60 protein-coding genes, 1 tRNA gene and 1 pseudogene (1 of these 62 cut by a window edge) are annotated in these 55645 nt (G+C 61.9%); 47 read left to right on the top strand and 15 right to left on the bottom strand.

Annotation, left to right across the window (positions count from 1 at the left end; all coding sequences use genetic code 11):
- The 7 genes and pseudogenes from NKH04_RS12275 to NKH04_RS12245 all read left to right on the top strand — a co-directional run.
- Positions 1 to 166: the final stretch of a peptidylprolyl isomerase gene (locus tag NKH04_RS12275; protein WP_352471695.1), read on the top strand. The gene continues 425 nt to the left of window position 1, outside the view; the window shows 166 of its 591 coding nt (coding positions 426–591); its start codon lies beyond the left edge, outside the window; the stop codon is at positions 164 to 166.
- 29 nt (positions 167 to 195) lie between these two features.
- A complete protein-coding gene (locus NKH04_RS12270) occupies positions 196 to 708 on the top strand; it encodes a peptidylprolyl isomerase (protein ID WP_352471694.1) in 513 nt (170 codons plus the stop codon).
- Positions 705 to 1103 carry a hypothetical protein gene (locus tag NKH04_RS12265; protein WP_352682863.1) on the top strand — a complete coding sequence of 133 codons (399 nt, stop codon included), beginning with the start codon at positions 705 to 707 and terminating at the stop codon, positions 1101 to 1103. The genes NKH04_RS12270 and NKH04_RS12265 overlap by 4 nt, the downstream gene beginning before the upstream one ends.
- Before the next feature lie 12 nt (positions 1104 to 1115).
- A complete protein-coding gene (queA, locus tag NKH04_RS12260) occupies positions 1116 to 2201 on the top strand; it encodes a tRNA preQ1(34) S-adenosylmethionine ribosyltransferase-isomerase QueA (RefSeq protein WP_352540593.1) in 1086 nt (361 codons plus the stop codon).
- Positions 2191 to 2461 (top strand): annotated as a pseudogene (locus NKH04_RS12255) (hypothetical protein). Before queA ends, NKH04_RS12255 begins: the two are co-directional and overlap by 11 nt.
- Before the next feature lie 8 nt (positions 2462 to 2469).
- A complete protein-coding gene (gene tgt / locus NKH04_RS12250) occupies positions 2470 to 3600 on the top strand; it encodes a tRNA guanosine(34) transglycosylase Tgt (RefSeq protein WP_352448774.1) in 1131 nt (376 codons plus the stop codon).
- 239 nt (positions 3601 to 3839) lie between these two features.
- On the top strand, positions 3840 to 5195 hold the full coding sequence (locus tag NKH04_RS12245; protein WP_353044365.1) for a glycosyltransferase family protein: 1356 nt from the start codon (positions 3840 to 3842) through the stop codon (positions 5193 to 5195).
- A 9-nt stretch (positions 5196 to 5204) separates the two neighbouring features.
- Here NKH04_RS12245 and NKH04_RS12240 read toward each other — a convergent pair whose 3' ends face one another.
- Positions 5205 to 5624 (bottom strand): DUF4864 domain-containing protein, encoded by a 420-nt coding sequence (locus tag NKH04_RS12240; RefSeq protein ID WP_352471688.1) that lies wholly within the window; start codon positions 5622 to 5624, stop codon positions 5205 to 5207.
- Positions 5625 to 5860: 236 nt separating this feature from the next.
- On the opposite strand from NKH04_RS12240, the gene NKH04_RS12235 reads away from it, so the two are divergent.
- The 15 genes from NKH04_RS12235 to glpK all read left to right on the top strand — a co-directional run bounded on the left by NKH04_RS12235 (position 5861) and on the right by glpK (position 22312).
- On the top strand, positions 5861 to 6097 hold the full coding sequence (locus NKH04_RS12235; RefSeq protein WP_023674883.1) for an Lrp/AsnC ligand binding domain-containing protein: 237 nt from the start codon (positions 5861 to 5863) through the stop codon (positions 6095 to 6097).
- 172 nt (positions 6098 to 6269) lie between these two features.
- Positions 6270 to 7682: a circularly permuted type 2 ATP-grasp protein gene (locus NKH04_RS12230; protein WP_352613762.1), complete on the top strand. Its 1413-nt coding sequence runs from the start codon at positions 6270 to 6272 to the stop codon at positions 7680 to 7682.
- Positions 7683 to 7867: 185 nt separating this feature from the next.
- A complete protein-coding gene (locus NKH04_RS12225) occupies positions 7868 to 8809 on the top strand; it encodes an alpha-E domain-containing protein (protein ID WP_352540590.1) in 942 nt (313 codons plus the stop codon).
- A gap of 61 nt (positions 8810 to 8870) precedes the next feature.
- A complete protein-coding gene (locus NKH04_RS12220; RefSeq protein ID WP_352455718.1) occupies positions 8871 to 9665 on the top strand; it encodes a transglutaminase family protein in 795 nt (264 codons plus the stop codon).
- A gap of 31 nt (positions 9666 to 9696) precedes the next feature.
- Positions 9697 to 10428 carry a proteasome-type protease gene (locus NKH04_RS12215; protein WP_352448780.1) on the top strand — a complete coding sequence of 244 codons (732 nt, stop codon included), beginning with the start codon at positions 9697 to 9699 and terminating at the stop codon, positions 10426 to 10428.
- Between the two features lie 58 nt (positions 10429 to 10486).
- On the top strand, positions 10487 to 11899 hold the full coding sequence (locus NKH04_RS12210; RefSeq protein ID WP_352872383.1) for a pyridoxal phosphate-dependent decarboxylase family protein: 1413 nt from the start codon (positions 10487 to 10489) through the stop codon (positions 11897 to 11899).
- Positions 11900 to 12027: 128 nt separating this feature from the next.
- The gene (locus NKH04_RS12205; RefSeq protein ID WP_023674889.1) at positions 12028 to 12795 is read left to right on the top strand and encodes a DeoR/GlpR family DNA-binding transcription regulator; all 768 of its coding nucleotides are present in this window, start codon (positions 12028 to 12030) and stop codon (positions 12793 to 12795) included.
- Between the two features lie 125 nt (positions 12796 to 12920).
- Positions 12921 to 14447 carry a glycerol-3-phosphate dehydrogenase gene (gene glpD / locus NKH04_RS12200; RefSeq protein WP_023674890.1) on the top strand — a complete coding sequence of 509 codons (1527 nt, stop codon included), beginning with the start codon at positions 12921 to 12923 and terminating at the stop codon, positions 14445 to 14447.
- 39 nt (positions 14448 to 14486) lie between these two features.
- Complete coding sequence (locus NKH04_RS12195) at positions 14487 to 15566, top strand: ABC transporter ATP-binding protein (protein ID WP_352682851.1); 1080 nt, start codon at positions 14487 to 14489, stop codon at positions 15564 to 15566.
- Between the two features lie 9 nt (positions 15567 to 15575).
- Positions 15576 to 16643: an ABC transporter ATP-binding protein gene (locus NKH04_RS12190; protein ID WP_352971248.1), complete on the top strand. Its 1068-nt coding sequence runs from the start codon at positions 15576 to 15578 to the stop codon at positions 16641 to 16643.
- A 1-nt stretch (position 16644) separates the two neighbouring features.
- Positions 16645 to 17511, top strand: coding sequence for a carbohydrate ABC transporter permease (locus NKH04_RS12185; RefSeq protein ID WP_023674893.1), 867 nt, complete (start codon positions 16645 to 16647; stop codon positions 17509 to 17511).
- 1 nt (position 17512) lies between these two features.
- Complete coding sequence (locus tag NKH04_RS12180) at positions 17513 to 18427, top strand: carbohydrate ABC transporter permease (protein ID WP_502896460.1); 915 nt, start codon at positions 17513 to 17515, stop codon at positions 18425 to 18427.
- Between the two features lie 173 nt (positions 18428 to 18600).
- A complete protein-coding gene (locus NKH04_RS12175) occupies positions 18601 to 18867 on the top strand; it encodes a DUF2160 domain-containing protein (protein WP_031193610.1) in 267 nt (88 codons plus the stop codon).
- Between the two features lie 78 nt (positions 18868 to 18945).
- Positions 18946 to 20673, top strand: coding sequence for an ABC transporter substrate-binding protein (locus NKH04_RS12170; protein WP_352971251.1), 1728 nt, complete (start codon positions 18946 to 18948; stop codon positions 20671 to 20673).
- A gap of 145 nt (positions 20674 to 20818) precedes the next feature.
- Positions 20819 to 22312: a glycerol kinase GlpK gene (glpK, locus tag NKH04_RS12165; protein ID WP_352971254.1), complete on the top strand. Its 1494-nt coding sequence runs from the start codon at positions 20819 to 20821 to the stop codon at positions 22310 to 22312.
- A 78-nt stretch (positions 22313 to 22390) separates the two neighbouring features.
- Here glpK and NKH04_RS12160 read toward each other — a convergent pair whose 3' ends face one another.
- Entirely contained in the window at positions 22391 to 22852 is a 462-nt protein-coding gene (locus NKH04_RS12160; RefSeq protein WP_352766632.1) for a BA14K family protein, read from the bottom strand.
- A 308-nt stretch (positions 22853 to 23160) separates the two neighbouring features.
- On the opposite strand from NKH04_RS12160, the gene NKH04_RS12155 reads away from it, so the two are divergent.
- A tRNA-Lys gene (locus NKH04_RS12155) sits at positions 23161 to 23236 on the top strand.
- An 88-nt stretch (positions 23237 to 23324) separates the two neighbouring features.
- On the opposite strand, the gene NKH04_RS12150 is transcribed toward NKH04_RS12155, so the two are convergent.
- From NKH04_RS12150 to NKH04_RS12130, 5 genes are read right to left on the bottom strand one after another with little or no spacing between them, the layout of a single operon-like run.
- Positions 23325 to 23720, bottom strand: a complete 396-nt coding sequence (locus tag NKH04_RS12150) for a hypothetical protein (protein WP_352471679.1) — start codon at positions 23718 to 23720, stop codon at positions 23325 to 23327.
- Positions 23721 to 23766: 46 nt separating this feature from the next.
- Positions 23767 to 24891, bottom strand: coding sequence for a DNA-processing protein DprA (dprA, locus tag NKH04_RS12145; RefSeq protein WP_352971258.1), 1125 nt, complete (start codon positions 24889 to 24891; stop codon positions 23767 to 23769).
- Entirely contained in the window at positions 24888 to 25475 is a 588-nt protein-coding gene (gene plsY, locus NKH04_RS12140) for a glycerol-3-phosphate 1-O-acyltransferase PlsY (protein WP_352455728.1), read from the bottom strand. Before plsY ends, dprA begins: the two co-directional genes overlap by 4 nt.
- A 58-nt stretch (positions 25476 to 25533) precedes the next feature.
- Positions 25534 to 26820 (bottom strand): dihydroorotase, encoded by a 1287-nt coding sequence (locus NKH04_RS12135; RefSeq protein WP_352816544.1) that lies wholly within the window; start codon positions 26818 to 26820, stop codon positions 25534 to 25536.
- Positions 26820 to 27782 carry an aspartate carbamoyltransferase catalytic subunit gene (locus NKH04_RS12130; RefSeq protein WP_352448791.1) on the bottom strand — a complete coding sequence of 321 codons (963 nt, stop codon included), beginning with the start codon at positions 27780 to 27782 and terminating at the stop codon, positions 26820 to 26822. The genes NKH04_RS12135 and NKH04_RS12130 overlap by 1 nt, the downstream gene beginning before the upstream one ends.
- Before the next feature lie 155 nt (positions 27783 to 27937).
- On the opposite strand from NKH04_RS12130, the gene NKH04_RS12125 reads away from it, so the two are divergent.
- From NKH04_RS12125 to NKH04_RS12115, 3 genes are all read left to right on the top strand, one after another.
- Positions 27938 to 29566 (top strand): DNA alkylation response protein, encoded by a 1629-nt coding sequence (locus tag NKH04_RS12125; protein ID WP_352971264.1) that lies wholly within the window; start codon positions 27938 to 27940, stop codon positions 29564 to 29566.
- 159 nt (positions 29567 to 29725) lie between these two features.
- Positions 29726 to 30280, top strand: coding sequence for a hypothetical protein (locus NKH04_RS12120; protein ID WP_352471674.1), 555 nt, complete (start codon positions 29726 to 29728; stop codon positions 30278 to 30280).
- Positions 30280 to 30591, top strand: coding sequence for a DUF6105 family protein (locus NKH04_RS12115; RefSeq protein ID WP_352471672.1), 312 nt, complete (start codon positions 30280 to 30282; stop codon positions 30589 to 30591). Before NKH04_RS12120 ends, NKH04_RS12115 begins: the two co-directional genes overlap by 1 nt.
- Here NKH04_RS12115 and ruvX read toward each other — a convergent pair.
- Positions 30558 to 31043, bottom strand: a complete 486-nt coding sequence (ruvX, locus tag NKH04_RS12110; protein WP_352471671.1) for a Holliday junction resolvase RuvX — start codon at positions 31041 to 31043, stop codon at positions 30558 to 30560. The genes NKH04_RS12115 and ruvX overlap by 34 nt on opposite strands.
- A 116-nt stretch (positions 31044 to 31159) precedes the next feature.
- On the opposite strand from ruvX, the gene NKH04_RS12105 reads away from it, so the two are divergent.
- The 6 genes from NKH04_RS12105 (at position 31160) to NKH04_RS12080 (ending at position 35540) form a co-directional block, all read left to right on the top strand.
- Positions 31160 to 31867 (top strand): metal-dependent hydrolase, encoded by a 708-nt coding sequence (locus NKH04_RS12105; protein ID WP_352471670.1) that lies wholly within the window; start codon positions 31160 to 31162, stop codon positions 31865 to 31867.
- A 54-nt stretch (positions 31868 to 31921) separates the two neighbouring features.
- Positions 31922 to 32308, top strand: coding sequence for a hypothetical protein (locus NKH04_RS12100; RefSeq protein ID WP_352705865.1), 387 nt, complete (start codon positions 31922 to 31924; stop codon positions 32306 to 32308).
- A gap of 75 nt (positions 32309 to 32383) precedes the next feature.
- Positions 32384 to 32671 (top strand): Asp-tRNA(Asn)/Glu-tRNA(Gln) amidotransferase subunit GatC, encoded by a 288-nt coding sequence (gatC, locus tag NKH04_RS12095; RefSeq protein WP_023674910.1) that lies wholly within the window; start codon positions 32384 to 32386, stop codon positions 32669 to 32671.
- 7 nt (positions 32672 to 32678) lie between these two features.
- Positions 32679 to 33137 carry a GNAT family N-acetyltransferase gene (locus NKH04_RS12090; protein WP_352471668.1) on the top strand — a complete coding sequence of 153 codons (459 nt, stop codon included), beginning with the start codon at positions 32679 to 32681 and terminating at the stop codon, positions 33135 to 33137.
- Positions 33137 to 34702, top strand: a complete 1566-nt coding sequence (locus NKH04_RS12085) for an amidase (RefSeq protein ID WP_352613757.1) — start codon at positions 33137 to 33139, stop codon at positions 34700 to 34702. Before NKH04_RS12090 ends, NKH04_RS12085 begins: the two co-directional genes overlap by 1 nt.
- Positions 34703 to 34730: 28 nt before the next feature.
- Positions 34731 to 35540 (top strand): YdcF family protein, encoded by an 810-nt coding sequence (locus tag NKH04_RS12080; protein ID WP_352921198.1) that lies wholly within the window; start codon positions 34731 to 34733, stop codon positions 35538 to 35540.
- Here NKH04_RS12080 and NKH04_RS12075 read toward each other — a convergent pair.
- A complete protein-coding gene (locus tag NKH04_RS12075) occupies positions 35477 to 36232 on the bottom strand; it encodes a DUF599 domain-containing protein (protein ID WP_352502377.1) in 756 nt (251 codons plus the stop codon). The genes NKH04_RS12080 and NKH04_RS12075 overlap by 64 nt on opposite strands.
- Positions 36233 to 36402: 170 nt before the next feature.
- On the opposite strand from NKH04_RS12075, the gene NKH04_RS12070 reads away from it, so the two are divergent.
- From NKH04_RS12070 to NKH04_RS12055, 4 genes are all read left to right on the top strand, one after another.
- Positions 36403 to 37806: an L-serine ammonia-lyase gene (locus tag NKH04_RS12070; RefSeq protein WP_352502378.1), complete on the top strand. Its 1404-nt coding sequence runs from the start codon at positions 36403 to 36405 to the stop codon at positions 37804 to 37806.
- 85 nt (positions 37807 to 37891) lie between these two features.
- The gene (locus NKH04_RS12065; protein WP_352466463.1) at positions 37892 to 38329 is read left to right on the top strand and encodes a DUF1489 family protein; all 438 of its coding nucleotides are present in this window, start codon (positions 37892 to 37894) and stop codon (positions 38327 to 38329) included.
- A 124-nt stretch (positions 38330 to 38453) separates the two neighbouring features.
- On the top strand, positions 38454 to 39185 hold the full coding sequence (locus NKH04_RS12060; RefSeq protein WP_352613752.1) for a vWA domain-containing protein: 732 nt from the start codon (positions 38454 to 38456) through the stop codon (positions 39183 to 39185).
- Entirely contained in the window at positions 39185 to 39883 is a 699-nt protein-coding gene (locus tag NKH04_RS12055) for a DnaJ domain-containing protein (protein ID WP_352448805.1), read from the top strand. The genes NKH04_RS12060 and NKH04_RS12055 overlap by 1 nt, the downstream gene beginning before the upstream one ends.
- A gap of 48 nt (positions 39884 to 39931) precedes the next feature.
- On the opposite strand, the gene NKH04_RS12050 is transcribed toward NKH04_RS12055, so the two are convergent.
- Positions 39932 to 41320 (bottom strand): SPOR domain-containing protein, encoded by a 1389-nt coding sequence (locus NKH04_RS12050; protein WP_352540574.1) that lies wholly within the window; start codon positions 41318 to 41320, stop codon positions 39932 to 39934.
- Between the two features lie 298 nt (positions 41321 to 41618).
- Between NKH04_RS12050 and NKH04_RS12045 the strand changes: the two genes are divergently transcribed.
- The 3 genes from NKH04_RS12045 to clpA all read left to right on the top strand — a co-directional run bounded on the left by NKH04_RS12045 (position 41619) and on the right by clpA (position 45024).
- A complete protein-coding gene (locus NKH04_RS12045) occupies positions 41619 to 41948 on the top strand; it encodes a phasin family protein (protein WP_352471661.1) in 330 nt (109 codons plus the stop codon).
- 274 nt (positions 41949 to 42222) lie between these two features.
- A complete protein-coding gene (gene clpS / locus NKH04_RS12040; RefSeq protein WP_023717744.1) occupies positions 42223 to 42549 on the top strand; it encodes an ATP-dependent Clp protease adapter ClpS in 327 nt (108 codons plus the stop codon).
- A 6-nt stretch (positions 42550 to 42555) separates the two neighbouring features.
- The gene (clpA, locus tag NKH04_RS12035) at positions 42556 to 45024 is read left to right on the top strand and encodes an ATP-dependent Clp protease ATP-binding subunit ClpA (RefSeq protein ID WP_352448808.1); all 2469 of its coding nucleotides are present in this window, start codon (positions 42556 to 42558) and stop codon (positions 45022 to 45024) included.
- Between the two features lie 93 nt (positions 45025 to 45117).
- Here clpA and NKH04_RS12030 read toward each other — a convergent pair whose 3' ends face one another.
- The 4 genes from NKH04_RS12030 to NKH04_RS12015 all read right to left on the bottom strand — a co-directional run bounded on the left by NKH04_RS12030 (position 45118) and on the right by NKH04_RS12015 (position 48132).
- Complete coding sequence (locus tag NKH04_RS12030; protein ID WP_352613747.1) at positions 45118 to 45549, bottom strand: HIT family protein; 432 nt, start codon at positions 45547 to 45549, stop codon at positions 45118 to 45120.
- A 120-nt stretch (positions 45550 to 45669) separates the two neighbouring features.
- The gene (locus NKH04_RS12025; RefSeq protein ID WP_352682816.1) at positions 45670 to 46884 is read right to left on the bottom strand and encodes a GNAT family N-acetyltransferase; all 1215 of its coding nucleotides are present in this window, start codon (positions 46882 to 46884) and stop codon (positions 45670 to 45672) included.
- Between the two features lie 40 nt (positions 46885 to 46924).
- Entirely contained in the window at positions 46925 to 47653 is a 729-nt protein-coding gene (locus NKH04_RS12020; RefSeq protein WP_023674925.1) for a glycerophosphodiester phosphodiesterase, read from the bottom strand.
- Between the two features lie 14 nt (positions 47654 to 47667).
- Positions 47668 to 48132: a RidA family protein gene (locus NKH04_RS12015; RefSeq protein WP_352448812.1), complete on the bottom strand. Its 465-nt coding sequence runs from the start codon at positions 48130 to 48132 to the stop codon at positions 47668 to 47670.
- Positions 48133 to 48270: 138 nt separating this feature from the next.
- On the opposite strand from NKH04_RS12015, the gene NKH04_RS12010 reads away from it, so the two are divergent.
- The 5 genes from NKH04_RS12010 to tsf all read left to right on the top strand — a co-directional run bounded on the left by NKH04_RS12010 (position 48271) and on the right by tsf (position 52898).
- A complete protein-coding gene (locus tag NKH04_RS12010) occupies positions 48271 to 49098 on the top strand; it encodes a cell envelope integrity EipB family protein (protein ID WP_023674927.1) in 828 nt (275 codons plus the stop codon).
- 135 nt (positions 49099 to 49233) lie between these two features.
- The gene (locus NKH04_RS12005) at positions 49234 to 50532 is read left to right on the top strand and encodes a lysophospholipid acyltransferase family protein (RefSeq protein WP_353044364.1); all 1299 of its coding nucleotides are present in this window, start codon (positions 49234 to 49236) and stop codon (positions 50530 to 50532) included.
- A gap of 42 nt (positions 50533 to 50574) precedes the next feature.
- Positions 50575 to 50853 (top strand): DUF4031 domain-containing protein, encoded by a 279-nt coding sequence (locus tag NKH04_RS12000; protein ID WP_352682960.1) that lies wholly within the window; start codon positions 50575 to 50577, stop codon positions 50851 to 50853.
- Positions 50854 to 51057: 204 nt separating this feature from the next.
- On the top strand, positions 51058 to 51855 hold the full coding sequence (rpsB, locus tag NKH04_RS11995) for a 30S ribosomal protein S2 (protein WP_353044363.1): 798 nt from the start codon (positions 51058 to 51060) through the stop codon (positions 51853 to 51855).
- Positions 51856 to 51974: 119 nt separating this feature from the next.
- Positions 51975 to 52898 (top strand): translation elongation factor Ts, encoded by a 924-nt coding sequence (tsf, locus tag NKH04_RS11990; protein WP_353044362.1) that lies wholly within the window; start codon positions 51975 to 51977, stop codon positions 52896 to 52898.
- On the opposite strand, the gene NKH04_RS11985 is transcribed toward tsf, so the two are convergent.
- Positions 52888 to 53838: a LysR family transcriptional regulator gene (locus NKH04_RS11985; RefSeq protein WP_353044361.1), complete on the bottom strand. Its 951-nt coding sequence runs from the start codon at positions 53836 to 53838 to the stop codon at positions 52888 to 52890. The genes tsf and NKH04_RS11985 overlap by 11 nt on opposite strands.
- Before the next feature lie 108 nt (positions 53839 to 53946).
- Here NKH04_RS11985 and NKH04_RS11980 point away from each other — a divergent pair, with 108 nt between their 5' ends.
- The 3 genes from NKH04_RS11980 to NKH04_RS11970 are packed head-to-tail and all read left to right on the top strand — an operon-like array spanning position 53947 to position 55536.
- Positions 53947 to 54177, top strand: coding sequence for a nuclear transport factor 2-like protein (locus NKH04_RS11980; protein ID WP_353044360.1), 231 nt, complete (start codon positions 53947 to 53949; stop codon positions 54175 to 54177).
- A 59-nt stretch (positions 54178 to 54236) separates the two neighbouring features.
- A complete protein-coding gene (locus tag NKH04_RS11975; RefSeq protein ID WP_352568698.1) occupies positions 54237 to 54374 on the top strand; it encodes a nuclear transport factor 2-like protein in 138 nt (45 codons plus the stop codon).
- Between the two features lie 55 nt (positions 54375 to 54429).
- The gene (locus tag NKH04_RS11970) at positions 54430 to 55536 is read left to right on the top strand and encodes an aldo/keto reductase (protein WP_353044359.1); all 1107 of its coding nucleotides are present in this window, start codon (positions 54430 to 54432) and stop codon (positions 55534 to 55536) included.
- Positions 55537 to 55645 lie beyond the last annotated feature (109 nt).

The following is a 55645-nucleotide window of genomic DNA, read 5'->3' as shown; positions in this document are numbered from 1 at the left end:
GTTCGCGCCGGCACCGCCGCTCGATGGCCAGTACACCATCGTTGGCAATGTCGTCAGCGGCATGGAGTTGGTGGACCACATCAAGAAAGGCGACGAGGCGCAGAACGGCACGGTGACCGACCCCGATCGCATGATCAAGGTGCGCATCGCCGCGGACGGCAAGTAACCTCAATTGTTCAAAAGGATATTTCTGACATGGCCGAAATCAAGGACCGCGAGAACGCGCTTATCATGGACACGACCAAGGGCAAGGTCGTCATCGAATTGTTTCCAGATCTGGCGCCCGGCCATGTCGACCGTATCAAGGAGCTGGCGCGCGAAGGCGCCTATGACGGCGTGGTCTTCCACCGCGTCATCGACGGCTTCATGGCGCAGACCGGCGACGTGAAGTTCGGCAATTCCAACAAGCCGTCTTTCGCGCCATCGCGCGCCGGCACTGGCGGTTCCGACAAACCCGATCTGAAGGCCGAGTTCTCCAACGCCAACCACGGCCGCGGCACCTGCTCGATGGCGCGCTCGCAGAACCCGAACTCGGCCAATTCGCAGTTCTTCATCTGCTTTGACGATGCCGCCTTCCTCAACCGCCAGTACACGGTATGGGGCCAGGTCATCGAAGGCATGGACAACGTCGACAAGATCAAGCGCGGCGAACCGGTGCAGGATCCTGACAAGATCGTGTCGCTCAAGGTCGCGGCCGACGTGAAATGACCGGCCGGGCTGTCGCGGCAATCGCATTTGTGCTCGTCGCGGCGGCCACTCCGGCGCTGGCAACGGAATCGATCGTCTGCAGCGCCGACGGCGGCGCGGCATCGATCGACGTTTTGATGGGACACACGGCCGTCATTGCGGTCGCGCGTGTGTGGCTGGATGCCGGCGGCAAGACATGGACCACGGATGGACAGCCAGGCTCAACGAAAGTCATCGTTGGACAGGCATTCGAAGACGACGAGCGCATGCTGATCGACCTCACCGACGAAGGCATCAGCTCGATCGTCGCCAAATTGCGGCTGGTCAAGGCCAGCGAGCAGTCCAGCTTCGCGATGGGCGGCACATTGAGCATAGACGGTGTCGGCGCCTGGGCGGTGACCTGCCCGGAACCTTGAGGCGGGGATCTCTTGCGCGTCGACCTTTTCGACTTCGATCTGCCGGAGGAGCGCATCGCGCTTCGCCCAGCCGAGCCGCGCGACAGTGCCAGGATGCTGGTGGTCAGGCCGGGTGAGGGGCTCGAAGACCGGACGGTGCGCGACCTGCCGGCCCTGCTCAAGGCCGGTGATGTGCTGGTCTTCAACGACACCAAGGTCATTCCGGCACAGCTGAAAGGCATCAGGCGGCGCGGCGAGGCGGCGGCGCAGGTCGAAGCCACGCTGCATATGCGGATGGCGCCCGACCGCTGGCTGGCCTTCATGCGTCCGGGCAAGCGCATCGCCGCCGGCGATCGTATCCATTTCGGTCATGACGCCAATTCCTGCCTTCTCGGCCAGCTCGACGCGACCGTGATCGAGAAGGGAGAAGGCGGCGAGGTGCTGCTCGGCTTCGACCTGTCAGGTCCGTTCCTCGACGAGGCGCTGCATGCAGTCGGCCACATCCCGCTGCCGCCCTACATCGCCTCCAAGCGTGACGACGACGAACGCGACCGCAGCGACTATCAGACCATTTATGCGAGGGAGGAGGGCGCGGTCGCCGCGCCGACGGCAGGGCTGCATTTCACGCCGGAGCTGTTTGCGACGCTCGACGCCAAGGGCATAGAGCGCCGTTTCGTCACGCTGCATGTCGGCGCCGGCACGTTCCTGCCGGTGAAGGCGGACGACACCGCCGACCACAAGATGCACGCCGAAACCGGTTCGGTCAGCCCGGAAACCGCCGAGGCGCTGAATGCGGCGAAAGCAAAAGGAGGGCGCATTATCGCCGTCGGCACGACATCGCTGCGCTTATTGGAGAGCGCGGCTGGCGAGGACGGCAGGCTGGCCGCATGGTCAGGCCCGACAGACATCTTCATCACGCCCGGCTATCGTTTCAAGACCGCTGACTTGCTGATGACCAATTTCCATCTGCCGCGTTCGACGCTGTTCATGCTGGTTTCGGCCTTCTGCGGTTTGCAGACGATGCGGGCGGCCTATGCGCATGCCATCGAGAATCGCTACAGGTTTTATTCCTATGGAGACGCAAGTCTTCTGTTCAGGGAGGATACCGATGGACGATGACCTGGAAACCTTCGACCGGGAAGCCTTGATCGCCGAGGTCAGGAAACTGCGCGCCGGCATCCGCCAACACCGCGACGCCACCGGCCATGATCTGTGCTGGCACCATCCCGACCTCTGGTCACTTTTGCCCGAAAAAGACCGACCCGGCGATTGCCGTGCCGCCGTGGCCGAAATTCATGCGCGGCTGCATCCGCTACCGGCAATCACTCGACAAGCAGGCCCCGGACGCGCCGGTATTCGACAAGGAGTTCGATGGCTAGGGAATTCAATGACTGACGCATTCACCTTCAAGGTGCTGGCGACCGACGGCAGGGCGCGGCGTGGTGCAATCACCATGCCGCGCGGGGAAATCCGCACGCCTGCCTTCATGCCGGTCGGTACCGGCGGCACGGTGAAGGCCATGTATATGGATCAGGTGCGCGGCGTCGGCTCGGACATTATCCTCGGCAACACCTACCACCTGATGCTAAGACCCGGCGCCGAGCGCGTGGCGCGGCTCGGCGGCCTGCATGAATTCGCCCGCTGGCCGCATCCAATCCTGACCGACAGCGGCGGCTTCCAGGTGATGTCGCTGTCGAAGCTGCGGAAACTGACCGAGAACGGCGTTACCTTCCGTTCGCATATCGACGGCGGCGCCTACGAGATGTCGCCGGAGCGTTCGATAGAGATCCAGGGGCTGCTCGATTCCGACATCCAGATGCAGCTCGACGAATGCACGGCTCTGCCGGCCAAGCAGAACGAGATCGAGCGTGCCATGGAGTTGTCGTTGCGCTGGGCCGAGCGTTGCAAGACGGCATTCGGCGAGCAGCCCGGCAAGGCGATGTTCGGCATTGTGCAAGGCGGCGACGTGCCGGATCTGCGGCTGCGCTCGGCGCAGGCACTGAAGGCAATGGAGCTGAAGGGCTACGCGATCGGCGGGCTGGCTGTCGGCGAGCCGCAAGCGGTGATGCTGGAGATGCTCGACATCACTTGCCCGGAGCTGCCGGCTGACCGGCCGCGCTACCTGATGGGCGTCGGCACCCCGGACGACATTTTGAAGTCGGTGGCGCGCGGCATCGACATGTTCGACTGCGTGATGCCGACGCGGGCAGGGCGCCACGGCCTTGCCTACACACGGCGCGGCAAGGTCAATCTGCGCAACGCCCGCCATGCCGACGATCCGCGTCCGCTCGATGAGGAAAGCGACTGCCCGGCCGCACGCGACTATTCGCGGGCCTACTTGCACCATCTGGTGCGCTCGCAAGAGGCGCTTGGGGCGATGCTCCTGACCTGGAACAATCTGTCCTATTACCAGCAGCTGATGCGCGATATTCGTGAAGCGATCGAGGCTGGCAGGTTCGCCGAACAAGCCGAGATCATCACGCAGCAATGGGCAAACGGTGACCTCGCCGTCCGGTAGGCATGCTCGCCAGGAATCCGGCTCCAGGGAGGAGTTGCCCCTGCCATGAACTGTTTTGAAACGACTGCCTAATAAGCATTGCCGGACGACATCGGGCGAGGATCAAGAACCTGTTCGTTTCGCGGCACGTTTCAGTTCCTGGCACGACGGTGCGGACGAACGGCATCGCTTCGCCTTCGCCCTCCGTGGCTGTCCAGCGATGGACGGCTGGGTCGTTGCTTGCCGCTCTGATAATCGCCGTGACCGGTCTGGTCTTGCGCTTGCTTGGCGCGCGCGGCGACCTTTGGCTGGACGAGATCTGGAGCTTTGCGCTGATCAAGCCGCTGACGTCGATCGACCAGATATTCTGGCACGTCAATCACGACAACAATCATTTCCTCAACTCGGTCTATCTCTATCTCATTGGCCCCGATGCTTCGCCGCTGATCCAGCGAGGTCTGTCGATAGCATTAGGCGTTGCCACGATCGCTGCGGCGGCAGCGAGCGCCGCATCGCGCGGACGACAGGCGATGATTGCCACAAGCCTGTTGTTTGCCGTGAGCTACCCAATGGTCCATTACGGCTCGGAGGCGCGCGGCTATGCCGGCCTTGTGCTGTTCACGCTGCTTTCGGTGGTTTTTCTGGAGCGCCGGCTCGACAATAGACGGTGGTCTGGCGCGGCCTTGGCAGCGGCGATCCTTTTCGGCTTCCTGTGCCATCTCACAATGATCGGAATGGTGGCGGTCCTCGCAATCTGGACCGCCTGGCTCGCCTGGCAGCGTACGGCGAAGGTCGGCCGCGTCGTTGCGGACCTGGCGTCGATCTTCCTGCCGGGCTTGCTTGCCGTGCTGCCGCTGGCTGTCGGCGTGTTTGTCGGCTGCAGGCTGTTCGGCTTCAGTGTCGGTGGTGTTTCGCCATTCTCGATTGCCGCCTTCGCGCAGGGCTATGGCGGGATGATCCGCTCTCTGTTCGGCCTGCCACCCTGGTTTGGCGACGGGCCCTATATCGTTGCCGCCTGCGGTCTTGTCGGCCTCTCCGCCGGTGTCTGGCGCGGTCGTCGAGCCAGCCTTTATGCCATCGGGATTATCGGACTGCCTTTGCTCATGGCGGCGGCGCATCTGCCCAACCTTGAGTTCCCGCGCTATTTCATCATCAGCGGAACATTGCTGCTGCTCTGGGCCGGCGAGATGATTGGCCGCGGCCTGGATGCTCGCGGAACTGCCAGGCTGCTTGCGATGGGAGCGCTGGCGATCGTGGTGAGTGGAAGCATTTCGTCGCTGCTTCAGTTCTATCAATATGGACGCGGCTCCTACGCCGCTATCGTTGATGAAATGACCAGGAACGGCGCAACCACCTATGCCAGCGACGGTAATTTCCGCACCCCCATTGTCGTCAACTATTTTGCGGCGCGAATGGATCGTCGGGCATTGCTGGTCACAGACGACGGGATGTGCACCGAACGGCCCGCCTGGCTGGTCCTCGAAGGGGACGTGGACAAACAAGCCGAACATGTCCAACCTACGGCCGCATGCGCTCTGGCGTATGAACGGGCCGATGCGTCGAGGCATTGGGGGTTTTCAGGCCTGAGCTGGACGCTCTACCGGCGACAGGATTGAAACACCCCTTTAGGTGCTGAGCGACGTGGACGCACGCAGGCTGCAGCCGGTGATCCGAAAGCTGCCGTCAGGCTGTAGTTCGAGCGTGTAGACCGCCTCGTAGTCCTTGCCATCCGGGCCGACGATCAGCACTTGCTGGATGATCGAGGTCGGGCTCGTCTCGCGAACTTTGCCGAAGGAGTAGGTCTGCGGTTGGCGCACCGGCGGATAGCCTTTTGTCACCATGTTCATGAAGGTATCGACGGTCGGAAAGATGCGTTTCACATTCGGTGCGGCAAAGCTGTAGGCCGTCATTCCGTCATTGGCGATGAACGCCCTCAACTGCCCATCGATGACTGTCTGCGCCGCTTTGACTTCGGCGTCGCCAGCAAAGGCCTGGGATGCGAAAATGAATGGAATGACTGCGAATGCGAAAAACGCGCGGCGCATGGCCTGTCTCCGTTGTCCCTGAGAAATCGCTGCCTGAAGGTACATGATACCATACGCTTTGCAGTGCTTCAGGGTTTCAGCCGAGCGCAAACATTCGGCGTGGCAGTCCGTGTCCGAGCCGAGAAAGCATTGTCGAGGCGAGAACAGCCTGAGCGATTGCCGATGCTTGAAAGCCGGGCGGCAGTCTGCCACAAGGGCCGCTCGATTAGAGCGTGCGATGTGAGCAGGACCAGGCAATGAAGGCATTTTTCGTGCAGATAAAATGCGATCTGGGCAAGGCCTACGACGTTGCCAGCGCCCTGGCCGATGCCGAGATCGCTTCGGAAATCTACTCGACAGCCGGAAACTACGACCTGCTCGCCAAATTCTATGTCGACGACGAGGAAGACATCGGCCACTTCGTCAACGAGAAAGTGCAGATTCTTCCCGGCATCAAGGACACGTTCACGGTCGTCACCTTTCGCGCGTTTTGATCCGCATCCGGCATCTGCCCGGACACCAGGCAAAGCCTGATCAAGGCCCTATTGGTGCTGCCTTAATTTTAGGCAAGTGCGATATACTGATCGCCGGCGCCCAACAAATCACCGATTGCGCTTGATTTTCTCCAGCCAGGCCAGTGAAATGGCGCCACAGGGGAGTATGCGATTGGCAGCGTTCGATGAAATGCTTCCGGAAGTTTCCGGGCTGAGAAAACCGTATTCGGCTTACGATCGCTGGCTGAAGGAACAGGACCCGGCCAGACTTACCGAGAAGATGCAGGACGCCGAACGCGTCTTTCGCAAGACAGGCATCACTTTCGCCGTCTACGGCGAGCAGGAAGCATCGGAGCGGCTGATACCCTTCGATATCGTTCCGCGCATCATTTCGGGCAACGAATGGCGACGGCTGACGCAAGGCATCGAGCAGCGCGTCCAGGCGCTGAACGCCTTTCTCGACGACATCTACCATCGCCAGGAGATCTTACGCGCCGGCCGGGTGCCGAAGGAGTTGATCGCCAAGAACGAGGCGTTCCTGCCCGAGATGATCGGGGTGCGGCCGCCGGCCGGCGTCTATACGCACATCATCGGCGTCGACATCGTACGCATCAGCGAGAACGAGTTCTACGTGCTGGAGGACAACGCGCGCACGCCGTCCGGCGTCTCCTACATGCTGGAGAACCGCGAGACGATGATGCAGCTCTTTCCCGAGCTGTTCCAGCAGATCAAGGTGCGGCCGGTTGAGAATTACCCGCAGCTCTTGCGCCAGTCGCTGGCGGCAGTGCGGCCGCAAAGCACCAAGGGCGCGCCGACCATTGCCGTGCTGACGCCGGGCAGCTTCAACTCGGCGTATTTCGAACATGCTTTCCTTGCCGACCAGATGGGCGTGCAGCTTGTCGAGGGGCAGGATCTGCGCGTCGTCGATGGCCATGTCGCGATGCGCACCACCGAGGGCTACAAGCAGATCGACGTGCTTTACCGTCGTGTCGACGACTCGTTCCTCGATCCGCTGACCTTCCGCCCCGACTCGGCACTTGGCGTGCCGGGCATTATGGACGTCTACCGCGCCGGCAACATCACGATCGCCAATGCGCCGGGAACCGGCATCGCCGACGACAAGGCGATCTATTCCTACATGCCCGAGATCGTCGAATTCTACACCGGCCGCAAGGCGATCCTCGGCAACATCCCGACCTGGCGCTGCTCGGAGCCGGACAGCCTGAAATACGTGCTCGAACACATCGACGAATTGGTGATCAAGGAGGTCCACGGCTCCGGCGGTTACGGCATGCTGGTCGGTCCGGCGGCGACCAAGAAGGAATGCGAAGAGTTTTCCAAAAAGCTCGCGGCAAAACCGTCGAACTACATCGCCCAGCCGACGCTGGCGCTGTCGACCTGTCCGATCCTGACGGACAAGGGGCTGGCGCCGCGCCATGTCGATCTGCGCCCCTATGTGCTGGTTTCCGACCGTATCCAGATCGTGCCCGGCGGGCTGACCCGAGTAGCGCTCAAGGAAGGCTCGCTGGTCGTCAATTCCTCGCAAGGCGGGGGCACGAAGGATACGTGGGTGTTGGATGATTAGAGTGAAAGTAGTGAATAGTGAATAGTGAATAGTGAATAGTGAATAGTGAATAGTGAATAGGTAAGGATGTGGGTCGTTGATGTTGGTGAAATGCCCTGAAGTGAAGCGCGCGGAATCGTGCCCTGGAATCCGGATAGTCACCATTCACCATTCACCTTTCACTATTCACCACAGGACCGCCTGACATGCTTCTCGGCCGCACCGCCAACGGGCTCTACTGGATGAACCGCTACATCGAGCGGGCGGAAAACATGGCGCGGCTGGTGGATGCCGGCTTGCGCATGGCGCTGACTCGTACTCAGAACGCTTCGGAGGAGTGGAATTCGGTGCTGCTCAGCGCCGGTTCGGACGCCAGCTTCACGCAGAAATATTCCGACTACACCGCCGCCAATGTCGCCGACTATCTGCTGCGCGACACATCGAACCCGTCGAGCACGATGTCGTCTATCGAAACGGCCCGTAACAATGCCCGCATGGTGCGTACCGCACTGACGCGTGAGACCTGGGAAAGCATCAACGAAGCCTGGATGTCGCTGAAGCGGATACTGGCCAAGCCGATCGACGAGCGCGACCTGCCCAACGCGCTCGACGCAATCAAGCGCGAGACGGCGCTGATCCGCGGCTCGTTCTACGGCACGATGCTGCGCAACGAAATTTTCGATTTTTCGCAGCTCGGCACGTATGTCGAACGCGCCGACAACACCGCGCGCATCCTGGATGTGAAATACTACGTGCTGTTGCCGTCGATCTCCTGGGTCGGCTCGACGCTCGACAACTACCAGTGGGAATCGATCCTGCGCTCGGTGTCGGCGCACCGTTCCTATCGCTGGGTCTATGATGCCGACTACAAGCCGAGCAACATCGCCGATTATCTGATCCTCAACGTCCGCATGCCGCGCTCGCTGACCTTTTGCTACCGCTTCCTGACGGAGCATCTCAAATTCCTGGGTGACGACTATGGGGAGCGCCACGCCTGTCATGCGACGGCTGCCAAGACCCAGGCCATGCTGACGGCCGGGTCGATCAAGGATATTTTCGACGCCGGCCTGCACGAATTCCTGGCCAATTTCATCCGCGACAACACCAGGCTCGGCGACGAGATCGCGCAGGATTACAGGTTCTATTGAGCATGATCCCAAAAAGCGGAGACCGGTTTTCGGAAAAGCTCATGCTCCAGGGACGAGTGCGATGCGGCTGAAGATCACCCACCGGACCGAATACCGCTACGATGCGCCGGTGCACTATCTGTTGCAGCGTTTGCGGCTGCTCCCGGTGAACGGGCGCACCCAGACGGTACTGTCCTGGGCGCTGAAGATCGAAGGCGCACGCGAGGAAGTGCGCTTCACCGACCATTTCGGCAATGATACCCGGCTGTTGAGCGTCGAGGGCGAGCGCGACTTCATCACCGTCGAAGCAGCCGGCGAAGTGGTGACGCGCGACACCGCTGGCGTCTGCGGACCGCACCAGGGTTTCGCGCCGCTCTGGCTGTTCGGCCAGGAAACGCCGCTGACGACGATCGGCAGCGGCATTCGCGAGCTTGCTGCCTCGGTGGGCAAGGGTACCGACATCGAAAGGCTGCACCGGTTGATGGCGGTGATCGGCGAGCGCGTCGCTTATACGCCGGACACCACCAACGTGACGACGCCGGCCGAAGAGGCCCTGGCGCTCAAGACCGGCGTTTGCCAGGACCACAGCCACATCTTCGTTGCCGCGGCGCGTGCCATGGATTTTCCGGCCCGCTATATCAGCGGCTACCTGATGATGGATGCGGCCATCGAGCAGGCGGCAAGCCACGCCTGGGCCGAGGCGCATGTCTCGGGCCTCGGCTGGGTCGCCTTCGATGTCGCCAACGGCATTTCTCCGGACGAGCGTTATGTGAAGGTGGCGACCGGCCGCGATTATCGCGACGCCACGCCGGTATCTGGAATTCGGCTGGGACAGGCGGAAGAACAGCTTGCGGTCACCGTCACCGTGGAGCAGTAATCCCCGGCAAGATTGTTGCCAAAGAGATTCGATGACCTATTGCGTCGGCCTGAAGATCGATCGCGGGCTCGTGTTCATGTCGGACACGCGCACCAACGCCGGCATGGATTCGATCTCGACCTTCAGGAAGATGCATGTCTGGGAAGAGCCGGGCGAGCGCGTCATCGTTTTGATGTCGGCCGGCAATCTGGCGACGACGCAGGCCGTGGTCAGCCTGCTCGACGAACGCACCAAGGCAGTGGCGGAGCGCCGTGCCACACTGCTCGAAACGCCCTCCATGTACCAGACAGTCCGGTTGGTCGGAGACACCGTCAAGGAGGTCATCGCCAGTTCGTCGCCGGCGGGCGAAAAGGCGGATTCCTACTTCAACGCCTCCTTCATCCTCGGCGGTCAGATCAAGGGCAGCGCGCCGCGCCTGTTCATGATCTATCCGGAAGGCAATTTCATCGAATCCACCGACGACACGCCGTTCTTCCAGATCGGTGAGACCAAATACGGCAAGCCGATCATTATCCGTGCGTATGAAAAGACCATGAGTTTCGCCGAGACGGTGAAGTTGCTGCTGGTGTCGTTCGACTCGACGCTGAAGTCGAACCTGTCGGTCGGCCTGCCGCTCGACCTGCTGTTCTATGAAAAGGACACTTTCAAGGTCGGCCTCAAAAAGCGAATAACCCAGGACGATCAATATTATCGTACGATCTCGGATAGCTGGTCGAACGCGCTGAAGACCGCCTTTGCCAGTCTGCCTGATTTTCCCGAATGAAAACCTTCGTTTTTCGTGCTCTTTGATCGCGGCTCGATGAGGCGCTACGGAGGCGAAGATGAATAGCAACGAATTCCGCGAATGGTCGCTGCGAGCGGCTGAATGGGGCGCCGACTACAGAAACAGCCTTCGCGAAAAACCGGTGCGGCCGCTTGTCGAGCCGGGCGAAATCTTCAAAAGCATCGATGCCGCGCCGCCGGAAGACGGCGAAACGATGCAGGCAATCTTCGCCGATTTCGAACAAAAGATCTTGCCGGGCATGACGCACTGGCAGCATCCGCGTTTCTTCGCCTATTTCCCGGCTAACGCGGCACCGGTCTCCGTCGTGGCCGAGTATCTGGTTTCCGCGATGGCCGCGCAATGCATGCTCTGGCAGACCTCGCCGGCGGCAACCGAGCTCGAGACGCGTGTCGTCGACTGGATGCGGCAGGCGCTTGGTTTGCCGGAGGGATTTTCCGGCGTCATGCAGGATTCGGCTTCATCGGCGACGCTTGCCGCCGTGCTGACAATGCGCGAGCGCGCGCTCGACTGGCAAGGCAACAAGAACGGCTTGCAAGGGCAGCCGGTCGTGCGGATCTATTCTTCCGACCAGGTCCATACTTCTATCGACCGGGCGATCTGGGTGTCGGGCATCGGCGAGGCGAACCTCGTGCGCATTCCGGTCGCCGGACGCTTCCGCGCCATGCAGACGGCGGCTCTGGAAGCCGCGATCGTTACCGACCGCGAAAACGGCATGCTGCCGGCGGGCATCATCGCCAGCGTCGGCGGCACAAGTACCGGCGGCACCGACAATGTGGCGGCTGTTGCCGAGGTGGCGAAGCGGCACGGGCTCTACCTGCATGTCGATGCCGCATGGGCCGGCTCCGCCATGATCTGCCACGAGTTCCGGCATTTCTGGACCGGCGCCGAAAATGCCGATTCCATCGTCTTCAACCCGCATAAATGGTTGGGGGCACAGTTCGATTGCTCGATGCAGTTCATCCGCCAGCCGGAAGAGCTGGTCCGCACGCTGGCGATCAAGCCCGAATTCCTGAAAACGCATGGCCGCGACGGGGTCATCAACTACTCCGAATGGTCGGTGCCGCTCGGACGGAGGTTCCGCGCTCTGAAACTTTGGTTCCTGCTGCGTGCGTATGGCTTGGAAAATCTGCGGAACATGATCCGCAACCATGTTGCCTGGAGCGAGAGCCTCGCCGCGCGGCTGGCTCGGGAACCGGATTTCGAGATCGTCACGGAACCCATGCTGTCGCTATTCTCATTCCGCCATCTCGCGGCTGCGGCCATCGACTCTGACGAGCACAATTTGCGGTTGGTCAGCGCGATCAACGATGACGGCCGCATTTACCTGACGCAGACCCGGGTGGACGGGCAGGTGGCGATCCGCTTTCAGGTCGGGCAGTTCGAAACGACTGCGGCGGACGTCGATACTGCTTTCTCGGTCATCACTGAGATCGCGCGGGGGCTGAGTTGATAGCCTCGTCGAGATTGCGCCGGAGCTTTTCTCGCTGCAGTCGCCCGATTTTCATTAGCCGGCCCATACCTGTTCATGGCTTTCGTTTTCAGCTATAGACGAGAAAAACGAAAATGAGAGGTTGCTAGATGTATCTGTCGCCGCGTCATTCCGAAATCATCCAGATGGCCAAGGACCATGGCCGCGTACTGGTCGAGGAGCTGGCGACGCATTTCAACGTGACGCCGCAGACGATCCGCAAGGATCTCAACGATCTCTGCGACCAGCGGCTTTTGTCCCGCATCCATGGCGGGGCATTGTTCCCCTCCGGCATCGAGAACATGGAATATGAGGCTCGGCGCAAGATCGCCGCCGAGGAGAAGGAGGCGATCGGCCGCGCAGCAGCCCGGCTGATCCCCGATAACGCGTCTCTATTCATCAATATCGGGACAACGACGGAAGCTGTCAGCAAGTCGCTGCTCGATCACAGCGGCCTGATGGTCATCACCAATAACATCAATGTTGCCAACAGGATGCGTATATATCCTTCGATCGAGGTGGTGATCGCCGGCGGTGTCGTGCGCGGTTCCGACGGCGGTGTGGTCGGCGAGGCCGCGGTCGATTTCATCAGGCAGTTCAAGGTCGATTTTGCGGTGATCGGCGCCTCGGCCATCGACCATGACGGCGCACTGCTCGACTTCGATTTTCGCGAGGTGAAGGTGGCTCAGGCGATCATCGCCAACGCCCGACATGTGATCCTGGTGTCGGACCAGACCAAATTCGAGCGCACCGCGCCCGTCCGCATCGGCCATCTGTCGCAGGTCAACACCTTTATCACCGATCGTTGCGACATCCCGTCGGTGCGTAAGATCTGCCAGGAGGCAGAAGTTCAGCTGATCGAAACGTCGCTCTCCTAGAGATGCCGTAGCGGCATCTTCCGCCCATCATATTTCGTTTGACATTCGTTATCATTTCGAAATAATTCCGCTACGGTTTCGCAAGAACCCAAAAATGCTGCAATGCGAAGTCGAGGGAGGATTCTTTGAGCGCATCACCGATTCATGACATTTTCGTCATCGGTGGCGGCATCAATGGCTGCGGCATCGCCCGCGATGCCGTTGGACGTGGCTTTTCGGTCTTTCTTGCCGAGATGAACGATCTGGCCAGCGGGACCTCTTCCGGCTCGACCAAACTGATCCATGGCGGCTTGCGCTATCTCGAATTCTACGAATTCCGCCTGGTACGCGAAGCGCTGATGGAACGCGAGGTCCTGTGGAGGAACGCGCCGCACATCATCTGGCCGATGCGCTTCGTGCTGCCATACGCCAAGGGGCTGCGTCCGGCCTGGCTGATCCGGCTCGGGCTTTTCCTCTACGACCATATTGGCGGGCGCAAATTGCTGCCGCCGACGAAAACGCTGGACATGGCTAAGGATCCGGCCGGCAAGCCGCTGAAGCCGCTGTTTCGAAAGGCGTTCGAATATTCGGACGGTTGGGTCAACGATGCCCGGCTGGTTGTGTTGAACGCCCGCGACGCTGCCGAACGCGGTGCAACCATTCGAACCCGAACAAAGGTCGTCAGCGCACGCCGCGAAGGCAATCTCTGGACGGTCAGGCTTGAAAATGTGCGGACCGGCGATACCGAGGAGGTCAAGGCGCGGCTGCTGGTCAATGCCGCCGGCCCGTGGGTCGATCAGGTGCTGTCGGCCACCGTCGGCTTGAACGACGTGCACAATGTCCGCCTCGTACAAGGCAGCCACATCGTCGTGGGCAAGAAATTCGACGACCCACGCGCCTATTTCTTTCAGAACAAGGACGGGCGCATCATTTTCGCCATCCCTTACGAGGACGAGTTCACGCTCATCGGCACCACCGACCGTGACTATCCCGGCGATCCGCACAACGTCAGGATCAATGACGCCGAGATCGACTATCTCTGCGCTGCGGCAAGCGAATATTTCGCGCAGCCGGTCAAGCCGTCGGATATCGTCTGGACCTATTCCGCGGTGCGACCGCTCTACGACGATGGCGCCTCAAAGGCGCAGGAAGCCACCCGAGACTATGTGCTGAAGGCCGATGGAGGCGAGGGTGCCGCCCCGATTGTCAACGCCTTTGGCGGCAAGATCACGACCTACCGCCGATTGTCGGAATCGATGCTTGAGAAGATCGAGGGTTTTCTCGGCAAGCGCGGCAAACCATGGACGGCAAACGCGCCGCTGCCCGGCGGTGACTTTCCCGTCACCGGCTTCGATGCCGAGGTGGCGAAACTGAAAACGGCGTACCCGTTCCTCGACGCCCGGCTGGCCCGCCGGTTGACCCGGCTCTACGGCACCCGCGCAAGGAAGCTGCTGGGCCTCGCCAAGTCGAACGTCGATCTTGGCCGCAACTTTGGCGCCGATCTCTACGAAGCCGAGGTGCGCTACCTCGTCGAAAACGAATGGGCGATGACTGCCGAGGATGTATTGTGGCGCCGGACCAAGCGCGGCCTGCGTCTCAGCCGTGAGCAGGCGGCAGTGCTCGACGAGTTCATGCGCGGAATAAGCCGGCAGCACGTGGCGGCTGCCGAATAGGAACGGCCGACTGATGGAGAAAGCCTGGGAGGAGGCATCATGCTTGAACTGAGAAACGTGACGAAGACGGTGGGTGCGGCGGAACATATCCGCGACGTCTCGCTGACGCTTCAGCACGGCTCGCTCAACGTCCTGCTCGGGCCGACGCTCTCCGGCAAGACCAGCCTGATGCGGCTGATGGCGGGCCTCGACGTGCCGACCTCGGGCTCGGTCTGGTTTGATGGCAAGGATGTCACCGGCATGCCGGTGCAAAAGCGCAACGTCGCCATGGTCTACCAGCAATTCATCAATTATCCGGCGATGACGGTCTACGAAAACATCGCCTCACCGCTGCGGGTGGCCGGCACTGAGCAGGCAACGATCGACAGGGAGGTGCGCAATGCCGCCGCCCTTCTCAAACTAACGCCCTATCTCGACCGGACGCCTCTCAGTCTGTCGGGCGGCCAGCAGCAGCGCACCGCGCTGGCCCGCGCGATCGTCAAGAATGCCAGCCTCGTGCTGCTCGACGAGCCGCTCGCCAATCTCGACTACAAGCTGCGCGAAGAATTACGCGCGGAACTGCCGAAAGTCTTCGCGGCCGCCGGTACAATCTTTGTGTATGCCACGACCGAGCCGCACGAAGCCTTGCTGCTCGGCGGCAACACGGCGACGCTTTCCGAAGGCAGCATCACCCAGTTCGGGCCGACCATCGAAGTGTTCCGCAAACCGGTTGATCTGGTGACGGCGAGAACCTTCGCCGATCCGCCGCTCAACACCATCGTGCTTGCCAAGAAGGGTCTGGATTTCCTGCTCGAGGGCGGCGTGAAATTGCCGGTGCCGGCGGAACTCTTCGGCATTGCCGATGCGATCTATACGATCGGCTTCCAGCCGCATCATTTGTCCCTCGATCGGCCCAACGCCGCCGCAGTGCCGGTGCGCGCAAAGGTGACGATCACCGAGATCACCGGATCGGAAAGCTTCGTCCATCTCGATTTTGCCGATGCGCGCTGGGTCATGCTGACCCATGGCATTCGCGACTTCGAGCCGGACGAGGAGGTCGAGGTGTTCATCGACCCGCGCCACATCATGGTCTTCGACGAGCACGGCCGTGCCGTGGCCGCGCCGAAGCTGGCGGCCTAGGAGGAAGCGATGGCGCGCATCGATGTTAATCATATCCGCCACTCCTATCTGCAGAACCCGCGCACGGATGCCGATTTCGCGCTGAAGGAAGTGCACCACACCTTCGAGGATGGCGGCGCTTATGCGCTGCTCGGCCCATCCGGCTGCGGCAAGACCACGCTGCTCAACATCATTTCGGGATTGCTGCATCCCTCGCATGGCCAGCTGCTGTTCAACGGCAGGGACGTGACCAATCTGTCGACCCAAGAGCGCAACATCGCCCAGGTCTTCCAGTTCCCGGTGATCTACGACACGATGACCGTCTACGACAATCTGGCGTTCCCGCTGCGCAATCGCGGCGTGCCGGAGCCCGACGTCGACCGCAAGGTGCGCGAGACGCTGGAGATGACCGGGCTGGCCGATATGGCCAAACGAAAGGCGCGCGGACTGACCGCCGACCAGAAGCAGAAGATCTCGCTCGGGCGCGGGCTGGTGCGCTCCGACGTCAACGCCATCCTGTTCGACGAGCCTTTGACAGTCATCGACCCGCATATGAAATGGGTGCTGCGCTCGCAGTTGAAGCAGCTTCACCGCCGCTTCGGTTATACGATGGTCTATGTCACGCACGACCAGACCGAGGCGTTGACCTTCGCCGACAGGGTGGTCGTCATGTATGACGGCGAAATCGTGCAGATCGGCACACCGGCAGAGCTGTTCGAGCGCCCGCGCCACACCTTTGTCGGCTATTTCATCGGCTCGCCCGGCATGAATGTCATGCCGGTGGCGATCGACGGCAAGACAGCGAAGCTGGGCTCGCAGCAGATCGAACTGCCGGGCGTGCCCAAGGCGGGCGGCGGCGCCATCGAACTCGGCATCCGTCCCGAATATGTGCGCCTAGGCAGCCAGGGCATGGCCGTCCGGATCAGGAAGGTCGAGGACGTCGGCCGCCACAAGGTGGTCCGTGCCAATCTTGAAGGGCGCGAGATCGCCGCCGTCATCGGCGAGGACGAGACAGTTCCGGCTGATCCGAAGGTGCGGTTCGACCCGGCCGGCATCAACATCTATGCCAATTCCTGGCGCGTCGAGATGGGAGCCTGAAGTGGAAAAGACCTGGAACAACAGAGCCTGGTTCCTGGTGCTGCCGGTGCTGCTGCTGGTGGCGTTCTCGGCGGTCATACCGCTGATGACGGTCGTCAATTATTCGGTGCAGGACACTTTCGGCAATAACGTCTTCTTCTGGGCCGGCACGGAATGGTTCGAGGAACTGCTTTCCTCCAGCCGCTTCTGGCAGGCGATGATCCGCAACCTTGTCTTCTCCTTCATCATCCTGGCGATCGAAGTGCCGCTCGGCATCTTCATTGCGCTCAATATGCCGAAGAAGGGTTGGGGCGTGCCTGTTTGCCTTGTTTTGATGGCGTTGCCGCTGCTGATCCCGTGGAACGTCGTCGGCACCATCTGGCAGGTGTTCGGGCGCAACGACATTGGCCTGCTCGGCTATTACGTCAACGCGCTCGGCATCGACTATAATTATGTGCAAGACCCATACGACGCCTGGGTCACGGTCATCATCATGGACGTCTGGCATTGGACCAGCCTCGTCGTTCTGCTCTGCTATGCCGGCCTGGTCTCGATCCCGGATGCCTTTTATCAGGCGGCCAAGATCGACGGTGCCTCGCGCTGGGCGGTGTTCCGCTACATCCAGCTGCCGAAGATGAACCGCGTGCTGCTGATCGCCGTGCTGCTGCGCTTCATGGATAGCTTCATGATCTACACCGAACCGTTCGTGGTGACCGGCGGCGGACCCGGCAACTCGACGACCTTTCTTTCGATCGATCTCGTCAAGACGGCGCTCGGCCAGTTCGACCTCGGCCCGGCGGCGGCGATGTCGCTGGTCTACTTCCTTATCGTCCTGTTGTTGTCATGGGTGTTCTACACCGTGATGACCAATTACGACGCGGAGCGTTGAGATGAGCCGCACCGAAGAGAGAGCCGACAGGGTGAGCGAGACGACAGCTTCGGAAGGGCTCGCCAGCAGGCTACGGCAGGACGAGATCGCACGGCTGATGCGCCGTCGCGGCGAGGAGTCGCGTTGGTGGTGGATCGTGCCGACGCTCTACATCATCGTTCTGCTTTTGCCGATCTACTGGCTCATCAATATGAGCTTCAAGACCAATGGCGAGATCGTCTCGTCGCTGACGCTCTACCCGCACGCACCGACATTGGCGAATTACCGCACCATCTTCACCGACGCGTCCTGGTATTCGGGCTACATCAACTCGATCACCTATGTGGTTATGAACATGGTGATTTCGGTGGCTGCGGCACTGCCTGCTGCCTATGCCTTTTCGCGCTATCGCTTCCTCGGCGACAAGCATCTGTTCTTCTGGCTGCTGACCAACCGCATGGCGCCGCCGGCGGTGTTCGCGCTGCCATTCTTCCAGCTTTATTCGGCCTTCGGCCTTATCGACACCCACATCGCCGTGGCTCTGGCGCATTGCCTGTTCAACGTGCCGCTGGCGGTGTGGATCCTCGAAGGCTTCATGTCGGGCGTGCCCAAGGAGATCGACGAGACCGCCTATATCGACGGCTATTCGTTCCCGCGCTTCTTCATCAAGATCTTCATGCCGCTGATTGCGAGCGGCATCGGCGTGGCGTGCTTCTTCTGCTTCATGTTCTCGTGGGTGGAGCTCTTGATCGCCCGTACGCTGACGACAACCGATGCCAAGCCGATCGCCGCGACCATGACCCGCACCGTTTCGGCCGCCGGCATGGATTGGGGGCTGCTCGCCGCAGCCGGCGTGCTGACGCTGATTCCCGGCGCGCTCGTCATCTGGTTTGTGCGCAACTACATCGCCAAGGGCTTTGCCCTGGGGAGGGTATGATGGAGAAGGTCGACAGAAGCCCATGGTGGTGGGCCGTGCTGCTTCTCGCTCTGGTCGTCGTGGCCTGGGTGGCACTTCAAATCGATTTCGTGGCAATAACGGTAGGCTTCAGCGATCCGGCTAATATCCGCCTGTGGGGATTTAACCTCTCGTCCAACCTCGATTTTTCGTGGATGGCCTGGACGTGGCCGACCGCGGCCTTCTTTGGAACCATCTTTCTGCTGCTTTGTGGCATGGCGGTGTGGGAATACGTCTCGCCGGGCGGCAATCCGCGCGTCGGCGTGCTGCGGTTCGAAACGACGCGCGGCGACCGCCTGTTCCTGTCGCTGCTTGGCAGCGCCTTTATCCATCTCGCTTGGCTGGGTCTAGTCGGACCCAATCTGTGGTGGGCTCTCGCTCTCTCCGTGGTCTACGCCGTCGGCGTGTTCCGCTACGTATAGAGGGGGAAACTGTTGGAACGGCGGCGTGCCGGCCGCCGATCCAGATCGCACTTTGAACTTTAACAGTGGAGGAAATACATGCGACGGCAATTCTTGACATCAACAACTGCGCTTGTCCTATTGCTCGGGGCAAGCAATGCCTATGCCGGAATGGACGAGGCCAAGGCCTTCCTCGATAAGGAAATCGGGCCCCTTTCGACGCTTTCGCGCGCCGACCAGGAAGCCGAGATGCAATGGTTCATCGATGCCGCGAAACCTTTCGCCGGCATGGATATCAAGGTGGTTTCCGAAACCATCGCCACGCATCAGTATGAATCGCAGGTGCTGGCGCCGGCCTTTACGGCCATCACCGGCATCAAGGTTACGCATGACGTCATCCAGGAAGGCGACGTCGTCGAGAAGATCCAGACCCAGATGCAGACCGGCCAGAACCTCTATGACGGTTGGGTCAACGATTCCGATCTGATCGGCACGCACTGGCGCTACCAGCAGGTGCGCAACCTGACCGACTGGATGGCAGGCGACGGCAGGGATGTCACCAACCCGAATCTCGACCTGAAGGATTTCATCGGCACTTCGTTCACCACCGCGCCCGACAAGAAACTCTACCAACTTCCCGACCAGCAGTTCGCCAACCTCTACTGGTTCCGTTACGACTGGTTCAACGACGAGAAGAACAAGGCAGACTTCAAGGCCAAATACGGCTACGACCTTGGCGTGCCGGTGAACTGGTCGGCCTATGAGGACATTGCAGCGTTCTTCACCGGGCGTGAGATCGACGGCAAGAAGGTCTACGGCCATATGGACTATGGCAAGAAGGACCCGTCGCTCGGCTGGCGGTTCACGGACGCCTGGCTGTCGATGGCCGGCAATGGCGACAAGGGCATTCCGAACGGTCTGCCCGTCGACGAATGGGGCATCAAGGTCGACGAGAATTCGCGTCCGGTCGGTTCCTGCACGGCGCGCGGCGGCGACACCAATGGTCCGGCTTCCGTCTATGCCATCCAGAAGTACCTCGATTGGCTGAAGGCCTATGCACCGGCGGAAGCCCAAGGCATGACCTTCTCCGAATCGGGGCCAGTTCCGGCGCAGGGCGCGGTTGCCCAGCAGATCTTCTGGTACACCGCCTTCACCGCCAGCATGGTCGACGCCAGCGCCAAGGCGGTGCTGAACGACGACGGCACGCCGAAGTGGCGCATGGCGCCGTCGCCGCATGGCGTCTACTGGAAGGACGGCATGAAGCTCGGCTATCAGGACGTCGGTTCCTGGACGCTGATGAAGTCGACGCCGACCGACCGCGCCAAGGCCGCCTGGCTCTACGCGCAGTTCGTCACCTCGAAGACGGTCGACGTGAAGAAGAGCCATGTCGGCCTGACCTTCATCCGCGAGAGCACGATCCACGACAAGAGCTTCACCGAACGTGCGCCAAAGCTCGGCGGCTTGATCGAGTTCTACCGCTCGCCGGCACGCGTCCAGTGGTCGCCGACCGGCACCAACGTGCCGGACTATCCGAAGCTGGCACAGCTCTGGTGGCAGGCGATCGGCGATGCTTCGTCGGGCGCCAAGAGCGCGCAGGAAGCGATGGACTCGCTCTGCGCCGAGCAGGAAAAGGTGATGAGCCGCATCGAGAAGTCGGGCGTCCAGGGCGATATTGGCCCGAAGATGGCCGAAGAGCATGACCTCGCCTACTGGAATGCGGACGCGGTCAAGAAGGGCAATCTCGCTCCTCAGCTCAAGATCGAGAACGAGAAGGAAAAGCCGGTCACCATCAACTACGACGAGCTGGTGAAAAGCTGGCAGCAATAGGACCGTTTGATGCGGGCGTCCGCGCCCGCATCGCCACGCTCAGGGGAGGCGGCATGTTGCCGTCTCCCCTGTTTGCGTGAACGGCTCCGCGCCATCTGGCGTCGAGACATCGTAGCACCTTGAATTCGCTTCGACGGGAGAGAGAATGACCGGATATATCCTTGCAATTGACCAGGGGACGACATCGAGCCGGGCGATCCTGTTCGACGACAAGATGAAGGTCGTCGGCAGCGGGCAAAAGGAATTCACCCAATATTATCCGGCCTCCGGCTGGGTCGAGCACGATCCCGAGGAGATCTGGTCGAGTGTCGTGGAAACGGTAGAGGCTGCGCTGAAGACAGCCGGCCGCAACGCAGCGGAAGTCGCCGCGATCGGCATCACCAACCAGCGCGAAACCGTCGTCATCTGGGACAAGGAGACCGGCAAGCCGATCCACAACGCGATTGTCTGGCAGGACCGCCGCACCGCGCCGCTATGCCAGAAACTGAAGAAGCTGGGGCTGGAGAAGAAATTCACGAAAAAGACCGGCCTGCTGCTCGATCCCTATTTCTCCGGCACCAAGATCGCCTGGATGCTGGACAAGGTGAAGGGCGCCAGAAAACGCGCCGAGAAGGGCGAACTGCTGGCCGGCACCATCGACAGTTTTTTGATCTGGCGGCTGACCGGCGGCAATATCCACGCCACTGACGCCACCAATGCCTCGCGCACGCTGGTCTACAACATCGAACAAAACGCCTGGGATGACGAGCTGCTGGCCGTTCTTGGCATACCTGCAAGAATGCTGCCGCAGGTGAAAGATTGTGCCGATGATTTTGGAATAACCGACAAAAGCCTGTTTGGTGCAGAGATCAGAATCCTCGGTGTGGCCGGCGACCAGCATGCGGCGGCAATCGGCCAGGCCTGTTTCGAGCCAGGCATGATGAAGTCGACCTACGGCACCGGTTGCTTTGCGCTGCTCAACACCGGAAGCGATCTCGTGCGTTCTAAGAACCGGCTTTTGACCACCATCGCCTACAGGCTGAACGGCAAGACCACCTATGCGCTGGAGGGCTCGATCTTTATCGCCGGCGCCGCCGTGCAATGGCTGCGGGACGGCATCAAAGTGATCGGCAAGGCCGAGCAGAGCGGCAAATTGGCGGCGGAAGCCGATCCAACGCAGAACGTCTATCTGGTGCCGGCTTTCGTCGGGCTCGGCGCACCGCACTGGGATGCCGAGGCGCGCGGCGCCATCTTCGGGCTGACCCGCAATTCGGGGCCGGCGGAATTTGCCCGCGCGGCACTGGAATCCGTTGCGTTCCAAACGCGCGATCTGCTTGACGCCATGCGCCGGGACTGGAAAGGCGCCTCGGTCAAGACCGTGCTCAGGGTCGATGGCGGCATGGTGGCGTCGGACTGGACGATGCAGCGGCTGGCCGACATTCTCGATGCGCCGGTCGACCGGCCGACAATTCTCGAGACGACAGCACTCGGTGCGGCTTGGCTGGCCGGCTCGAAGGCGGGTGTCTGGCCGAAGGCCGCGGAATTCGCCAGGAGCTGGGCGCTCGAGCGCCGGTTCAAGCCGGACATGGATGCTTCGACACGTGCCGCCAAGCTGGCAGGTTGGCGCCACGCTGTGCGCAGGACGCTAAGTGCGCAATAGGCAGGGATGCCACCGGATTCGCACTAATGAAAAACCCGCGCCGTTGCGGGCGCGGGCTTGCAGCCTCTAATCTGGGACTCAGTAAGGCGACCGGCACTGCCGGCGCGGACCGTAGTTGGGCTGGTAAGTGTTGTCAGAAGCGCGATAGCTCCGATAATGATCATAGCACCACTGCACGTGGGCATCGCCACGATAGACACGATTCTGGTTGACAATCGCGCCGGTGATCAGCGCTCCGGTAGCAAACGCGGCCAGCGGGAACCAGAAGTCGCCGTGGCGGCGGTAGCCGGGACGGTAGTAGCGATAGCCGCGATGGCCACGCCAGTACATGCCGTCGTCACGCGAAAAATTGCGACGCGAGAAATCGCGATTGAAACCCCGGTGCCTCCGCCACGGCTCGTACTGGACGGTCTGGACATTCGAGGTGAGCCCCTGGGCAGGGGGCGCATAGCTGGGCTGAGCGTTGACTGGCACGATCTCCGCGGCAGCGAATGAGATCGAAAGGGTGGTCGCCAGCAGGCCCGACATGATCCTATTCATGATCTTCTCCTTGAAACGCGTGTCCCTTGTCGCGGAAAAACGGACAGGCTGCGCAAATTGTTCCGCCAAAAATCCCAAGTTGCTGATCTGCAAAGGTTCTCTCGATTCGCTGCTTGCGCTTGTCCCGCAAAGCGCGAGCTTCGGCCTTGCGCTAGAGGGAGGCAGTTCCGTCAACGCCGAAGCGCACCGCACGGCATGATGACGCCGCAGGAAAGTCCGGTTTGGGAGCCGTCTTTTTCCGGTTGACCGGCAGAGGCACTCTCCCTATGTTCCGCGCAATTTCGAGGGCGGCCTTTCTGAGCCCGCGGGAGCGCGTAGCTCAGCCGGTAGAGCAACTGACTTTTAATCAGTAGGTCATGGGTTCGAATCCCATCGCGCTCACCAAAATCAAGATTGTCCAACCCGGAGACATAGGTAACAGATTGTACCTAAGACATGGGTGACAACCTCGTGCCGAACGCATGCAGTGGCTTTAGCCGCCCGCCCCATCGTCCATCATCGTGCCGGTGAGCGCCTCATACGCTCTGCTGCACAGCTGTGAATGCGGACAATCCTTCAAGATAAGCACTGGCACCACGGTGAGAACCGCTGCGGCAAGGATTTGCAGGCAAAGACCGACGGCGCTTACCTTCCTGCCGAACACACCGGCCAGGAAAAAGTAGAGACCCTGGGCCATGCAGGCTGCCGTCAGAATGCCCAGAAGCGTGCTGGTCGCTCTTGCGAAGGGCGTTATGTAGCCGTCGGGAAAACCCGACATGCCGAGATCCATCGACCATTGCAGCGCCAGCATGACACTCAGTGCTGACCAGACGAGGGCCGTCATACGAGTGAACAGCATCTGCTTTGGTTTGTTGCTCGGATCGGCCATCGGAATCACGTCGGGATTGCTTGCGGTGACATGCGCAAGCTCTCGGTCAGATCAGCGAGACGTTGCCGCCGGGATGGCGTTCGAGCCGTCCGGCGAGGTCGAGCTCCAGCAGCACCATGAACACTTGAGCGGGATGCAGGCCGGTGTGACGGATGATCTCGTCGACTGCTACCGGCGTCGGGCCGAGCGCCTCGACGACGCGGTCGCGGTCGTCCTCGCGCGGCGGCGGTGTTGCTGAAAAGTCGGGCGGCTCTTCAAGCGGCGATGTCCTTGGCGACCAGCCGCCGACCAGCGGCGCTATCGCACTGGTGATATCGGCGGCCTCGGTGACAAGGATGGCGCCGTCCTTGAGCAGGCCATTGGTGCCGGCAGCGCGCGGATCGAGCGGCGAACCGGGAACGGCGAAAACCAGCCGGCCCATCTCGCCGGCAAGCCGGGCGCTGATCAGTGAGCCGGAGCGCTGTGCGGCCTCGACCACCACCAATCCCAATGCAGCACCGGCGACGAGCCGGTTGCGGCGCGGAAAATCCTGTGCGCGTGGCTGCCAGCCAAACGGCATTTCGGAAATGATGGCGCCGCCGCGCTCGGCGATCTCGTCGCACAGGCCGGCATTTTCGGGCGGGTAGGGCAAATCGAGGCCGCCGGCGAGCACGCCGATTGTGCCAGTCGCAAGGCTGCCCTGGTGCGCGGCCGTATCGATGCCGCGCGCCAGGCCGGAGACGATGCCATAGCCGTCGCGGCCAAGATCCGCCGCCAGCATCCGCGCCATCTTGATGCCGGCCAGCGATGCGTTGCGAGCGCCGACGATGGCGACCGCTGGCAAGCGGAACACCGCGCTATTGCCCCTGACCGCGAGCAGCGGCGGCGGATGATCCATGCTTTTCATCAGCGGCGGATAATCCGCTTCGCCGATGCCGACGAAGCGGGCGCCAGCCCGCCGGGCGGTCTCCAGCTCCGCCTCGGCCTCGGCAATGGACGGGATGCGGACGATTTTTTTGGCGCCACCCGAAATCATCAGCTCGGGCAGCATCGATAGCGCTGCTTCGGCCGAACCGAACCGGTTGATCAGGTCGCGAAAGGAAGCCGGGCCGACATTCGGCGTGCGGATCAGACGAAGCCAGCTCAGCCGCTGCCGGTCGCTGAGGCGCGGCCCGGCGTCGGGCTCGCTCACTCCTTGGCCCCGATCTTACCCTCGGTGCCGGCAAGCAGCCGCGCAATGTTGGCGCGGTGCTTTACGATGACGATTAGGCTCATCGCCGCGAAAAGCCCGGCAATCTGCGGCGTGCTCAGGAAATACAGCGCCATGGGCACCACGACTGCTGCCGTCAGTGCCGCAAGCGAGGAGAAGCGGAACAGGAAGGCCACCGCCAGCCAGACGACGGCGAAGATCAGCGCCGCCTGCCAGGCAAGGCCGATCAGCACGCCAAGGTAAGTGGCGACACCCTTGCCCCCCTTGAAGCCGAGCCAGACCGGAAAGAGATGACCTAAAAACGCGCCGAAGCCGGCCCAAAGTCCGAGCTCGGGCGCAAAGCGGCCTGCGATCAGCACCGCCGCGGTGCCTTTAAGGGCGTCGAGCAGAAGCGTGGCCGCGGCCAAGCTCTTGTTGCCGGTGCGCAGCACATTGGTGGCGCCGATGTTGCCGGAGCCGATGTTGCGCACGTCGCCGAGGCCGGCGGCACGGGTGATCAGCAGGCCAAACGGGATCGAGCCGAGAAGATAGCCGAACACCAATGCCAAGACGGGACTGTAAGCCATTGTTCCCCCGAACTTTCCTTGGCTGAGCGGATTTTAAGCCGTGACGCCTGTTTTCGTCCTAGGCCGAAAACACTGTGCGGCCCGCCACCATCGTTTGCAAGACCTTGCCTTGCAGTCGTGCGCCTTCGAAACAGGTGTTTTTCGAGCGTGAGCGGATGCCGCTCTCGCTGACGACCCATGGCTCGTCCAGATCGACGAGCGCAAGGTCGGCCAATGCCCCCGGTTTCAGCGTGCCGCCGGGCAGGCCGAACAATCTTGCCGGCGCGGTCGACAGTGTCTCGACCAGCCGGAGCAGCGTCACGTCGCCATTGTGATAGAGCCGCAGCGCTGCGCCTAGCAGCGTTTCCAGCCCGATGGCGCCGGCCGCGGCATCGGCAAAGGGCAGGCGCTTGGTGTCGACGTCCTGCGGGTCGTGGGAGGAGACGATGAGGTCGATGGTGCCGTCCTTGATCGCTTCGATCATCGCCAGCCGGTCTTCCTCGGCGCGCAGCGGCGGCGTCAGCCGGAAGAAGGTGCGGTACTCGCCGACATCATTCTCGTTGAGCGACAGATTGTGGATCGACACGCCTGATGTGACATTGGCGCCATCGGCTTTCGCGCGTGCTACCGCGCTTGCCGCCATAGCCGTCGAAATCTTGGCAGCGTGATAGGCGCCGCCGGTCAGGCGAGCCAACGCGAGATCGCGCTCCAAGGGGATCGATTCGGCTTCGCGCGGAATGCCGGCAAGGCCAAGCCAGCTTGCGTAAAGGCCTTCGTTCATCACGCCGGCCGAAGCGAGGTCGGCGTCTTGGGTTTCATGCGCGATGACGCCACCGAAATCGCGCGCATAGGTCAGCGCGCGGCGCATCACCAGCGCGCTGGCAATAGAATGCCGGCCATCGGTGAAGGCGACCGCGCCGGCCTCGCGCAGCAGGCCGAATTCGGTCATCTCGCGGCCTTCCAGCCCCTTGGTGATCGCTGCTGCCGGCAAGATGTTGACGATGGCGGTGTCCTTGGCGGTGCGCAGCACGAACTCGACCAGTGCGACATTGTCGATCACCGGGTCGGTATCGGGCATCATGACGATTGAGGTGACGCCGCCGGCCGCCGCAGCGATGCTCGCCGAAGCAATGGTCTCCCGGTGTTCGCCGCCGGGTTCGCCGATGAAGACGCGCGCGTCGATCAATCCGGGGATGATAGTCTTGCCGGCGCAGTCGATGATGGTGGCGCCGTCGGGCGCGCCCTGGTTCAAGGCCGCCTTGCCGGCGGCAACGATTTTGCGGCCTTCAACGATGACGGTGCCGACCTCATCGATGCCGCGCGACGGGTCGACGATGTGGGCCCGGCGGAAGACCGTAATGCTCATTAGGCGCGGCCCTCGTGATTTCGACGGGGGTCGAGCAGCGCTTCCATAACCGCCATGCGCACGGCGACGCCCATCTCAACCTGTTCCTGGATAACGCTTTGCGGGCCGTCGGCGATCTCGGAGGCGATCTCGACGCCGCGGTTCATCGGGCCGGGATGCATGACCAGCGCACCGTCCTTGGCCGCCTTCAGCTTCTCCGCGTCGAGGCCGAAATAGCGGAAATATTCGCGCACCGACGGTACGAAAGCGCCTTCCATGCGTTCGCGCTGCAGGCGCAGCATCATTACCACGTCGGCGTCCTTCAGACCCTCGGCCATGGAACGTGTGACGATGACGCCCATCTTCTCGATGCCGGCGGGCAAAAGCGTCGAAGGGGCGACGACCCTGACCTGGGCACCAAGCGCGTTGAGCAGGATGATGTTGGAGCGGGCCACGCGCGAATGCAGGATGTCGCCGCAGATCGCCACGATCAGCTTCGAGAGCGGACCCTTGACACGGCGGATGGTCAGTGCGTCGAGCAGCGCCTGGGTAGGGTGCTCATGGGCGCCGTCGCCGGCATTGACCACCGAACAGCCGACTTTTTGGGCAAGAAGTGCTGCCGCGCCGGCCGATTGATGGCGGATGATCAATATGTCGGGACGCATGGCATTCAGCGTCATCGCCGTATCGATCAGCGTCTCGCCCTTTTTCACCGACGAACTCGCTACGGACATGTTCATGACGTCGGCGCCGAGCCGTTTGCCGGCCAGCTCGAATGACGATTGCGTACGGGTCGAGGCTTCGTAGAAGAGATTGATTTGAGTGCGGCCGCGCAGCGTCGATGTCTTCTTGTCCGACTGCCGCGAGATGGCAACGGCCCTGTCCGCCCGGTCGAGCAGAAGCTCGATGTCGGCAGGGGAAAGGTCGCGGATGCCCAGAAGATGGCGGTGGGGATAAAGTGGCAGGGACGATGCGTCGGTCATCTCAAGTCGCTGCTATAGGGGGGAGGCTCCGCGGCTGCAAGCACTGGCTTGGGATTGGATTGGTTCTCCCCGGTATTTTCGTCGCGCGCCGCCGGCCATAGGCTATAAACCGCGATGACTTTGGATTCGCAGACTTCAGGTGATAAGGACGAAGCGTGACCGACGACGTGACCAACCAGCCGCCGCCGCTGGCCGGCGGCAACGCCTGGCGGGGCGATCCGTTGCTGATCCAGCTAGCCGAGCGCTTTTCCGATCCGGTGCGCAAGGACCTCGACGGGCTTGGCCGTTTCGTTCTGACCCATGAGGCGCAGGAACTGGCCCGTCTTGCCAATGTCGAGACGCCGAAGCTCAGGACCCACGACCGCCAGGGCCGGCGCATCGACCAGGTCGAGTTTCACCCCGCCTATCACGCACTGATGCGCCGCTCAGTCGCCAACGGGCTGCATTCGTCGGTCTGGGAGAATGGCGATGCCGAGATAGGCCGCCGCCATCAGGTGCGCGCCGCGCGCTTTTACCTCACGGCTGAGCTCGAGACCGGGCATCTCTGCCCGATCACCATGACCAGCGCTTCGCTGGCGGCGCTGATGGCCAGCCCGAAGCTGTTTCGCGAATGGGCGCCCCGGGTGACGACGCGCAAATACGATCAAAGCCAAAAGCCGCCGGTCGAAAAAGCCGGGCTGACACTCGGCATGGGCATGACCGAGAAGCAAGGCGGCACCGATGTCCGCGCCAACGTCACCAGGGCGGAGCGCGCGGGCAGCGGGTTTTATCGCCTGACCGGCCACAAATGGTTCATGTCGGCGCCGATGTCGGATGCCTTCCTGGTGCTCGGACAGGCGCCGGAGGGACTGTCGTGCTTTCTTGTTCCCCGCCTGCTCGGCGACGGATCCGGCAACGGCTTCCGCTTTCAGCGGCTGAAGGACAAGCTCGGCAACCGCTCCAATGCCTCGTCGGAGGTGGAATTCGTCAACGCTATCGGCGAGATGGTCGGCGAGCCGGGCGCGGGCGTGAAGACGATCATGGACATGGTGACCCTGACGCGGCTCGACTGTGCCGTCGCCTCATCGGCGATCATGCGGGCCGGACTGGCCGAGGCCGTCCACCACACGCGTCACCGCAAGGTGTTTGGAACCAATCTGGTCGAGCAGCCGCTGATGCAGCGTGTGCTGGCCGATATGGCGCTCGACGTTGCCGCCGCTACCGCGCTGTCGTTCCGGCTGGCGCGCTCCTTCGACGAGGCGGCCGGCGACCGCGGCGAGGCGGCCTTCGCGCGCGCCATGACGCCGGTCGTCAAATACTGGGTCTGCAAGATTGCGCCGCCGCTGCTCTATGAAGCGATGGAGTGCCTCGGCGGCAATGGCTATGTCGAGGAGGGGCCGCTCGCCCGCTACTATCGCGAAGCTCCGGTCAACGCGATCTGGGAGGGATCCGGCAACGTCATGGCGCTCGACGTGCTACGTGTGCTGGGGCGTGCACCCGGCCTGTTCGATGACGTGCTGGCCGGCATCGACCGCGATCTCGGCGCCGGCGGACGCGGCACCGTCGGCGTGCTCAAGGCGGCAATGCAGGTCGCTGCAACCGACGAGGGCTCGGCGCGGCTCTTGACCGAGCAATTGGCATTGTCAGCGGCGGCGGCAGAGCTTCGCAGGCTCGGGGCAGGGCGGATCGCCGACGCCTTCGTCGAAACGCGCCTCGCCGGCCAGTGGCGCAATACCTATGGCATGATCGATTCCCGCCATGATGCGCGCATGATCATCGATACGCTCTACCCGCCGATCAACTAAGGGCCGTCGCCCAATTCGCAGCCGCTCTCGCGAGCCTTTGGATGGCCGTTAACCTTAACGAATGGTTTCCATTGCGGCGGCCGGTGGCAAAGCCCAGTGTTATGGTTAAGGCAAGGATTGTTCAGCTTGAGCGGCTTTGCCCTGCGAAGCAGGAGCGTCATGCGGCATATTCTGAGCTCTTTTCTGGCATTGCATTGGGCGGCCGTTTTCGCCCTGCTGGCGTTCATTTGCATCGACGGGAATCGAGGCGTGGCGACGGCCCTTGGCGTACTGGGCGTTCCCGTCCAGAACACTCGATTTGCCGATCTCGAAAACGCCGTCGTCGTGGCGCCGCTCGCCGTGGCACTGCTTGTCGTCGCGGTGCTGTTCTGCTGGGCCTTTGTTGAAGCACTGACCAGCGACACGACCAACCCGGATCCCGCCGACAGCGTCATGCGAATCGCCTTCATTTCCGCCTTAGGCGTGCTGTCGCTGATCGTCATCGGCGGCGCCGCGCAAGGCATCAATGGGCTGTTCATGATTGTCGCGGTGCAATTGGCGGCACTTCTGGCGTCCTATGTCGCGGTGCTCGCGGAGCGGCGGTCGACCGTTGCCGCGGCAGCTCCAGGGACCGGCGAAATCCGAGCGGCCGCGCATGTCATGGCCAAGGCAGCGGCGCATAATTCCTCGCTTGCCCGCATTTCCGGCCGGCTGGATTCGAGGGATGACCGCTGATGCGCACCTTGTTCGCGCTGTGGGCGGCTCCGCTCCTCTTGTTTTGGGGCTGGTTCTTTCTGTCGCTCAACGACATCAATTTCGGCTATGTCATGCTGAGCCGCCAATTACACGATCTCGTCTTCCAGCTCTATGGACAGATGCTGGGCGTCGATCCGGCGCTCATTCCGGGCATGGTGGCGAAAGCTTGCGTATTCGACGGCGTGCTGCTGGTGGCGTTCTGGGCATTTCGCCGCCGCAAGACGATTGGTGGCTGGATCACGGCGATGCGCAACCGCTATTTCGACCAGGCATCGACGCCGAGCGCCTGAAGCCGGTCGAGAACGCCCTGGAGGATGAAAGCGGCCGCCGCTGAATCGATCTTGCCGGCGCGTTTCTTGCGGGAAAAATCCATCTCGATCAGTGTTCGCTCGGCCGCCACCGTCGACAGCCTTTCGTCCCAAAAGACGAACGGCAGATCGGTCAATCCAGCCATGTTGCGGACGAAAGCGCGGGATTTTTGGGCGCGCGGGCCTTCCGAGCCGTCCATGTTGATGGGGAGGCCGATTGCCACGGCGCCGGCATTCTCCTTCTGCAATAGGGCGAGCAGCACTGCGGCATCGAGCGAGAATTTCCTGCGCATGATGACGGGGCGCGGGTGCGCGAACGACAAGCCGCGGTCCGAAACCGCCACGCCGATCGTTTTGTCGCCAAGGTCGAGACCGGCCAGGGTCTTGCCGCCGCCCAGCCGGGCCGGCAACTCCTCGATGGTGATGATGCCCAACGGCTTTTCCTTTGACCGCGACGCCGCACGTCCTATACGCGCAAAGCGTGCGCGGCACTTTAATTTCGCCGTCGGCGTTCTATCCTCTACCGAAGCAAAAATCGAGGAAAGCATTGATGAAACTGACCTGGTACGGACATTCGGCATTCAGAATCGAAATCGAAGGCGCGAAAATCCTCATCGACCCCTATCTGGTCGGCAATCCGTCATGGGCGGGCGGCTGGGAAGGGCCGGCCGAAGGGATCACGCACGTGTTGCTCACCCATGGCCACAGTGACCACATCAGCGGCGCCGTCGAAGTGCTCAAGAAGAGCGGCGCGATGCTGGTCGCCAATTTCGAGATTTGCATGTACCTGGTCGGCAAGGGTGTCGGTGACAAGCAGATCAATCCCGGCAATATCGGCGGCACCGTCGATTGCGGCGGCTTCACCACCACCTTCGTTCAGGCTCTGCATTCATCGTCCTTTCCGGGCGAGGGTGGCCAGAATACCTATCTCGGCAATCCGGGCGGGCTCGTCCTGCACTTTCCCGAGGACAAGACGCTTTATCATATGGGCGACACCGACATTTTTTCCGACATGGCGCTGATCAACGAGTTGCACGAACCGAAGATCGGCATCGTGCCGATCGGCGACCGCTTCACCATGGGTGGCGCGGTAGCAGCCCTTGCCTGCCAGCGTTTCTTCAAGTTCGAGACGGTCGTTCCCGCTCACTTCGGCACATTTCCGATGATCGATCAGACTGCCGACAAATTCGTGGCCGGGCTGGATGGATCGGGTGTGAAAGTTGCGTTGCCGAAGATCGGCGAGACGATTACGCTGTAAAGAAAGCCGGTCCGGAACGATACGATGCGCTTGAGAAATTCTCTTTGCATTTCAATGCTGGTTGCCGCGTCGCCGACGCTGGCCGCGGAAAATTTCATCGAGGGCGTCTATCTGCAATCGGAGGACCTCTGCGCGCAGGCCAAAAAGGATACGCTGCAGACGGTGATCGAGGGCGGCAATATCGTGCTGTCGGCAAATGGCCTGGAAAGCATCGAATATAATTGTGAATTCCTGCAGATCACCAAAGCGACACGCTCACCGAGCTGGGCGGTGACCGCTATATGCCAGGAGCCGGGCTACGTCTTTCCCGATGTTCTCTCACTGACACAGATGAGCCCGAAGCAGATCGACCTGGTATCGGTTCGGCCTGCCGCCGACGAAGGCGAGCAGAGCGGCAACGGCGGCAGTTATTTCCTCTGCGACGGCGTGGCGATGCCATAGGGCAGTTGAAGGCACGATGCATGTTGCGTGGCACGCGCCGCGCCGCTATAGCGCTGGTTTTCCCGAGGCACAAACATGTCCGTTGATATAAAAACTGTGAAGCGCGTCGCGCATCTTGCCCGTATTGCGGTGAGCGAGGAGGATGCAGAGCGCATGACCGGCGAATTGAACGCCATTTTGGGCTTTGTCGAGCAGTTGAACGAGGTCGATGTTTCCGGCGTCGAGCCGATGACCTCGGTCACGCCGATGGCAATGAAAAAGCGCCAGGACGTCGTCACCGACGGCGGCAAGGCAGCCGACATCGTCGCCAATGCACCGGCGACCGAAGAAAATTTCTTCCTTGTGCCGAAGGTCGTGGAGTAGCAGGCCGATGGCAATCGACATCGCGGCTGAGACGCCGCTGCAGGACGATGTGCGTGGGCTGGTCGAGGAGCTCAACGCCACATTGCTGGAGCTGACGCCGCCGGAGCATTGCTACCATTTGACGGTCGAGCAGATGGCGGACCGCGACACGACCGTCTTCATCGCCCGCGACAACGGCCTTGCCATCGGTTGCGGCGCACTGAAGCGCCACGATGCTGTCGTCGGCGAGGTCAAGCGCATGTATACGCGACCTTCGCATCGCGGCCGCAAGATCGGCGCGAAGATTGTCGAGCGTATCGAGGCGCTGGCGCGCCAAGAAGGGCTTAAGCGTCTGGTTCTGGAGACGGGCGACCGTCATCCCGCCGCCTGGACCGTCTACGAACGCGCCGGTTTTTCGCGTTGCGGGCCGGTGCTGAATTATCCCGATTCCGAGTGGTCGGTGTTTTACGAAAAGAGCCTTGCCTGATGAGCGACCTTACCCAGCTGACGATTTCGCAGGCCCGCGCCAAATTGCGCTCCAGAGAGATCACAGCCACCGAAATCACCGAGGCTTATCTATCGGCGGTCGAGCGAGCCAATCCGGCGCTCAATGCCTACGTCGTGGTCACCGACGACAAGGCGCGCGACATGGCCAAGACCTCCGACGCGAAACTGGCCAAGGGCGAGGGCGGGTCGCTCGAGGGTATCCCGCTCGGCATCAAGGATTTGTTCGGCACCGAAGGCGTCCACACCCAGGCCTGCAGCCATGTGCTGGACGGCTTCAAGCCGCGCTACGAATCGACGGTCACCGCCAATCTGTGGGCGGATGGTGCCGTCATGCTCGGCAAGCTCAACATGGACGAGTTCGCCATGGGCTCGTCCAACGAGACCTCGCATTACGGGCCGGTCATCAACCCGTGGCGGCGTTCGCGCCTCGACACGGTTGTGATGCCGACGACACATCAGGGCGAGGGCGGCTTCGTTTCGGCGGGCGGCACCAGGACCGCGCGCACGTTGGACAATGCCCAACTGGTGCCGGGCGGTTCGTCCGGAGGCTCGGCATCAGCGGTCTCGGCCTTCCTGTGCGCCGGCGCCACCGCCACCGATACCGGCGGCTCGATCCGCCAGCCCGCCGCCTTCACTGGCACAGTCGGCATCAAGCCGACCTATGGCCGCTGCTCGCGCTGGGGGATCGTAGCTTTCGCCTCTTCGCTCGACCAGGCCGGGCCGATCGCGCGCGACGTCCGCGATGCCGCGATCCTGTTGAAGTCGATGGCTTCGGTCGACCCGAAGGACACGACGTCCGTCGACCTGCCGGTGCCGGACTACGAGGCGGCGATCGGCCGCCCGATCAAAGGCATGAAGGTCGGCATCCCAAAGGAATATCGTGTCGACGACATGCCCGCGGAGATCGAGGCGCTGTGGCAGAAAGGCATTGCCTGGCTGCGGGATGCCGGCGCCGAGATCGTCGATATCTCGCTGCCGCACACAAAATACGCGCTGCCGGCCTATTACATCGTGGCGCCGGCCGAAGCCTCGTCCAACCTCGCCCGTTACGATGGCGTCCGCTATGGCTTGCGCGTGCCCGGCAAGGACATTGTCGACATGTATGAAAAGACCCGCGCCGCCGGCTTCGGGCGGGAGGTCAAGCGCCGCATCATGATCGGCACCTATGTGCTTTCCGCCGGCTACTACGATGCCTACTATCTGCAGGCGCAGAAGGTTCGAACCCTGATCAAGCGTGACTTCGAAAATGTGTTTGCAGCAGGCGTCGACGTCATCCTGACGCCGGCAACACCTTCCGCTGCCTTCGGCATCGCCGACGAGGACATGGCCGCCGACCCGGTCAAGATGTATCTCAATGACATTTTTACGGTGACGGTGAACATGGCCGGCTTGCCCGGTATAGCGGTTCCAGCCGGGCTCGACGCCAAGGGGCTGCCGCTCGGCCTGCAGCTGATCGGCCGGCCTTTCGACGAGGAAACGCTGTTCCAGACTGCCCACGTCATCGAAAAGGCGGCCGGCACATTTCAGCCGGAAAAATGGTGGTAGGATCGTTTCTCATCTGAGGGGGTGAGGGATGTTCTTCTATGTCTCCAAGATTCTCTGGCTCTTCGTCCAGCCGCTTAATCTCGCGATCATCCTGCTGCTGGCTGGATTGCTTGCGGCATTGGTCGGGCGCAAGAGGCTGTTTGCCACCGGCAGCGTGCTGGCATTCCTTGTCCTTGCACTCTCGGCGTGGACCTCGCTCGGCGCAGTGATGCTTAATCCGCTCGAGGAGCGTTTCCCCAAGCCACCGCTGCCGGAACGAGTTGACGGAATCGTTGTGCTCGGCGGCGGTATGGAGAGCGCCATCAACTTCGTCCGCGGTGGCTATGAACTCAACGCCAGTGGCGACCGATTGGTCGAGGCAGCCGTGCTGGCACGGCGTTTTCCGACAGCGAGGGTCGTCATTTCAGGTGGCCCCATTGCAATGGTCCGCGAAGACGAGGGCGATGCGGCGACAGCTCCACGCCTGTTCACTGCGCTCGGCGTGACGGCCGATCGGCTGGTCCTTGAGGGCAAATCACGCAACACCTACGAGAATGCGGTCTTCACCAAGCAACTGATCACGCCAAAACCGGGCGAGACCTGGCTGCTGGTGACCTCGGCCTTCCACATGCCACGCGCCAAGGCGCTGTTCGACAAAGCCGGTTTTGCGACGGTTCCGTGGCCGGTCGACTACCGCACCTCCGGCAGGGAAGGCATCGGCCTGCTCCGCACGGATGCCAACGAAGCACTGCAGACCACAACCATCGCGACCCGTGAATGGATCGGGCTGATTGCCTACTGGCTGTCAGGCCGGATAGACCGGCCTTTTCCGGCGCCGGATGTTGGGCCGGGCGGCTGACCGAGCACCGCCTGCCGCGCCGCCGAGAAAAACTGGCGGCGCACCAGCACCGCCAGGAGCAGCAGCGTCGACAGGACGAACACCGCGGGATCGACGAACCAGCCAAGATAGCCAATCGAGAAGAACACGCCGCGCAGGCCCGAATTGAAATGCTTTCCGGCCAACATGTTCATGCGCGCGGCACGCCACACCGCCGTTTCGGTGACCGGATTGCGCGACGCCTCGCCATGTGGAATCGGCACGGCGCCGATCAGGATCGAGCAATAGTTGAACAGCCGGTAAGCCCAGCCGAACTTGAAGAAGGAAAAAGCCAGGATCAGCACCAGCCCGAATACCTTCGTCTGGAAGGCCGCGCGTGAAGACGTGGCGCCAAACGGCAGGTCGGTCAACACGGTCAGAACCTGATCGGAGGCGCCGAGCAGGGCAAAACAGCCGCCGATCGCAATCAGCGAACTCGAGGCAAAGAAGGCGGTTCCCTGCTGCAGGCCGCTCATGATGGCGGTGTCGACGATGCGGATCTCGCGCTCAGCCATGGTCCGCATCCAGGCCTCGCGCTGCGCGTTCATCGCCCTCGTCAGCGACATGCGGCTGACCAGCATTCCGTCGGCGGCGAGCGTATGCAGCACCCACGCGGCAAGGAAGAACCCCAGCGCCGCAAGGTCGGCCGTCGATAGGTGAAAGGAATCGCTCATGCGTTGCTTTTACCACAGGCGGCAGTAATGCTTCGATGGCCGAAGTTGGAATGTCGCTGCCGGAGCAAACAAGGTCGGCAGGCGCAGCGCCGCAATCTTCAAAACAGCGGAAAACATCATGGGAATTCCTATATGTAGACCTCAACAGGGTCCCAGGAGAAAACGCCCACGTGTTCCTTTCGGTTTTCGACTTGTTCAAGATCGGCATCGGCCCATCGAGTTCGCACACGATGGGGCCGATGACGGCCGCGCGGCGGTTTCTCGACGAGATTGCGGGAGACGACTGGCCGCGCCCGGCCGGCGCCAAGGTCGACCGGATCGCTGCCAGCCTGCATGGCTCGCTCGCCTACACCGGCATCGGCCATGGCTCCGACCGAGCCGTGGTGCTCGGCCTCGCGGGCCAGACGCCGCAGACGGTGGATCCCGACCTAGCAGACGGCATCGTCGCTGGCATCGCCGCCGAGAAACGGATTTCGCCGCCCGGCCATCCGTCCTACCGTTTCGACCCGGCAACGGATCTTGTGCTGGATCGCAAGACGCCGCTGCCGGGTCACGCCAACGGCATGGCCTTCTCTGCCCATGATGCCGGCGACCGGTTGCTGCTGAGGCGCGTCTATTATTCGATCGGCGGCGGCTTCGTAGTGTCCGAGGAAGAACTGCAGCGGATGAAAGCAAGGGGCTCGGCGACAACCGAAGGCAAGAAGGTTCCGTATCCGTTCAAGAACGCCGTCGAAATGCTGTCCATGGCAGCGAAAAGCGGGCTTTCCATTGCCGAGATGAAGCGCGTCAACGAGGAGACACAGATGTCGCGCGGGGAGCTCGACGCCGGCCTCGACGGCATCTGGAGCGCCATGAAGGGCTGCATCGAGCGCGGCCTGTCGCAAGACGGCATCATGCCAGGCGGACTCAAGGTGCGCCGCCGTGCCCGGATGCTGCACGACAAGCTGCAGGAGCAATGGCAGCAGAACCGGCCTAACCCGCTGCTCGCCAACGACTGGCTGTCGATCTATGCGATGGCGGTCAATGAGGAGAACGCTGCCGGCGGCCGTGTCGTCACCGCGCCAACCAATGGGGCGGCCGGCACTCTGCCCGCAGTGCTGCGCTACTGGTTGCATTTCCATCCCGAAGCCGACCAGCCCAGCATTCGCGATTTCCTGCTGACGGCGGCGGCCGTCGGCGGCATCATCAAAACCAATGCTTCGATCTCGGGGGCGGAAGTCGGCTGCCAAGGCGAGGTCGGTTCGGCTTCGGCAATGGCTGCGGCGGGATTGTGCGCCGTCATGGGCGGCACGCCCGAGCAGGTCGAGAATGCTGCCGAGATCGCGCTGGAACATCATCTCGGCATGACCTGCGATCCGGTCGGCGGCCTGGTGCAGGTGCCGTGTATCGAGCGCAACGCGCTTGGTGCCGTCAAGGCGGTGACCGCCGCTTCGCTGGCCATCAAGGGCGACGGCGTTCATTTCGTGCCGCTCGATGCCGCGATCGAGACGATGCGCCAGACCGGCCTCGACATGAACGAAAAGTACAAAGAAACCAGCCTTGGCGGATTGGCCGTCAATGTCGTGGAGTGCTGAGCGCCAATCTGGCGGCATGGACCACCACTGTGGAGAAGTCGATCAGGCCGTTGACGCGTTCGCGTGCTGGACTAAACCTTAAACGATGTCTCTCAATCTCATAAAGCTTTGCGTCGGCTGTGACAGCGTCGAGGATCTGGAAGAGTGGATTGCCTTCCGTCTCGACGAGCGGCGCCGCGCCGGCGAACCGGCCGAGCACTACCACACCACCCGCATGGTGCCGACGCGTGGCGCCGAGATTACCGACGGCGGCTCGCTCTACTGGGTGATCAAGGGCAATGTCCAATGCCGCCAGCTGATCACCGAAATCCGGCCCTTCACCGATGACGAGGGCATCGGCCGTTGCCATCTGATCCTCGATCCCGAGGTCGTGCGCACTGACTGGCAACCGCGCCGTGCATTCCAGGGGTGGCGCTACCTGAAGCCGGCGGACGCGCCGGCCGATCTCGGCAAGGGCAAAGCCGGGCTGATCGAGATGCCGCCGAAGCTCAGGCGTGAGCTTGCCGATCTCGGCCTGCTCTGACGCCGAGAAGCGCAACGCCAAGACCACCAGCCGAAGCGCTGTCCGCAGGTGCCATCATCACAGGTCCTCCAGGTCGCCTCATCTGGGCTTGCAAGCCGGGGGACAACGCCACATCTTGAATGTCATGAGCGACAAGAAGCAGCCCGTGCCTGCAAGGGCCAATCCTGCGCCGGTCGAGTCTCAATCGAGCACCGGCGAGATCGACGCGTTTCTCCGTCAGGCAAGGACGCTCGCTGCATCCGCCACCGGTTCAGGCAGGCTGATCCTGTCCCTCGACGCGACAATGAGCCGCCAGCCGACCTGGGATCTCGCCTGTGCGCTGCAGGCCGAGATGTTCGACGCCGTCGGCAAGGCCGGGGCGCTCAAGGTTCAACTTGTCTATTTTCGCGGCCTTGGCGAGTGCCGCTCATCCGCATTCGTCACCGATACCGCAGCTCTGAAACAGCTGATGACGCGCATCAACTGCCGCAGCGGCCGTACCCAGATCGGCAAGGTGCTCGCCCACGCGCTGAAACAGACGGCGGCGGCCAAGGTCAACGCGCTGGTCTATATCGGCGACGCGATGGAAGAAAACATAGATGATCTGGCCGAAAAGGCCGGCAGCCTCGGTCTGCACGGCGTTCCTGTCTTCGTCTTTCAGGAGGGCCATGATGCCGCTGCGGAAAAGGCGTTCAAGGAAATTGCGCGGCTGTCGAAAGGGGCCTGGTTCAGGTTCGATCGGCGGGCTGCCGCGACGTTGGCCGGCCTGCTTTCGTCCGTCGCCGTGTTTGCGACCGGCGGGCTGAAGGCACTGGAGGCCCGGGGCAGGCCGGAAGACCGACTGATGATCGAGCATATGCGGGGCGGCGGAAACTGATGGGCGCGATTATCGCTTTCGTAGCATTGCTTCTGGTGTTTCTCGGCATGCTCACCATCTTCCTGCGCGCCGATCCGGCGAAGCTTGCAGGCGGCATGAGGACGCTTGGACCTGTGCTGCTCGGGCTGGTCGGCGTCGCCGTGCTGCTGGTCGGGCGCGAGGGCATCGGGGGCTTGATCCTGTCGGCTGCGCTCGCCTGGTACGGCTCCATGCGCATGAATCGGCCGGCAGCCAAACTGGCGGCAGGCAAGCGTTCGACAGTTCGTACGGCGGCGCTTGAGATGGAACTCGATCACGATACCGGCGGCCTCGAAGGCCTTGTGCTGGCCGGGCGCCATGAAGGCAAGATGCTTGGCTCGATGGGGCTTGCCGAATTGCAGCAACTCTATCGCGAACTCTCCGGCGATCCGGAGAGCCGCCAATTGCTAGAGACGTATCTTGACGGCCGATTTCCCATCTGGCGCAAAGACGCTGATGCGAATGGTGGCGAAGGGCTGGGTGTTGCGCCAGGTTCTGGCGCCATGACTAAGGAGGAGGCCTACAAGATCCTTGGTCTTGAAGCGGGGGCTGCCGCGGCGGATGTCCGCAAGGCGCACCGCCGCCTGATGCAGCGCCTGCACCCCGATATCGGTGGCACGTCTTTCCTGGCGGCGCGGATCAATGAAGCCAAGGACGTCTTGCTCTCCAATCACAACTAGTCTCCTTCGACGCAAGAACTTCGGGACAGATATCGTTTCGCGCGCCGCTTACTGCTGGACGGCGTAGCACTCGATCTTCTTCTTTTTCAAAGCGTTGCAGGCTTTCCAGGCAGCCGTCTTCGAACCGAAACCACCGAACCGGGCGCGGTAGTAGGTGACACCGTCCTTGTCGAAGGCGACGGTGAAACCGGAGGCATCGGTCAGAACGGAGGGCGCCTGCTTCGTCGCTTTGTCGAGGAAAGCCTTCGCTTCGGCCTGTTTTGGCGAAGAGGCGACCTGTATTGCCCAGCCGGATGGCACCGACGCCGTGCTGACCGGATCGACCTCTGCCGCCGGTTCGGCATAGGCTGCGGCGACCCGGGCTGTCGCCACGTCGTCCACCGTCGACACAGCCGTCGTCTTGACCCTCTTGGCCTGAACGACCGGAGCGGTCTCTTCAACGACGGGCGCATTTTCCTCGACAAGAGAGGCAACGGCATCGTCGTCCGGCTTACTGTCCGGTGTCGGCGCGTCATGCTTCGGTAGAAGCACCTTGGCCAAGGCTGAAATCGGATTGCCGCCGCCGGCCTTGGCAATCAGCACGCCGCCGCCGCGCGACGACGCCTGCGGCATGTAGGCATTGATCAACCCGGCCATCTGGCTGTCGCGGCTGCCGCCGGACCTGCCGCCCATGACCACCGCTACGATGCGCCGATCGCCATCCGAGACCGAGGAGACCAGATTGTAACCGGAGGCGCGGGTGTAACCGGTCTTGATGCCGTCGACGCCCTTGATGCGTCCGAGCAGACGATTGTGGCCGTTGATGCGCTGCCGCCCGTAAAGAAAGGAGCGCTGCGAGAAATAGCCGTAATATTGCGGGAAATGCTCTCTCAGGGCGATGCCGAGCATCGCCATGTCGCGCGCGGTCGTGAACTGGCCGGGATCAGGCAAGCCGTTGGCGTTGCGGAAAACGGTTCCCCTCATGCCCAGCGCCCGCGCCTTGGCGGTCATCATGCGGGCGAAATTGGCTTCGTTGCCGCCGAGCGTCTCGCCAAGCGCCGTTGCGGAATCGTTTGCCGATTTGGTCACCATCGACAGGATCGCGGTCTCGACCGTGACCGAGCCGCCCCGCTTGACGCCGAGCTTCGTCGGCGGTTCGGCAGCGGCATTGGCCGAGAACACGACCGGGGAATTCTTGCTGATCCTGCCCTTCGCCAACGCCTCGAACGTCAGATAGAGCGTCATCATCTTGGTAAGCGAAGCCGGATAGCGCCGGCCATCGGCATCCGACGAATAAAGCACCTTGCCGGTCTTGGCATCGATGACGATGGCCGCCGACTTGGCCGCCATGGATGAAGCCGCGTCCGCGACGACGAAGCTCATCGCCATGGCGAGGATCATGATCGTTTTGAAGGGGGACACGGATTTGGAAACGAAGCCCGACAACGCCTTACGCACTGATAGTTCCTTTGAATTTCCGTTGCCTTGGAGGCGGCAAAGGGTCCTGCCTCACCTCCGGCCACGCTAACGCAGGCAGCGTTACCAATCCGTTTATGGTAACCGCCGCGTTCACCATTTTCTGTGGGATTGAGCTTCTCTTTATTCGAATCTTAGCGAATGCCGGCAGCTCACGATCCGCATTGCCGCGGGAATCTTGACTTTTGTGCACTGCACAATATATTTACACGCATTGCACAACGCGGCCCGGACAAGCCGCGTCTATCATCCAAGGCAACCGTTCAAGGGAATGCGTGAAATGACCCAGACCTATGAAGATTTCAGCAAATACGGCAAGGAATTTGCGGACACCGGATTGAAGAGCTTCGCCTCGCTGTCCAAGGGGGCGCAGGCTATCGCCGCCGAGGCGGGTGAGTACACCAAGAAAAGCTTCGAAGCCGGTAGCGCCGCTGTCGAGAAGCTCTTTTCCGCCAAGTCGCTGGACAAGGCGATCGATATCCAGTCCGACTATGCCAAGCAGTCCTATGAGAGCTTCGTCACCGAGGCCACCAAGCTTGGCGATCTCTATGCCGAACTCGCCAAGGAAGCTTACAAGCCGTTCGAATCGATCGTCGCCAAGGCGAAGTAAATTCGACGAACATTCCGAGCCGGCCCTTGGGCTTGCAAAGACAGACCCGGTCGCGAACGCGCGGCCGGGTTTTTTCATGCCGGCCCGAAATCGGGGGCCTGCGGTCTTCACGATTTGAAAAATCGGTCAAGTTTGGCCACCTAGCCATATTGTCAGCTAAACAGAAGGGCTTAAAATCGTCCATCGAACACCTACATGTCGAGCATGCATGAGGATTCGAAAGAGGCAGGACTACGTGACTATAGGTTTGACTGCCACGAGCTACGTGGTGCGAATGCAGAACGGCAGCAACGGCAATGAGGCCGGTCGCGGCACGGCCGTCATCACGCGCACAAAAACCAAGACCAAGAAGCCCAGTCTGTATCGGGTCCTCATTCTTAACGACGACTACACACCCATGGAATTCGTGGTCCACGTGCTGGAGCGCTTTTTCCAGAAGGACCGCGAAGCCGCCACACGCATAATGCTTCATGTTCACAATCATGGGGTGGGCGAGTGCGGGGTCTATACATTCGAAGTGGCCGAGACCAAAGTGTCTCAGGTCATGGATTTCGCCCGACAGAATCAGCATCCGCTGCAATGCGTGATGGAGAAGAAGTGAGGTAACATGCCGGCTTTCTCCCAAGGCCTGGAAAAGGCGCTTCACCAAGCGCTGACGCTCGCCAATGAGCGGCACCATGAATATGCAACCCTTGAACATTTGCTGCTCGCCCTGATCGACGACACCGAGGCGGCCGCTGTCATGCGTGCCTGCAACGTCGATCTCGACGAGTTGAAGCATACGGTCCTCACCTATATCGACACCGAGCTCGACAACCTCGTCACCGGCTACGATGAAGATTCCAAGCCGACTGCCGGTTTCCAGCGCGTCATCCAGCGCGCGGTGATCCATGTGCAGTCGTCAGGCCGCGAGGAAGTGTCCGGCGCCAACGTGCTCGTCGCCATCTTCGCCGAGCGCGAGAGCCACGCCGCTTACTTCCTGCAGGAACAGCAGATGACCCGCTACGACGCGGTCAACTACATCTCGCATGGCATCGCCAAGCGCCCCGGCGCTTCCGAGACGCGGACGCCGCGCGGCGCCGACGACGAGCAAGGCAGCCAGAGCGGAGCCGAGCCGCAAGAGGAAGGCGGCAAGAAGAAGCAGCAGCAGGACGCGCTGACTGCCTATTGCGTCAACCTGAACAACAAGGCCAAGGCCGGCAAGATCGATCCATTGATCGGTCGCGAGAGCGAGATCAACCGGACCATCCAGGTGCTGTGCCGCCGCTCCAAGAACAACCCGCTCTATGTCGGTGATCCTGGCGTCGGCAAGACGGCAATCGCCGAAGGCCTCGCCAAGCGCATCGTCGAGGGCGACGTTCCCGAAGTGCTGCACAATGCCACCATCTTCGCGCTCGACATGGGCACGTTGCTGGCCGGCACCCGCTATCGCGGCGATTTCGAGGAGCGGCTGAAGCAGGTCGTCAAGGAGCTCGAGGATTATCCCGGCGCCGTGCTGTTCATCGACGAAATCCACACGGTGATCGGGGCGGGGGCCACCTCCGGCGGGGCCATGGATGCGTCGAACCTGTTGAAGCCGGCGCTGTCTTCGGGCGCGATCCGCTGCATCGGCTCGACCACCTACAAGGAGTTCCGCCAGTTCTTCGAGAAGGACCGCGCGCTGGTGCGGCGCTTCCAGAAGATCGACGTCAACGAGCCGACTGTCGAGGACGCCATCGAGATCATGAAGGGCCTCAAGCCCTATTTCGAGGAGTTCCACAAGGTCCGCTACACGAGCGAGGCGATCAAGGCTTCGGTCGAGCTCTCGGCGCGTTACATCAACGACCGCAAGCTGCCGGACAAGGCGATCGACGTGATCGACGAGACCGGCGCCTCGCAGATGCTCGTGCCGGAAGCCAAGCGCAAGAAGACCATCGGTATCAAGGAGATCGAAGCGACGATCGCCACGATGGCGCGTATCCCGCCGAAGACGGTTTCCGCCGACGACGAGAAGGTGCTGCAAGGCCTCGACATCGAGTTGAAGCGCGTCGTCTACGGCCAGGACACCGCGATCACCGCGCTGACTTCGGCCATCAAGCTGGCGCGGGCCGGCCTGCGGGAACCGGAAAAGCCGATCGGCTCGTACCTGTTCTCGGGTCCGACCGGTGTCGGCAAGACGGAAGTGGCCAAGCAACTCGCCGCGTCGCTCGGCGTGGAGCTGATCCGCTTCGACATGTCGGAGTATATGGAACGCCACACCGTTTCGCGGCTGATCGGTGCCCCTCCCGGCTATGTCGGGTTCGACCAGGGCGGCCTTCTGACCGACGGCGTCGACCAGCATCCGCATTGCGTGCTGTTGCTGGACGAAGTCGAGAAGGCGCATCCGGACCTGTTCAACATCCTGTTGCAGGTCATGGACCACGGCAAGCTGACCGACCATAACGGCAAGCAGATCGACTTCCGCAATGTCATCCTGATCATGACCACCAATGCGGGCGCGTCCGATGCGCAGCGCGCGGCCATCGGTTTCGGTTCGACCAAGCGCGAAGGCGACGATGTCGAAGCGATCAACCGGCTGTTCACGCCGGAGTTCCGCAACCGTCTCGATGCGATCATTCCGTTCGGCTCGCTGCCGGTGCCGGTCATCCATCAGGTGGTGCAGAAGTTCGTCATGCAGCTGGAAGCGCAGCTTTCCGAGCGCGGCGTGACATTCGACCTGTCGCAGGATGCAATCGCATGGCTGGCCGACAAGGGCTATGACGAGCGCATGGGCGCCCGGCCGCTTGGCCGTGTCATCCAGGAGCACATCAAGAAGCCGCTGGCCGACGAGGTGCTGTTCGGCAAGCTCAAGAAGGGCGGCACGGTGCGTGTCACCGTCGAGAAGAAGGAAACCGGCGAGACCGGCCTGAAGCTCGAATCGCTCGCCGACGAGGCGCCGGTGAAGCCGAAGAAGGAAGAGCCGGACGACGCGCCGAAGGCCAAGAAGGCGGTGGCGAAAAAGCCCGCCGCGAAAAAGGCGGTGGCGCAGAAGCCGGAGCCCAAAGGTAAGGACGGCGGCAAGCGCAGCCTTGTGCCGCAACTGCCGCGTAAGAACTGACGAACCAGCCAGTAAAAAAGCCCCGGAAACGGGGCTTTTTTTGTGACACCTTCCGGTTAACCGCCCGGCGCCCGCCAGAGCGGTTGCACCGGTTCAGCTTGCCAGCGCCATCCGTATCTTGCCGGCGTTTTCGGCCAGGACTTCAGGCTTTTCCATCTGTCCGCTGTGCGGTTTCAGGGGAATGCCCTCGAAGCGCGGAATGACATGGACGTGAAGGTGAAAGATAGTCTGCCCCGAAGCTGGTTCGTTGAACTGCATAACCGTGACGCCATCGGCATCGAAGGCCTTCTTTACGGCCCGCGCAACTTTCTGGACGTGAGCGAAGAGCGGGCCAAGCACCGCCGGATCCGCGTCAAGCAAGTTGCGCGACGGCGCTTTCGGCACCACCAGCGTGTGACCCTGTCCTTGCGGCATCACATCCATGAAGACAATGACCGCGTCATCCTCGTAGACGTGGTGCGAAGGGATCTCTCCGCGCAGGATTTTGGCGAAGATGTTGCTGCTGTCGTAGGTTGCTTCGGCCATGCGGCGCGCTCCGGTTCTTGGCTCGCTGTCTGGTGTAGCGAAGCTATTCCGGGCGGGCAAGACGATCGGCCGACATCGGCCATGCGGCCCGTGCGGCTGAGCGAGTGGGGTCTCGCTGCTCTACTCCGCCATGTCCTTGCGGAACGGGGTGTGCTCTTCCAGATATTCGCTCATCCGCTCGACTTCGCGCCGCTCGCGCTGGAGGTAGTCGGCCACTGCATTGCGCAGACCTGGATGGGCGATGTAGTGCGCCGAATGCATCGTCACGGGCCGGTAGCCGCGCGCCAGCTTGTGCTCGCCCTGCGCACCGGCTTCAACCACCTTCAGCTTGCGCGAGATGGCGAAATCGATCGCCTGATGGTAGCAGACCTCGAAATGCAGGAACGGGTGGTCCTCGATGCAGCCCCAATTGCGGCCGTAGAGCGCGTCTGAACCGATGAAGTTGATGGCACCTGCAATGTAGCGCCCGCTGCGTTTGGCCATGACCAGCAGGATGTCGTCGGCCATGCGTTCGCCGATAAGTGAGAAGAAATCGCGGTTGAGGTAGGGCCGGCCCCATTTCCTGCTGCCGGTATCCATGTAGAACGCGAAAAAGTCGTCCCAGGCCTTTTCGGTCAGATCCTTGCCGGTCAGCCAGTCGATCGAGATGCCGTCGGCGAGGGCCTCGCGCCGCTCTTTCTTCATTGCCTTGCGCTTGCGCGAGGCTAACGTTGTGAGAAAATCGTCGTAGCTCGAAAAGCCTTCGTTGAAGAAGTGAAACTGCTGGTCGGTGCGATGCAGGAAGCCGGCCGCCGCCAATACCTGGACGTCGTCCTCCGGCGCGAAAGTAACATGCGCGGAAGACACGCCGAGCTTATCCGTCACCGCCTTCAGGCCGGTCGCAAGACCGGCCTTGACGGTGGGGATGTCCTCGCCCCTGCCGACCAGCAGGCGAGGGCCGGTGACGGGTGTGAACGGCACCGCGCATTGCAGCTTCGGATAGTAGCGCCCGCCGGCGCGTTCGAACGCGTCCGACCAGCCATGGTCGAAGACATATTCGCCCTGGCTGTGCGACTTCAGATAGCAGGGGACCGCTCCGAGCAACATGCCTCGCGCGGTTTCCAGCCTGAGGTGATGGCCTTGCCAGCCTGTGCGCCGAACAGCGCAGCCGGAATCTTCCAGCGCGCTCAAAAAAGCGAATGAGACAAGCGGGTTGTAGCCGTATTCTGCATCGCCGCGTGTAGTGCCGCCGAGGCTGTCCCATTCAGCGCTGGTAAAGGCGCCGATGCCCGCGGCGATGCGGATCGACAGCTCCGCATTCGCCGTTTGTCTTTCACAGTCGTCCCCTTGATCCATGAGGCTTACTTAAGCTCGCTGCGGACCCATACAAGCCCGCTCAGGCAAGCCGTACCAGATCGGGCTCGAATCCTTCGAACGTCATCTGGTCGGCATATTTGAAGGTCAGGTCGACGGCAGGCTGGTCGTGCACGGTCCAGGTGATCACCGGCATACCGAGTCTCTCTCGCACGAAGGAGACGAACCGGTTCGGCAGGTCGCCGGCAGCGTAGGAGGTGAAGGCGATGTCATGCGCCAGCATGGCGAAATGCGCCTCGATCAGGTGGTTGTCGTTGCCGTAGGCGGTCAACCCGCCGGGTATGCCGGGTGCATATTTCGGGAACTCGCGGATCAGCCAATGGTCGAACGACATGATCGCGGTCTTGCCCTTGTAATGCTTGAGCATCTTGCCGACGCTTTCGACCAGGCCTTCGTCATGCCCGGCAGCACCTTTCAGTTCGACAACCATCGGCACACGGCCGTCGACCAGATCAAGCGCCTGCTGCAGCGTCGGCAAATGGTCGGCGGTGCCGCCGACCTTCAGCGCCGTGATCTCTGCAGCCGTACGCTGCCAGACGAAGCCGTCCTCGCCGGTCAGCCGCCGCAGATCGCCATCGTGGATGATAACGGGGACGCCGTCGGATGACAGGTGCACATCGCATTCGATCGCGTAGCCGCGCTCGGCCGCCGCAGCGAAGGCGGAAAGGGTGTTCTCCCAGCGCGTCTTGTTCATGTCGTGGAGGCCGCGATGGGCGACGGGCCGGGCGGTCAGCCAGGAAAGATCGGTCATGGTTGCAGTCCCGGTCATTCGACTTCGAAGATCGCTTCGATTTCCACTGCGGCATTAAGCGGCAGGGAGGCGGTGCCGACGGCGGAGCGAGCGTGCTTGCCACGATCGCCGAGCACGGCGGCGAGAAAATCCGAGGCGCCGTTGGCAACCAGATGCTGTTCGACAAAATCCGGTGCCGAGGCGACGAAGACAGTGATCTTCACCAAGCGACGGATTTTCTCGAGATCGCCAAGTGCCGCCTGAGCCTGGGCCAAGATGTTGATCGCACAGTATTTTGCGGCTTCCTTGCCGGTCGCGGTGTCGACATCGCGGCCAAGCAGTCCGCTCGCCTGGAGCTTGCCCTCCTTGAGCGGCAACTGCCCGGCGGTGAACAGCAGATTGCCGGTCCGGCAATAGGGCACGTAATTGGCGGCGGGCGCGGCGGCGGCCGGCAGCGTCACGCCGAGATCGCTTAGCCGCTTTTCGATTGTTTCGCTCATGCTATTTCCCTATTGCTTGAAGGTGCCGCGCAGGCCGGGCCGAAATTGCTATTTTTGCCTCGCTTCCGCCACGACTTTTTTTAAGCTGGACCATCTTTCCATGCGGCTTGCCACTAGCCGCGATGATCGGAGCACCCCATGCGCGCAACGCGCCTTGCATTCAACGCCGTTCTCTTGACAGCGGCTTCCTGGGCGGCTCCCGCTTTTGCCGTGCCTGCGCTGCAGGCGCATCGTGCTGTTTACGACATTTCACTCGACAAGGCCTCAGACCGTTCCGGCATCACCGGCATCACCGGCCGCATGGTCTACGAGTTCAACGGCTCGCCTTGCGAGGGCTATACGGTAAAGTTCCGTTTGGTGACCCAGATCGTAACCAGCGACAACACAAGGCTGACCGACCAGCAGATGACCACCTTCGAGGATGCCGAGGGCAAGACCTTCTCCTTCGTCAACAAATCCTTTGTCGACCAGAACCTCGACAAGGAGGTCAAGGGTACCGCAACGAAGGAAGCCAACGGTCTCAAGGTCGATATCGACAAGCCCGAGAAGAACAGCCTGGAACTCGCGCCGACCCAGTTCCCGACCCAGCAAATGGTCGAAATGATCGGCAAGGCGGAAAAGGGCGAGCGTTTCTACGAAACCAACCTGTTCGACGGCTCTGAGGACGCCAACAAGGTGGTGACCACCACCGTCGTCGTCGGCAAGCAAGCCGATGCCGACAATGCCGATCCGGAAGCGCCGGCGCTGGCCAAGCTCGCCACCGACAAATACTGGCCGGTCGACATCGCCTATTTCGATGATGCCGACAAAGGCGGCGAGGAGGTGCCGGAATACCGGATCAGCTTCAAGCTGCACAAGAACGGCATCACGCGCGATCTCGTCATGGACTATGGCGAGTTCTCGATGACCGGCAAATTGGTCAATCTGTCGCTGTTCGATCAGCCTAAGACCTGCCCGTCTAAATAAGCTCGAGTGAACGGCAAGCCGCCGGCCGCTATCCGGGATAGTAGCGCTTAATCTTGCGGGGCAAGTCGCATCGACTTGAGCATGCCGCAATTGCCTATCAACGTCTTATGACGGTATGCGCCGCGGGGGAGCAGGTTGAGCAGGATCGACGTTTTTGTGGCGCCGCGGCCCAATGCGACGCTGATCAACGCTATGACATTCGTCAACCGGATTGTCATGCTGCACGGCATTCCGGGGTTTCGCGACCTGTTGCCATTCAACCGTCTGGCCGGTTTGCGCGGCGTCGCCAATGTCCGCCACATCGATTTTCCGGAGGATGACCGGCAAAGGCTGAAGGCTTGTTGCGGCGCGGGCAAGGCGACGTTCATCACGCCCAACCATCCCGAATTCTTTACCGACTGGATGATCGACAAGGAGGTCGTCTCGCGGGTAAGCCCGCTGGCGGCATCCTGGGCCACGCACGGCGTCGTCAACGGGCTTGGCCGGCTGATGCAGAAGTTCTGGTTGGCCAACAATCTGATCGCGCAAATCCCGGGCAACAACGCGGCCGCCAAGGAACATTCGGTGGCCTGGGCGCTGAAGGGGCACGGCGTGCTCCTGCATCCCGAAGGCGGTGTCGGCTGGCATGCCAACATCATTGCCCCGCTGCTGCCGGGCGCGGTCGAAATGGGGTTCGAGGCGTTGAAGCGCGGCCGCCTGACGGATCCGGATTTCAAGGTTTGGATCGCGCCCGTGATCTGGAAGCTTGCTTTCACGGGGAATGTCGAGGCAGCGCTGGCAAAGGAATGCGCCTATGTCGAGCACAGCCTGAAGATCGAACGCCGTGCCACCGATTCGCTGCCGGAGCGCATCCATCATATCTATGCGACGTTGCTGTCGCGCGATGAGGCTGCATATGGCCTGCGGTCCGATGAGCGGGCTTCGTATGACGCACGTCAAAAGGACCTGCTGACCGAACTCGGCCGTCGCCTTGCCGAACTTGTCTCGGTCGACGCCGGCACGCTCGACAATGCCGACCTTTTGCGCCGTTCGCGGCGCTGGCTGCGGGAAAATACGGATGGCAGCGGAAGCCAGAAGCAGGTCCGAATGCTGGCGGATACAATCCAGCGCGTGCAGCGTGTCGGGCCGTGGGCTTCAGCCAACCCGCGCATCACGCAGGAGGAGATCGCCGAACATTTGAAGCGGATCCGCAACGATTATTGCAAGGGTACGCTGCGCGATACGATCAACCGTTTCGTGCCGCAGCCGGCAGGCCCACGCCGCGCCTATGTCCGTGTACCGGAGCCGCTAGGCTTGCACGCCTATCAAGGCTCCGTCGAGGAGACACTCGCCGAACTGCACGACCGGATGCAGGAGACCGTCACCAGGACGATGACGCAACTCGAGGCCGGCGGCGGCTTCATTTTCTATGCCAATCCCTTCTATCATCGTTAGCGGTGTGTTGGTCGGCGCAAGATGAAGGAGTGCGGCAAGCCTGTGGCGGTCTATGTCGATGCGGCGATCTGGAAATGGGTCGGCCACCGCTGGTGTCATCTGCTGGCAGACGACACCGACGAGCTGCATCGCTTTGCCGGGCAGCTCGGCATCAAGCGCGCGTCCTACCAAGGACCGCCGAAGACATCGGCACCGCACTATGACATAACCGGGTTCGAGCGCGACCGCGCAGTGCGGTTAGGCGCCATCGAGTGCAGCCGCGAGGAGATCGTCGCCGTTTTCCGGCGTGTGCGGGTGCCGAAGGGGAAGATGCGGGGATGACACTGGTGCGCTGATCGCCGCGCGCTGAACCACAAGATGCCACAACGCTTGCGTTTGTCGCGCTTCCCCTCTATATGCGCGCTCATTCCACACACGGACTTTGGTGTCTGCCCGGGAGAAATCCGGCTGAAACCTCCGGTGGCGTTCGAGGACAAAGTCCAAAAATGCCTGTGTCCGTGGAGGCTAACCGGAAAGGAAATAAGAATGGCTCTGCCTGATTTCAGCATGCGCCAGCTATTGGAAGCTGGCATTCACTTCGGCCACCAGACCCACCGCTGGAACCCGAAAATGGCGCCCTATATCTACGGCGCCCGCAACAACATACACATCATCGACCTCTCGCAGACGGTGCCTTTGCTGCACCAGGCGCTGAAGCAGGTTTCCGACACTGTTGCCAAGGGCGGCCGCGTGCTGTTCGTCGGCACCAAGCGCCAGGCCTCCGACATCGTCGCCGATGCCGCGCAGCGCTCGGCCCAGTACTATGTCAACTCGCGTTGGCTCGGCGGCATGCTGACCAACTGGAAGACGATCTCGAATTCCATCCAGCGCCTGCGCAAGCTCGACGAAATGCTGGCCGGCGAGGCTCAGGGCCTGACCAAGAAAGAGCGCCTCAACCTCGACCGCGAGCGTGAGAAGCTCGACAAGGCGCTGGGCGGCATCAAGGATATGGGTTCGACGCCCGATTTGATGTTCGTGATCGACACCAACAAGGAAGCGATCGCCATTCTCGAGGCCAAGCGTCTCGGCATCCCGGTCGTTGCCATCATCGATTCCAACTGCGACCCGGACAAGATCGACTTCCCGATCCCCGGCAATGACGACGCGGCCCGCGCCATCCAGCTGTATTGCGATTTGATCGCCAAGGCAGCTATCGACGGCATCGCCCGTCAGCAGGGCGCGCTCGGTGTCGATATCGGCGCATCGGTCGAGGCTCCGGTCGAGCCGGCGCTCCATCAGACCCCGGCCGCCGAGAGCCCGGCAGCCCAGACCCCGGAAGCATAGTAGCGAAGGCCGGCTGCGGCCTTCATCTTTCCAATATGTTGGCGCGGTAAGCGCTACCAGCACCAGGCGCATCATCGAAAATCGATGGTGCGTCAGTGCATTTAGACAAAGAGGCGACAATGAGCATTTCGGCTGCACAGGTCAAAGAACTCCGCGACTTGACCGGCGCGGGCATGATGGACTGCAAGGCGGCGTTGAACGAGACCAACGGCAATATGGAAGAAGCCATCGACTGGCTGCGCAAGAAGGGCATTTCCAAGGCCGACAAGAAGGCTGGCCGTACCGCTGCCGAAGGCCTGATCGGCGTAGATTCCGGCGTCCGCGAGGCAGCGATCGTCGAGGTCAATTCCGAGACGGACTTCGTTGCCCGCAATGCTGCGTTCCAGGAGATCGTCGCCAATGTCGCGAAGGTCGCGCTTGCCTATGGCGGCAAGACCGAGGCCGTTGCCGCCGCTCCCTATCCGGGCTCGGGCAAGTCGGTCGCCGAGACCATCAAGGACGCTGTCGGCACCATCGGCGAGAATCTGGGCTTCCGCCGCTCGGCCAAGCTCACCGTCGAGCACGGCGCTGTCGCAACCTACGTTCACAATGCGGTCGCCGACGGCCTTGGCAAGCTCGGCGTGCTGGTGGCCATCGAGACGACAGGCAACGCGCATGCCGCCAACGCCTTCGCCCGTCAGGTTGCCATGCATGTCGCTGCCACCAATCCGATGGCCCTGACCACCGAAGAGCTCGATCCGGCCGCAGTGGAACGCGAGAAGGCGATCTTCGCCGACCAGGCGCGCCAGTCCGGCAAGCCGGAAGCGATCATCGAGAAGATGGTCGAAGGCCGTTTGCGCAAGTTCTATGAAGAGGTCGTGCTGCTCAAGCAGGCTTTCGTGCTCAATCCCGACATTACCATCGAGAAGGCGCTGAAGGATGCCGAGAGCGAAATAGGCGCGCCAGCCAAAATCGCTGCCTATCTGCGCTTCGCGCTCGGTGAGGGTATCGAGAAGGAAGAGACCGATTTCGCGGCGGAAGTCGCGGCAGCGGTCAAGAAGTAACTATTCGTTTGAAAGGCTTTTTTCGGCCGGGTATCCGCGAGGATGCCCGGCCGATTTCTTGCACGGTGTCGATGAAGGCGCGGAGCTTCGGGGCCATCGCGGCGCGGCGCGGGAAATAGAGGAACAGTCCCGGTTCCTCGATCGATGCCTCGCCAAGGACTTCGACCAGCCGGCCTGCCTCGATGTCAGGCTTGACAAGCGGCTCGAACAGATAGGCGAGGCCGATGCCGGCAAGCGCCATTTCCCTTGCCGACAGCGGATCGCTGACGACCACGCTGCCGCGTGTCTCGACGCTGATATCCTTGCCCTGATCGGATAGATCCCAGTGATAGAGCGCACGTGATCGCAACAGCCGATAGCCGATGCAGTTGTGCACGGCGAGATCGGCCAACGCCCATGGCCGCCCGCGCCCGCCGACATAGGCCGGCGAGGCAACGATGATGCTGCGGAAAGGCCCTGTCAGTCGCACCGTCACCATATCCTCGGCGATCATCTCGCCCAGCCGGATGCCGGCGTCGAAACCCTCGCCGACGATATCGCTCAGACGTTCGTCGGTGACGATCTCCACCGTCACGTCAGGGTAACGTTCCGCCATCGCCGTCAGGATGGGCATCAGCGCCAGAGGCAGCGCCAAACGCGGCGCGTTGATCCTGAGCAGTCCGCTTGCCCGGCCTTTGACAGAGCGGATACGTTCGATCCGGTCGGCAATGTCTTCCAGCGCCGGCTCCGCCGCAGCGACAAGCGCGGTGCCAGCCTCGGTCAGCGAGACGCTGCGCGTGGTGCGGGCAAACAACGGCTGGCCGATTCGCTCCTCTACCAGCCGAACCGCATGGCTGACCGCTGACGGGCTCATGCCGAGCTCGGCGGCTGCCGGCGCGAAGCCGCCACGCCGCGCGACGGCAACGATTATAGGTAGGTGGCTAAGCAGATCGCGGTCCATTCATGCATGATATCGCATAGTCCATTCGGATAATGCAATCTTATCGGTGGGGAAAGGAGGGCGCATCTTTGGCTGCATCACACGGCCGAGTAGCCAAGGAAACGTCTAATGACCGACCTCGATTCCGAACGAACCCATAATCTCGAGACCGTGCGTAAATTCTTTGATCTGATGCACCGCAAGGACATTGAGGCATGGGGCGACCTTTCGGCTGAAGATGGCCGTATACTTGTCTTCTACCCGCCGGCAGGATTTGGAAACAGCATCGATGGTAAGGCCGCGATCCTGGGGCCTTCCGAGGCCTCTTCGGTAATTTCGAATCCTTCGATTCGCAGCTGACAGCCATCTATCCGGCAGCGGATTCGGACGCGATCGTCGTTGAGTACAAGAACCGCGCGGTGCTAATCGGCGGCACTGAATACACCAACAGCAATATCGCGATTTTCCACTTCAAGAGCGGTCTGATCAGCGCCTACCACGATTATTTCGATCCGCGCCGTTTCCAGGTGGTGGTCGATGCGCTGGCCAAGGCCTGACTGCGTATCCCAGGCAAGACCTCAACCCCGCTTTTCAAACTTCAGGAGAAAATCCATGACCATGTCCTACTACACGCTCGGTAACAGCGGGCTGCGTGTCACCCGCCTGGCGCTCGGCACCATGACGTTCGGCACGGAATGGGGCTGGGGCGCGGAGAAGGAAACCGCGCGCGCCTTGGTTGATGCCTATATCGAAGCCGGTGGCAATTTCTTCGATACCGCCGATCTCTATACCGGTGGCACGGCCGAAACCTGGCTCGGCGAATTCATCGCCGAGCGCGGGCTGCGCGACAAGGCGGTGATCAGTACCAAATTCACCTACAACGCCGAACCGGGCAACCCGAACGCCGGGGGCAACGGCCGCAAGAACATCCTGCGGGCGATAGACGGTTCGCTGAAGCGGCTCGGCACCGACTACATCGATCTCTACATCCTCCATACCTGGGACAGGCTGACGCCGCCGGAGGAGGTGATGCGGACGCTGGACGATCTGGTGCGCGCCGGAAAGATCCGGCATGTCGGTCTGTCCGACGTGCCGGCCTGGTACGCAAGCCGGGCGCAGGCCGTCGCCGAGCATCGCGGCTATGAACCGGTTTCGGCGCTTCAGCTCGAATATTCGCTGGCCGAGCGCAACATCGAGCACGAGTTCGTGCCGTTCGGCACGCGCTATGGCGCCGGAATCATGGTCTGGAGTCCATTGGCCAGCGGCCTGCTCAGCGGAAAATACCGTTTCGATACAGTCGTCGAGGATGGTGGCCGGCTGGAGACAATGCGTGGTTCGACCAATCCCGGTTTCCAGAAATTCACCGATCGCAACTGGCAAATCGTCGCCGAACTGGAGAGGGTTGCCGGCCAGCTCGGCCGCAGCATGGCCCAGGTCGCCCTGAACTGGACGGCCAACAGGCCAGGCATTGCGTCCGTCATCGTCGGCGCCACCAGGCTTGACCAGCTCAAGGACAATCTCGGCGCGCTTGATTTCGACATTCCCGAAGATCTTCGGGCACGGCTCGATGCGGTGAGCCGGCCGGTCACGCCCTTTCCGTATTCGTTCTTCGGCCCTGAAATACAAGGCGGCCTGACCGGTGGGCAGGCGGTTGGCGGTAAGCCGGCAAGCTATCTGCCGGATCTGCTCATGCGAGGCACTTTTGCCGGCGTGAGCTGACGGCTATCCAGGTCCACGATCTCAACTTCCGGCTCGGGGGGGGGGCCGCGCCGGACCCCCCGCCGACGGTCGGGTGGCGCCCGACCACGGCGGAGGGGGATGTAATAAA

The sequence above is a fragment of the Mesorhizobium sp. M1365 genome (genome assembly GCF_040317865.1).
Lineage (GTDB): Bacteria > Pseudomonadota > Alphaproteobacteria > Rhizobiales > Rhizobiaceae > Mesorhizobium.
This window is presented reverse-complemented; position numbering and strand designations above follow the sequence as displayed.

What these genes read in the sequence shown, in the direction of transcription:
- NKH04_RS12220 (WP_352455718.1), top strand. Translation starts at nt 8,871, where the DNA reads ATGCGGCTGAAGATCACCCACCGGACCGAATACCGCTACGATGCGCCG.
- NKH04_RS12205 (WP_023674889.1), top strand. Translation starts at nt 12,028, where the DNA reads ATGTATCTGTCGCCGCGTCATTCCGAAATCATCCAGATGGCCAAGGAC.
- NKH04_RS12135 (WP_352816544.1), bottom strand. Translation starts at nt 26,820, where the DNA reads ATGAGCATTACGGTCTTCCGCCGGGCCCACATCGTCGACCCGTCGCGC.
- gatC (WP_023674910.1), top strand. Translation starts at nt 32,384, where the DNA reads ATGTCCGTTGATATAAAAACTGTGAAGCGCGTCGCGCATCTTGCCCGT.
- NKH04_RS12105 (WP_352471670.1), top strand. Translation starts at nt 31,160, where the DNA reads ATGAAACTGACCTGGTACGGACATTCGGCATTCAGAATCGAAATCGAA.
- NKH04_RS12010 (WP_023674927.1), top strand. Translation starts at nt 48,271, where the DNA reads ATGCGCGCAACGCGCCTTGCATTCAACGCCGTTCTCTTGACAGCGGCT.
- NKH04_RS12175 (WP_031193610.1), top strand. Translation starts at nt 18,601, where the DNA reads ATGGCCTGGACGTGGCCGACCGCGGCCTTCTTTGGAACCATCTTTCTG.
- NKH04_RS12055 (WP_352448805.1), top strand. Translation starts at nt 39,185, where the DNA reads ATGGGCGCGATTATCGCTTTCGTAGCATTGCTTCTGGTGTTTCTCGGC.
- NKH04_RS12120 (WP_352471674.1), top strand. Translation starts at nt 29,726, where the DNA reads ATGCGGCATATTCTGAGCTCTTTTCTGGCATTGCATTGGGCGGCCGTT.
- NKH04_RS12015 (WP_352448812.1), bottom strand. Translation starts at nt 48,132, where the DNA reads ATGAGCGAAACAATCGAAAAGCGGCTAAGCGATCTCGGCGTGACGCTG.
- NKH04_RS12215 (WP_352448780.1), top strand. Translation starts at nt 9,697, where the DNA reads ATGACCTATTGCGTCGGCCTGAAGATCGATCGCGGGCTCGTGTTCATG.
- NKH04_RS12115 (WP_352471672.1), top strand. Translation starts at nt 30,280, where the DNA reads ATGCGCACCTTGTTCGCGCTGTGGGCGGCTCCGCTCCTCTTGTTTTGG.
- NKH04_RS12190 (WP_352971248.1), top strand. Translation starts at nt 15,576, where the DNA reads ATGGCGCGCATCGATGTTAATCATATCCGCCACTCCTATCTGCAGAAC.
- NKH04_RS12210 (WP_352872383.1), top strand. Translation starts at nt 10,487, where the DNA reads ATGAATAGCAACGAATTCCGCGAATGGTCGCTGCGAGCGGCTGAATGG.
- NKH04_RS12090 (WP_352471668.1), top strand. Translation starts at nt 32,679, where the DNA reads ATGGCAATCGACATCGCGGCTGAGACGCCGCTGCAGGACGATGTGCGT.
- NKH04_RS12170 (WP_352971251.1), top strand. Translation starts at nt 18,946, where the DNA reads ATGCGACGGCAATTCTTGACATCAACAACTGCGCTTGTCCTATTGCTC.
- NKH04_RS12235 (WP_023674883.1), top strand. Translation starts at nt 5,861, where the DNA reads ATGAAGGCATTTTTCGTGCAGATAAAATGCGATCTGGGCAAGGCCTAC.
- NKH04_RS12020 (WP_023674925.1), bottom strand. Translation starts at nt 47,653, where the DNA reads ATGACCGATCTTTCCTGGCTGACCGCCCGGCCCGTCGCCCATCGCGGC.
- NKH04_RS12075 (WP_352502377.1), bottom strand. Translation starts at nt 36,232, where the DNA reads ATGAGCGATTCCTTTCACCTATCGACGGCCGACCTTGCGGCGCTGGGG.
- NKH04_RS12045 (WP_352471661.1), top strand. Translation starts at nt 41,619, where the DNA reads ATGACCCAGACCTATGAAGATTTCAGCAAATACGGCAAGGAATTTGCG.
- NKH04_RS12130 (WP_352448791.1), bottom strand. Translation starts at nt 27,782, where the DNA reads ATGACCGACGCATCGTCCCTGCCACTTTATCCCCACCGCCATCTTCTG.
- plsY (WP_352455728.1), bottom strand. Translation starts at nt 25,475, where the DNA reads ATGGCTTACAGTCCCGTCTTGGCATTGGTGTTCGGCTATCTTCTCGGC.
- NKH04_RS12085 (WP_352613757.1), top strand. Translation starts at nt 33,137, where the DNA reads ATGAGCGACCTTACCCAGCTGACGATTTCGCAGGCCCGCGCCAAATTG.
- NKH04_RS11985 (WP_353044361.1), bottom strand. Translation starts at nt 53,838, where the DNA reads ATGGACCGCGATCTGCTTAGCCACCTACCTATAATCGTTGCCGTCGCG.
- NKH04_RS11980 (WP_353044360.1), top strand. Translation starts at nt 53,947, where the DNA reads ATGACCGACCTCGATTCCGAACGAACCCATAATCTCGAGACCGTGCGT.
- NKH04_RS11970 (WP_353044359.1), top strand. Translation starts at nt 54,430, where the DNA reads ATGACCATGTCCTACTACACGCTCGGTAACAGCGGGCTGCGTGTCACC.
- tgt (WP_352448774.1), top strand. Translation starts at nt 2,470, where the DNA reads ATGACTGACGCATTCACCTTCAAGGTGCTGGCGACCGACGGCAGGGCG.
- clpA (WP_352448808.1), top strand. Translation starts at nt 42,556, where the DNA reads ATGCCGGCTTTCTCCCAAGGCCTGGAAAAGGCGCTTCACCAAGCGCTG.
- NKH04_RS12240 (WP_352471688.1), bottom strand. Translation starts at nt 5,624, where the DNA reads ATGCGCCGCGCGTTTTTCGCATTCGCAGTCATTCCATTCATTTTCGCA.
- NKH04_RS12150 (WP_352471679.1), bottom strand. Translation starts at nt 23,720, where the DNA reads ATGGCCGATCCGAGCAACAAACCAAAGCAGATGCTGTTCACTCGTATG.
- NKH04_RS12160 (WP_352766632.1), bottom strand. Translation starts at nt 22,852, where the DNA reads ATGAATAGGATCATGTCGGGCCTGCTGGCGACCACCCTTTCGATCTCA.
- NKH04_RS12225 (WP_352540590.1), top strand. Translation starts at nt 7,868, where the DNA reads ATGCTTCTCGGCCGCACCGCCAACGGGCTCTACTGGATGAACCGCTAC.
- NKH04_RS12030 (WP_352613747.1), bottom strand. Translation starts at nt 45,549, where the DNA reads ATGGCCGAAGCAACCTACGACAGCAGCAACATCTTCGCCAAAATCCTG.
- NKH04_RS12195 (WP_352682851.1), top strand. Translation starts at nt 14,487, where the DNA reads ATGCTTGAACTGAGAAACGTGACGAAGACGGTGGGTGCGGCGGAACAT.
- NKH04_RS12265 (WP_352682863.1), top strand. Translation starts at nt 705, where the DNA reads ATGACCGGCCGGGCTGTCGCGGCAATCGCATTTGTGCTCGTCGCGGCG.
- tsf (WP_353044362.1), top strand. Translation starts at nt 51,975, where the DNA reads ATGAGCATTTCGGCTGCACAGGTCAAAGAACTCCGCGACTTGACCGGC.
- NKH04_RS12080 (WP_352921198.1), top strand. Translation starts at nt 34,731, where the DNA reads ATGTTCTTCTATGTCTCCAAGATTCTCTGGCTCTTCGTCCAGCCGCTT.
- NKH04_RS12025 (WP_352682816.1), bottom strand. Translation starts at nt 46,884, where the DNA reads ATGGATCAAGGGGACGACTGTGAAAGACAAACGGCGAATGCGGAGCTG.
- NKH04_RS12065 (WP_352466463.1), top strand. Translation starts at nt 37,892, where the DNA reads ATGTCTCTCAATCTCATAAAGCTTTGCGTCGGCTGTGACAGCGTCGAG.
- rpsB (WP_353044363.1), top strand. Translation starts at nt 51,058, where the DNA reads ATGGCTCTGCCTGATTTCAGCATGCGCCAGCTATTGGAAGCTGGCATT.
- clpS (WP_023717744.1), top strand. Translation starts at nt 42,223, where the DNA reads ATGCAGAACGGCAGCAACGGCAATGAGGCCGGTCGCGGCACGGCCGTC.
- NKH04_RS12100 (WP_352705865.1), top strand. Translation starts at nt 31,922, where the DNA reads ATGCTGGTTGCCGCGTCGCCGACGCTGGCCGCGGAAAATTTCATCGAG.
- NKH04_RS12180 (WP_502896460.1), top strand. Translation starts at nt 17,513, where the DNA reads ATGAGCCGCACCGAAGAGAGAGCCGACAGGGTGAGCGAGACGACAGCT.
- NKH04_RS12270 (WP_352471694.1), top strand. Translation starts at nt 196, where the DNA reads ATGGCCGAAATCAAGGACCGCGAGAACGCGCTTATCATGGACACGACC.
- glpK (WP_352971254.1), top strand. Translation starts at nt 20,819, where the DNA reads ATGACCGGATATATCCTTGCAATTGACCAGGGGACGACATCGAGCCGG.
- NKH04_RS12060 (WP_352613752.1), top strand. Translation starts at nt 38,454, where the DNA reads ATGAGCGACAAGAAGCAGCCCGTGCCTGCAAGGGCCAATCCTGCGCCG.